This is a genomic window from Aggregatibacter segnis (assembly GCF_003130075.1).
GTDB lineage: Bacteria > Pseudomonadota > Gammaproteobacteria > Enterobacterales > Pasteurellaceae > Aggregatibacter > Aggregatibacter segnis_A.
This window is the reverse complement of record NZ_NRCW01000004.1, coordinates 1-57,671: the sequence shown is the minus strand read 5'-3', so window position 1 is coordinate 57,671 and position 57,671 is coordinate 1. Positions and strand designations below refer to the sequence as shown.

Below are 57,671 nucleotides of genomic sequence, written 5' to 3'. Positions count from 1 at the left end.
ATAAATATGTTGTTCCGCCGGACTCAAACTCACCGGGCGGTTCTTTGCTGTCGGGATGATGGCATGGTGCGCTTCGACTTTTTTATCATTCCAACAACGATTTTTTTGTTCAGGATCAATAATTTCCGGCAAAGGTTGAAATTGCGTTAAATGGGTAGAAATGGCATTCATCACCGCCATTCGATCAGCAAAATGTTCTTTTGGCAAATAACGACAATCAGAACGTGGGTACGTAATTAATTTATGGGTTTCATACAAACGTTGACAGGTGTCCAGCACTTCCTGTGCGGACATCCCGAACCGCTTGGCTGCATCAATTTGCAACGCTGACAAAGAATAGGGCAACGGTGCCGTTTCTTTTTCCCGTTTATCCGAATAATCCGTCACTTCCGCCGGTTGGTCGGTAATGCGTTTCACCACATTTTCCGCCAACGCATGAGATAATACGCGCCCATCCTCGTCCTGATAATCTTCACAGGCTTTGCTCGGCTGCCATAACGCAGAAAAAAGTGCGGTCGATTTCTTCGGTGTTTCTTCCTCTTTTGGGTCACGCAACCAAGCCAACACCTCAAAGAAATCTTTTGGTTGGAAATGTTCAATTTCCAAATCACGGCGTACGATAAGGCCAAGTACGGGCGTTTGCACTCGCCCAACAGAAAGCACACCGTTATACCCTGCTTGTCTGCCGCGAATGGTGTAAGCACGGGTCATGTTAATACCATAGAGCCAATCGGCGCGCGCACGTGCCAATGCGGAGGTAGCAAGAGGCACAAAATCACGATTCTGTTGTAATTTTTTAATGGCTTTTTCTACCGCACTTGGGTTCAGGTCGCTGATTAAACAACGCTGAATGGCATTGCGTTTTTCCGGTGGTAAATTGAGATAACTGAACACTTCGTCCACCAGTAATTGCCCTTCACGATCCGGGTCGCCTGCGTTGACGAGAATATCTGCTTGCTGCACCAATTTTTCAACGGTTTTCAGCTGTTTATAGGTTTCTTTTTTCGGAATCAACTGCCACTTTTGCGGGACGATAGGCAAGTCATCTAAACGCCATTGTTTAAAGCGAGCATCATAAGCATCGGGTTCTGCCTGTTCCAGCAAATGCCCTACGCACCAAGTTACGCAGTCATTATCGCCACATTTGATAAAGCCATCACCGCGTTGATGCGGTTTCGGCAAAACATCCGCAATCGCACGCCCAAGGCTTGGTTTTTCTGCTATAAAAAGTCGCATAAACAAGAAAACGCAGAGGAGAGAAAAGATTAGCCGATTTCGCGGCGGCCTAAGAAAGAATGGGTCAGCGTGGTGCCATCCACCATTTCCAATTCACCGCCCACCGGAATGCCGTGGGCAATGCGGCTGACTTTGACGTTTTGTTGCAAACACAATTCCGCAATGTAATTCGCCGTGGCATCGCCTTCGACAGTGGGATTTGTCGCCAAAATCACTTCCTTGAAGGATTCTGTTTGTAAACGTTTTTGCAATAAATCCAAGCCGATCTCTCGTGGACCAATGCCGTCCAATGGCGATAAATGCCCCATAAGCACAAAATAACGCCCAGAAAATTGCCCGGTTTGCTCAATGGCAAGAATATCTGCCGGCATTTCCACCACACAAAGCAACCCCGAATTTTGACGGCGAGGGTTGTTGCAAATATGACAAACCTCTTCTTCCGTGAAAGTACGACAATGCTCACAATGCCCAATTTTTGACATGGCTTCAGTCAGCCCTTGTGCTAAACGCATACCGCCACTACGGTTACGTTGCAATAAATGATACGCCATGCGTTGTGCGGATTTAGGGCCAACGCCCGGTAATACACGTAAGCTTTCGATCAAATTTTCTAACAAGGGACTGGTTTGCATAAGGTTCTCGGTGAATTGACTGAAAAAAAATAAACCGCACTTTAGTCATAAAGTGCGGTAAGTTTTACGGACGTTTTTTTAGAATGGCATTTTGAAGCCCGGCGGCAATGGCATGCCGGCGGTGACAGACGCCATTTTTTCTTTTTGTAACTCTTCAGCACGGCGTACTGCATCATTAAATGCAGCGGCGATTAAGTCTTCCAGCATTTCTTTGTCGTCTTCCATTAAAGAAGGATCAATGTCAATACGACGGCAGTTATGCGCACCGTTAATCGTGATTTTCACTAGTCCTGCGCCTGATTCGCCGGTCACTTCTAATTGTGCAATTTCTTCTTGCATTTTTTGCATACGATCTTGCATTTGCTGGGCTTGTTTCATCAAGTTGCCCAAACCGCCTTTTCCGAACATAAATTTTCTTCCGTTATTAAAAAGTTGAGTAAAAAAATGTGGGCATTTTAGCGAAAAAATTGCCGATTGGGAACGATCAATTTACCGTGCCGTTGCGCAGCGCCTTTATCCATATTATTATCCGAGCCCTCCTCTCTTCTGATAAAAAAGCACTGCTTTTGGAAGATAAACGCATAATAAAACAACCGCACTTTTAACAGAAAAATGATGGAAACCCGACACTACATCACCATGGCCATTGCCGTGCTGGCCTTACAACTCATGCTATTCGGTTTTAGTCGTACACTCGGCTGGCTTTTTAATCTCAACCCCAAAACACGCACTAAGCTGACCATCACCCTCTTTTTGCTATTCAATATTTTGGTTTCTACTGCGCCATTGCGTCTTTATACCGAAAGTTTTCGAGTAAGCGCCTTGCTTCTCACTCTATTGTTGTTTTCAACATTTAGCAGCCTGATTGTGGCTTTTCTTTACCTGCTTCGCAAACAATGGCGTAATCAAATAAAATGGCTTTATCCTGTGATTTTTCTCAGTTTCATCGCCACCACCTGTTACAACGCTTATGTGCCGACCATTCGCCATTTTCAAGTGAAATTAGATAAACCTATACAACCTTTACGCATTGGTATGGCAAGCGATTTGCATTTAGGGCGTTTGTTTGGTTCAACACAGTTAGATACCTTGGCTGACATCATGCGACAGGAAAAGGTAGATATTATTTTGCTCCCCGGTGACATTATGGATGATAACGTCAACGCCTATTTAGCGGAGAAAATGCAACCGCACTTTGCCAACCTACAAGCCCCACTTGGCGTGTATGCCACCCTGGGAAACCATGACTTCTTTGGCGATCAACAACGCATTGAAGCGGAAATGCGCAAAGCAGGGATCATTCCCGTGATGGATGAAAGTGTCGTGATTGATGGACGTTTTACCCTCATTGGTCGCAATGACGACCTTGTTAAAAACAGACCAACAGCGGCGCAATTACTAAAAGGTGTCAATACGGCATTACCAGTGATTTTAATGGATCATCGTCCAACAGAGATTGAACAACACGCCAATTTGCCCATTGATATTCAGCTTTCCGGGCACGCTCATAATGGACAAATTTTCCCGGCAAATTTTGTTGTAAAACTGATTTATCGCTTAAGTTACGGCTATGAAAAAATCAATCAAGGACACTTTTTTGTCACGTCAGGTTATGGCTTTTGGGGCGTGCCGATGCGTTTGGGCTCACAATCGGAAGTGATGATCATTGACGTGGTCGGACGTTAAAAAAGAATTATTCTCAATACCGAGTCCTGTGTATAATATAACCTCTTACGCTTATGTTTTTATGATGATAGAGGACTCGGAAATGAAAAAATTCGTCAAAGCAACCCTTACTTCTCTTTTCCTTATGGCTTCTGTGACGGCAAGTGCTGTGACCGTCACCGATGCTAAAGGTGAATTCACTATTGATCAAACCCCAAGTCGCATTGTCGCGTTAGAATATTCTTTCGTTGATGCCCTTGCTCAAGTCGGTGTTAGCCCGGTTGGCGTTGCCGATGACAACGATAAAACCCGTATTTTGCAGGAAGTGCGCGATAAGATTCAACCTTGGCAATCTGTCGGTACCCGTTCACAACCAAGTCTTGAAGCCATTGCCGCATTAAAACCCGATTTAATTATCGCTGATCCTTCCCGTCACACAGCAGTGTATGAAGAATTGAAAAAAATCGCTCCGACCATGATGTTTGATTCCCGTCATGAGAGCTATCAGGAGAATCTTGATACGGCACAAAAAATCGGGGATGTTGTCGGCAAAGGCGGTGAAATGAAATTGCAAATTGATAAACACAATAAAATTATCGAAAGCATTGCGCAAAATATCAATGTGAAAGGCAAAAAAGCAATTTTCGGCACATCCCGCGAAGACAAATTCAATTTACAAAATGACAGTGGTTATGTCGCCAGCTTCCTTGGTGTTCTAGGTTTTAACTCGCCAAAATTACCAAACGCCACTCAAGCCTTTGCTGAAATCAATCTTGAGCAATTAGTGATGGAAAAACCGGACTATATGTTTATCGCCCACTATCGCCAAGAAAGTATCGTCCGCAAATGGGAAGCTGAACCTTTATGGCAAGCCATTCCTGCCGTAAAAGCCAAACGTGTATTTAGCGTCAATGCCGATATGTGGGCACGCGGACGCGGCATTACGGCCAGTGAGATCATGGCAAAACAAGTTGAACAATTCGTTAATCAAAAATAATGTTTGGCACAGCTTTTCGTTGGGGCTTGCCCCTACTAGGACTGGCTTTCCTGTTATGGGGAAGCCTGTTTTTATACTACCCTATTGAAATTTCACCATTAGATGCGCTAAACGCCTTTTTCCCCAATGGCGATGAATTGGCCAAGATCACCGTGGTCGATTTACGCTTTCCGCGGGCGTTAGTGGCGATCGCATTAGGCGCCAATTTGGCGGTAGCCGGGGCATTATTACAGACCATCACCCGCAACCCACTAGCCTCACCAACGCTACTAAGCGTCAATTCCGGCGCAAGTTTGTCCATGGTAACGGCGAGTGCCATTAGCCCGGCCTTATTATCAGGTTATAGCATTGCCTTAGTGGCAAGTATCGGCGGTGGAATCAGCTGGTTGGTTGTAATGTTGATCAGCAACGCGTGGAAAGACAGTAGCGGCGATCGCAGTCGCGTTATTTTAGCGGGGATTGCCGTGTCGTTATTGTGTACTGCCCTCACCAAATTAGTGTTAATTATGTCGGAAGATCACGCCTTTGGGGTAATGAGTTGGCTTGCCGGCGGCATTTCTCACGCCCGTTGGAACGAATGGCACGCTATTTGGCCGTTTGTGCTATCGAGCGCTCTCTTTTGCCTCTTCTTTGCCAGCCGCTTAAATTTACTCAATTTGAGCGACGAATCCGCTCAATCCTTGGGAATTAATCTGTTCCGTCTGCGTTGGTATGCCAATATCATGGCATTATTAATTGTAGGTTCAGCCGTTAGCGTAGCCGGCCCAGTCGCCTTTATCGGTTTGTTAATTCCACACTTAGCACGTTATTGGATCGGCTATGATCTACGAAAATCATTACCCATGTCCATGTTATTAGGCGCCATTTTAATGTTGGCGGCTGATACCGTTGCCCGTGCTGTTGATTTCCCAAGTGAAGTGCCTGCCGGCGCCATTTTGGCCTTAATCGGTGCGCCAATCTTTGTATTATTTGCCAGAGGAAAACACTAATGCGCCGTTCTCATTCAGGATTCCGTGCAATCGGCTTTTACTTATCGGCACTCTGTACGGTCGCGCTATTATTTGTATTAAGCATTCGTTACGGCACTTACACGCTATCCTTTGACGAAATTAGCCTGGCCTTTCACCCTGACGATAAAAACTATTTCACTTTAATGGAATACCGTCTGCCACGCGCGCTACTCGCCATTATTATCGGCGGCGCATTGGCCATTTCCGGGGTGTTGGTGCAAAGTGTCGTGCGTAATCCGTTGGCCTCTCCTGATATTTTAGGAATCAATAACGCCGCCGGTTTAGTTGCCGTTACCGTATTAATCTTCCTACCGAATTTAGCCTTTTACTGGCTACCGATTTTCGCCTTTATCGGCGGTGTCCTGTCTTTCATTTTGTTATGGATGATATGTGGTTTTAACTTCCGCCCGATCAAAATGGCCATTATCGGCGTAGCGCTTTCTGCCCTATGGGCGGCAATCAGCCATTATTTAATGCTAACTAATCCGGTAGAAATCAACACGGCTATGCTTTGGCTAACCGGAAGTTTGTGGGGCAGAAGTTGGGCTTATGTCAATGTTGTTTTGCCTTGGTTGTTGGTGTTATTGCCGTTACCGTTTATTTTCTGCCGAGATTTGGACACTTTAGGTTTAGGTGAAAACAAAGCGGCCACCTTGGGAGTAAGCGTAAATAAAACGCAAATCTTGGTATTAGTGCTGGCTGTTGCGCTTTCCACCACAGCCGTCGCCATTTGCGGTCCCATCGCATTTCTCGGCTTAGTTGCACCGCACTTAGCACGCAAATTGGTCGGTGGACGTCACCGCACATTATTGCCGGCGGCCATGCTAGTCGGCACGTTGTTGTTACAAATTTCCGATATTTTAGCGCGGGTTATCGATCCGCCGACAGAACTGCCCGCCGGTATTCTCACCGCCATTATCGGCGCCCCTTACTTCTTCTATTTATTGATGAGAACGAAATAATGAGCATTGAGATCAATAAGTTACAATTAGGCTATCAAGATAAAACTATCGTACGGGATTTATCTCTCAGCTTTCCTAGCAACCAAATCATAGCCTTAATTGGCCCGAACGGGTGTGGCAAATCCACAACACTGAAAGCAGTGGCCCGTTTGCTCAAGCCTCGCCTAGGCACAATTACTCACAAAGGCAAAGATATTTGGCAAAGCACCCCGAAAGAATACGCCAAACAATTAGCGTTCTTGCCACAACAACATTTGGTGCCTGAAGGCATTAAAGTACGTGAATTAATTGCTTACGGCCGTTCGCCTTATTTGAATTTGTGGGGCAAATTAAGTGATAAAGATGAGCAATTAGTGGCTTGGGCTATGGAACAAACCCACACCACAGAATTAGCGGAACATTTGGTATCGGATTTATCCGGCGGGCAACAACAACGGGTTTTCTTAGCCATGACATTAGCGCAAGATGCAGAGCTTGTTCTGTTAGATGAACCCACAACTTATTTGGATCTCAACCGACAGGCGGAACTCATGGGTATGATGCGTCAAATGCAACAAAACGGCAAAACCGTCATTACAGTACTCCATGATTTAAATCAGGCTTGTCGTTATTGTGATTATTTAATCGTTCTCAAAGACGGCAACCTTATGGCCCAAGGGACGCCTGACGAAGTGATGACAGAGGGCCTGTTAAAAGAGGTGTTTGATTTAGAGGTGGTGATTCACCGCGATCCGATTAGCCAAACACCAATGTTTATTTTGAAGTAAATAAAGTGCGGTCATAAAAAACATTTTATTTTTCGACCGCACTTTTAACATTTAAAAAAACATCGCCATTGATGACCGAACTTTTAAGCATTGTCTATCGCAAAGGAAATCACCTCTTTAATACTCTCCGCGCCCATGGCAATCATGAGCAAGCGATCCACACCGAGAGCGACGCCTGAACAATCCGGAATTCCGGCTTGTAACGCCCCCAACAAACGTTTATCAATATTACGCACCGGCAGACCGGCTTTTTCCCGTTGACGATTATCCAACTCGAAGCGATGTAATTGTTCCCGCACATCCGCCAATTCATGGAAACCATTAGCAAGCTCTAGCCCTTTGTAATAAAACTCAAAACGCTCTGCAACACGCAGATCCTCCGAGCTAATTTGCGCCAACGCCGCTTGGCTTGCGGGGAAATGATATACCACGACCGGGCAGTCATGTCCTATTTGTGGTTCCACCACCGTACTGAAAAGAAATTGCAACAACGTATCGCGATTCTCTTTTTCTGCATCCACCAACTGATATTTTTTCGCTTTTGCCACAAGTTCGGATAATTCCGCCGACAACGGATCCAATCCGACATATTGTTGAAAAGCGAATTGATAGCTCATGCTTTCTGCCGGCGGACACTCCAATATTTGTTGTAATAAATCATCTACTTCATTAATTAAACGGTACATATCAAAGTGTGGTCGATACCATTCCAGCATCGTAAATTCCGGATTATGGCGATTACCCGCTTCTTCATTACGAAACACTTTGCCAATTTGAAATATCGGACCACTGCCGGCGGCCAACAAACGCTTCATGTGATATTCCGGACTGGTGGAAAGCCACAATGTTTTAGATTGCTCTCCGAAAGGAGAAACAAATTCAGTGCTGAATGTGGCAAGATGAAGATCTGTCACGCCAAATTCGCTTAATACCGGTGTTTCTACTTCCAACAAACCGCGATCAGTAAAAAATCGACGAATTTCTGCAATTAATTTTGCACGGTCAAGTAAGTTTTTGATGGATGCCGTTGGTTGCCATGCTTCTTGTTCAAACATAAATATCCCTTTGCTGAAGATAATTTGAAAAATTTGCGACTTATTCTAAAACAAGTGAATCAAAATTCATAAATGAATCCTTTTTCCACCGCACTTTTATGCACTTTTTAGTTAACTCAACGTTAATAACTTGTTAACAATAAGACAAAATGTAAACAACTGGTTCTGTTTGTTAACTTTTTTGAGGTAGATCACGAAATCGCGACAAAGTTTGAGAAAAAAGGTTCTAATCACAAAAAATAATGGCAAAATGACTTCACCCTAACAGTACCAAAAATCTATTTGGTGTTTTTATTATCATCCCTTTACTTGGAGGAATATCGTGCAAACTGTTAACGTCGATATCGCCATTGTTGGCGCAGGTGGCGGTGGTTTACGTGCGGCGATTGCTGCAGCCCAAGCTAATCCAAATCTTAAAATTGCTTTAGTATCAAAAGTTTACCCAATGCGCAGTCATACTGTTGCGGCTGAAGGTGGTGCTGCGGCAGTGATTAAAGAAGAAGACTCCTACGATAAACACTTCCACGATACCGTTGCCGGTGGCGACTGGTTGTGTGAGCAAGATGTCGTGGAATATTTCGTGGAACACTCTCCGGTGGAAATGACTCAACTTGAACGCTGGGGCTGCCCTTGGAGCCGTAAAACCGATGGTGATGTAAACGTACGCCGTTTCGGTGGGATGAAAATCGAACGTACTTGGTTCGCTGCTGATAAAACCGGTTTCCATTTACTTCACACGTTATTCCAAACCTCCATTCAATACCCACAAATCATTCGTTTCGATGAACACTTTGTATTAGACATTTTAGTGGATGACGGTCATGCACGTGGTATGGTAGCCATGAACATGATGGAAGGTTCTTTAGTACAAATTAATGCTAACGCCGTTGTTATCGCCACAGGTGGTGGTTGCCGAGCATTCCGTTTCAACACTAACGGCGGTATTGTTACCGGTGACGGCTTATCAATGGCTTATCGCCATGGCGTACCATTGCGTGACATGGAATTCGTTCAATATCACCCTACCGGCTTACCAAATACCGGTATCTTAATGACCGAAGGTTGTCGTGGTGAAGGTGGTATCTTAGTTAATAAAGACGGCTATCGCTATTTACAAGACTACGGTTTGGGACCAGAAACACCAATCGGCAAACCGGAAAACAAATACATGGAATTAGGCCCTCGTGACAAAGTATCTCAAGCGTTCTGGCAAGAATGGCGTAAAGGTAACACCTTAAAAACAGCTAAAGGCGTTGATGTGGTGCACTTAGATTTACGTCACCTTGGTGAAAAATACTTACACGAACGTTTACCATTCATTTGTGAATTAGCGAAAGCTTATGAAGGTGTCGATCCGGCACAAGCGCCAATTCCTGTACGCCCGGTAGTTCACTACACCATGGGTGGTATCGAAGTTGACTTCAACAGCGAAACCCGCATTAAAGGTTTATTTGCGGTGGGTGAATGTGCCTCTTCCGGTTTACACGGCGCGAATCGTTTAGGTTCCAACTCCTTGGCTGAATTAGTGGTATTAGGTCGTGTTGCGGGTGAATATGCTGCACAACGCGCAATTGAAGCCACACCGGCGAACCAAGCAACACTTGATGCACAAGCACAAGACATTGTAAAACGTTTGACTGATCTCTATAACCAGGAAGGTACTGAGTCTTGGTCTGAAATTCGTGACGAAATGGGTCAGGCCATGGAAGAAGGTTGCGGTATCTATCGTACCCAAGAAAGTATGCAACAAGCTGTTAATAAAATTGCAGAACTCAAAGAACGTTACAAACACATTCGTATTACTGACCGTTCTAGCGTATTTAATACAAACTTATTGTATACCGTTGAATTGGGTTACATTTTGGACGTGGCACAATCTATTGCGAACTCTGCGATTGAACGTAAAGAGTCTCGTGGTGCGCACCAACGTTTGGATTACACCGAACGTGATGATGTGAACTACTTGAAACATACCTTGGCGTTCTATAACGAAAACGGTGCACCACGCATTGAATACAGCCCGGTGAAAATCACTAAATCACAACCGGCAAAACGTGTTTACGGTGCAGAAGCAGAAGCAGCAGAAGCAGCCGCCAAAGCAAAAGAACAAGCTCAAGCGGGTAAGGAGTAATAATATGGCCGAACAATCAATCATGAACGTTGAAGTTCTACGTTATAATCCTGAAGTTGATAAGGAACCGCACTTAAAAACCTATCAAGTGCCTTATGACAGCCAAACATCCTTACTTGATGCTTTAGGTTACATTAAAGATAAACTTGAACCGGAACTTTCTTATCGCTGGTCATGCCGTATGGCGATCTGTGGTTCTTGCGGCATGATGGTAAATAACATTCCAAAATTGGCATGTAAAACCTTCTTGCGTGACTACAGTGGTCATATGCGTATTGAAGCCTTAGCAAACTTCCCGATTGAACGCGATTTAATCGTTGACTTAAGTCACTTCATCGAAAGCTTAGAAGCCATCAAACCTTATGTGATTGGTAACAAAGCGCCTGAGTTAGATGGTAAACCACATCCATCGAAAGAATTAGCGAAAAGCCGTACTAAACAAACTCCGGCTCAATTGGAAAAATATCGCCAATTCTCCATGTGTATCAACTGTGGTTTATGTTATGCCGCCTGTCCACAATTCGGTTTAAACCCGGAATTCGTTGGTCCAGCCGTATTAACCTTAGGTCATCGTTATAACTTAGATAACCGCGACCATGGTAAAGCAGAACGGATGAAAATCATGAATGGTGAAAATGGCGTTTGGTCTTGTACCTTCGTAGGCGCCTGTTCCGAAGTGTGTCCAAAACATGTAGGCCCGGCAACCGCCATTAACCAAGGCAAATTAGAAAGTGCCAAAGATTACCTCATTTCCATGCTTAAACCGAAGGCGTAAGGGGAAAGATTATGACTACAACAGTAAGTAAACGTAAAAAATACGTTCGTGAAATCACCCCGACTTGGTGGAAAAGTTGGGATTTCTACAAATTCTACATGCTACGTGAAGCGACTGCCGTGCCAACCGTTTGGTTCAGCTTAGTATTGCTTTACGGTGTGATTTGTTTAGGCAAAGCAGATGGATTTGTCATGAATTTCATTCCATTCTTACAAAATCCACTTGTTGTGATTCTTAACATCATTTCATTGGCCGCTTTATTGCTCCATGCTGTCACCTTATTTGATATGACAGGCGAAGTGATGTCAGGTACCACCGGTTTGCCGGCAAAACTCATTAAAAATGCTTTACGTGGCGCGTTTGTCGCCGTTACCGTATTGGCTTTAGTGTTAGTATTTATCTAGGGGGAAGTCATGGTTAATCAAAATCCAAAACGTTCAAACGAACCACCTGTCTGGTTAATGTTCAGTGCGGGTGGCATGGTAAGTGCTTTGGCTTTCCCCGTGTTAATTCTTATTCTCGGCTTCCTATTGCCTTTCAGTATCATTAGTCCGGAGAATATCATTGCCTTTGCACACCATTGGCTAGGGAAATTAGTTATTCTCGTTCTCACAATTTTCCCAATGTGGGGAGGCTTACACCGCGTTCATCACGGTATGCATGATATTAAAGTTCATGTACCGGCCGGCGGATTTATTTTCTACGGTTTGGCAACACTTTATAGCATCATCGTGTTATTTGCCGTGTTCAATCTATAATCTCTCATCCTAAATAAAAAACTCCCTCAATGTAGGGAGTTTTTTATTTCCAGCTTCTCTTTCAGTATATAAAACACTTAATTCGTACATATTACGAACAACAAAACCTCATTTTTTATGTGACTTCAATCACAGATCACCAAAAAAGTCATTTACTAATAAACATACCACCTATACTTTGTTAACAATTATATAACAAAAGGAGGTTTTCTCATGCAATTCACACTATCAAAACAATATAGCCCTATTCGCCAAGCGATCACCGCAAATTATCGTTTAGATGAGAAAAGTGCGGTCGATTCTTTAGTGAAAACATTAGATTTTTCTCCAGAACAAGAACAACGCATCACTGACAATGCTATTAAGTTAATTAAAAAATTACGCCAACTAAAACAAAAACAATATGGCGCAGATGCCTTAATGCAAGAGTTTTCATTAAGCAGTGAAGAGGGAGTGGCGTTAATGTGTTTGGCAGAAGCCTTATTACGCATTCCTGATGCACAAACCCGCGATGACTTAATTTATGAGAAATTGCAAGAAGGGAACTGGAAATCTCACATTGGCAATTCCAATTCGTTCTTCATCAACGCTGCAAGTTATGGCCTACTCTTTGGCAAAAAAATCAGTGAAACGCTTGATGAAAACAGTTTATCGAATGCGCTCACCCGTAGTTTCTCCCGTTTGTCTGCGCCTATTATGCGTATGGCAATTATCAAATCTATGCAGATTTTGGGTAAACAGTTCGTTACCGGCGTGACTATGCAAGAGGCGCTACAAAACATCAAACCACGTTACGAAAAAGGTTTTACGTTTTCTTTTGATATGTTGGGCGAAGCTGCCATGACAGAAGCCGATGCACAACGCTATTTCAATGACTATTTACACGCCATTGAAGAAGTGGGTAAAGACGCAGCCGGCAGAACCATTTATAACGGTAACAGTGTTTCCGTTAAACTTTCTGCGATTCACCCGAAATATAGCCGTTCCAAATATGATCGTACCATCAATGAGCTTTACCCTCGCTTAAAAGAACTCTTCTTATTAGCGAAAAAATACAACATCAGTATCAATATTGATGCGGAAGAGGCCAACCGTTTAGAGCTTTCCCTCGATCTTGTGGAAAAATTATTAGATGAACCGGAATTACAAGGCTACAAAGGCATTGGTTTCGTGGTGCAGGCATACTCCAAACGTTGTCCATTTGTGTTGGATTATTTGATTAATTTAGCCAGAGAAAAACAAGGCTATTTGATGATTCGTCTTGTTAAAGGCGCTTATTGGGACAGCGAAATCAAATGGGCGCAAGCAGACGGTTTGGACGGTTTCCCACTTTACACACGTAAAAATCACACCGATATTTCTTATATTGCTTGTGCGAAAAAATTATTTGCCGCGCAAGATGTCATTTATCCGCAATTTGCCACCCATAACGTGCAAACCATGTGCACGATTCACGAATTAGGCCAAGGTAAAAACTTTGAATTCCAATGCCTACACGGCATGGGGGAATCTCTTTATGACAATATTGTGGGGAAAGACAATCTGAATCGACAAGTGCGTGTCTATGCACCGGTGGGGACACACGCTACCTTGTTAGCCTATTTAGTCCGCCGTCTCTTAGAAAACGGTGCAAACTCCTCTTTCGTTCACCAGCTAGTTGATGAAAACATTCCGGTCGAACAACTTGTTACACCACCATGGAAACTTTATGCCAAATCTCATGGCGAGCCGAATAAGTCGGTTCTTAAACCGTTAGAATTATTTAAAAACCGTAAAAACTCCGCCGGTTTCGATCTGAGCAATGAATTGGAATTAGCAAGATTAGAACAAGCGCTGAATGCGGCAACCATTGAAAACGCTACCTCTTTAGTCGCATTTGACAATGCTGAAAATGTACCGGCACATCAAGTCACCAATCCGGCCAATCTCAATGAAACTGTCGCAGAAGTCGCCTTTTTAGCCGTAAATCAAGCGGAAAAAGCGTTTACCGCTACCGACAATACGCAATGGAAAGCTAAAAGTGCGGTGGAAAAAGCCAATGTTTTACGCAATGCTGCCGACTTATATGAAGAACATTTCGGTTTATTGATGAAACTCGCAGTGGTTGAAGCGGGCAAAACCTTGCCAAACGCCATTGCCGAATTGCGTGAAGCCGTGGATTTCTTACGTTATTACGCCGTTCAATTAGAACAACTGGCAACACAAAATCACCTTGCCGAGCCCCGTGGAAAAGTACTTTGTATTTCTCCATGGAACTTCCCATTAGCCATCTTTACCGGCCAAATTGCCGCCTCTTTAGCGGCTGGCAATGCAGTGATTGCAAAACCGGCTGAACAAACCTCATTAATTGCGTATGCCGCCGTAAAACTCTTATACCAAGCCGGCATCCCGAAAGAAACCCTACAACTGGTGTTAGGTGCCGGAGATTTAGGAGCAGCGTTAGTCCAACAAGCTTTTGATGGCGTCGTATTTACCGGTTCAACCGAAGTGGCCAAACTCATTGAGCAACGTCTAGCATTGGCAGATAACGATCCTGTGTTGATTGCGGAAACTGGCGGTCAAAACGTCCTTGTCGTTGACTCTTCAGCCTTACCGGAACAAGTCGTTGCCGATGTTCTTAGCTCCGCCTTTGACTCGGCAGGTCAACGTTGTTCCGCATTACGCATCTTATTATTACAAGAAGATGTGGCAGATCATTATTACAAAATGATCACGGAAGCCATTAAAGAATTAAGTTTAGGCGACCCACGTCTATTGGCTACCGATATCGGTCCTGTGATTGATGAAGAAGCTAAACAAAATCTAGAAAACCACAAGGCAGCCATGCGTAAAGTCGCCCGCGCTTATGCGGAAATCGACACACCAACCCAAGGGTATTTCGTGGCGCCAAGTGTGTATCTGTTGGATAACCTCGATCAAGTGCAGCGTGAAGTCTTCGGTCCGATTCTACACATCGTACGTTATAAAAAAGATAACTTACTCAATGTCCTTAAAATGGTAAATGAAAAAGGTTATGCGCTGACCGGCGGTTGCCATACCCGTATTCGCAAACAGATGGATATGGTGGAACGCCACTTAAACTGCGGTAACTTCTATATCAACCGTAATATTGTAGGCGCGGTGGTTGGTGTTCAACCGTTTGGCGGACACGGATTGTCCGGTACGGGGCCGAAAGCCGGCGGTGAGTTCTATTTGCAACGCTTAACCCGCACGCCTCGCTACTACAGCCAATTTGGCGATGAAAATACGCTAGGCACAACCAAACCGGTATTAGAAAGTATCACCGGTGAACACAACTCCCTAGCTTATCTGCCTTGTGAAGTAGCCATTCTCAACGGCGACTTAGCGGCAGCAGAAAAAGCGGCAGAAAAATTGCTTGCCAAAGGTTTTAGCATTTTGGTGGAACCACAGCATCCATTAGCCGCCAAAGCCAAACCGGATATTCGTGTTGATACGAAGTTAGGTCATTGTCAAAAAGGCATTTATTTGACCGCACTTGATAAAGCTAAACGTCAATGGTTGGCTGAAAACAGTCAAGCTATTTTCAAATGTTACGACTGGCAAGATACCCAAGATTTACTGCCATTGTATGATGAGTTTTCTCGCAGTTATAACACCACTGCGGCAGGTGGAAACACCTCATTAATGTCCTCTCAAGAAGAATAAAAGGAGTGTTTTATGCAAATCTACATCACCTTTGGCCTCTATTTGGCAATTATTTTAGGCATTGGGTTATACGCCTATCGTTCCACCAAAAACTTTGATGATTACATTTTGGGTGGCCGAAAAATGGGAAGTTTCGTGACCGCCATGTCGGCCGGTGCTTCCGATATGTCCGGTTGGCTATTAATGGGGTTACCCGGCGCGATTTTCTTATCAGGTCTTTCCGAAGCATGGATTGCTGTCGGCTTAACCGTTGGCGCCTATCTGAACTATCGCGTTGTAGCGGGTCGTTTGCGGATTTTCACTGAGAAATATAGCAATGCGCTGACCTTACCGGAATTTTTTGCACAACGTTTTCCGCGTCAGAAAAAAGCATTAAAGATTATTTCTTCAGGCATTATTCTCTTCTTCTTCACCATTTACTGCGCTTCCGGCGTAGTAGCGGGAGCGAAGTTATTCCAAAGCTTATTGGGCTTGGAATATTCCACTGCACTTTGGTTAGGGGCATTAGCGACCATTACGTATACCTTTATCGGTGGCTATTTAGCGGTTTCATGGAGCGACACCATCCAAGCCTCATTAATGATTTTCGCCTTGATTTTGGCACCGGTCATGGTATTGCTCAACATCAGCTGGGATGAAATCACGATGTCTTTGGAAGCGAAATCTGCTGTCACCGGCATTCCTTACAGCAACTGGCTGCACAATGTTTCCGGTATCGGTGTTATCTCTGCATTGGCTTGGGGCTTGGGTTATTTCGGACAGCCACACATTCTTGCCCGTTTCATGGCGGCAGACTCTGTGGCCTCTCTCGAAAAAGCCCGTCGAATCGGAATTTCTTGGATGTTCCTCTGCCTTGGCGGTGCCGTTGCTGTGGGCTATTTTGGATTGGCCTATTTCACCACCCAAAATATTGAACTATACAATGCAGAAGCGGTTTTCATTGAGTTAAGTAAAGCAATGTTTAACCCTTGGATTGTCGGCATAGTATTATCCGCGATCTTAGCGGCGGTAATGAGTACCTTGTCCGCCCAATTATTAATGTGTTCCGCAGCAATTACAGAAGATTTCTATAAAGGCTTCTTCCGCAAAGGCGCTTCCAGCCTTGAATTAGTCTGGGTCGGGCGCTTAATGGTATTGTTAATCTCGGTGGTTGCCATCGCTATCGCACAAGATCCAAACTCCAAAGTAATGGGCTTGGTTTCTTATGCGTGGGCTGGTTTTGGTGCCGCTTTCGGCCCGGTGGTGATTCTTTCTTTGTTCAACCGCAATATTAGCTCCAAAGCGGCATTATGGGGAATGTTATCCGGCGCTATCACCGTGGTGGTCTGGAGTCCATTAATGAAATACTTAGGCTGGGAAGATTTATCTCACCTCTATGAAATCATTCCGGGCTTCTTGGTGTGTTCTTTCATCACGATTACGTCCTCCGTGTTCGCACCGGTTCATCCTAAAGTGATGGAACAATTCGATGAAGCTTTAGCTGAATTTGAAGCACGACGCTAAAAAGTGCGGTCATTTTTAAACATAAAAAATAGGGCGGAATTTCCGCCCTTATCTTTTTCTATTCTCTTTAGGTTATTCCTATCTAAATAACATTGCTTAATTTATAGCCATCATTTTCCCCTTTATATTTACTCACTATTAGGTAATATACCGCCTCTTTAAATCCGATATAATTAGTCAGGTATTTTACTTTCAATCGTAAAATCTGAATGTGTCTGACACAAATAATTAAGTTATCTACCTCTAATTTTCTCAAGGAGTGATCAAATGGGACAATATAAGAAGTTCTGGTACCTATTAGTCGCCGTCTTAGTGGGAGCCTTCTCTCTTCTCGGCTACTATGGCTTTGAAATCTATCGTGAAGCTCCGCCGATTCCGAAACAATATGTGACGGAAAAAGGCGAACCGGTTATCACACACGACAATATTTTACACGGTCAAACCGCTTGGCAAACTACCGGTGGTATGCAGTTAGGTTCCGTCTGGGGCCATGGCGCATATCAAGCACCGGACTGGACCGCCGACTGGTTACACCGCGAATTAACCAACTGGTTAGACATTGTTGCAAATCAAGAATACGGCAAAAACTTCGTCGATTTAAATGATGACCAACAAACCATCTTAAAAAGCCGTTTAACCAAAGAATACCGCGGCAGTAAAGTTGATGAAAACGGCACCGTAGTGCTTTCCGCCAACCGTTTAGCGGCAATCGATAAAACAGCACAATACTATATTTCTTTATATGGTGATGATCCTGCGAGCAAAGCAACGCGTGAACACTTCGCCATGAAAGACAATACCTTGCCGAGCTTAGAAGCCCGCCAAGATTTAGCGAAATTCTTCTTCTGGACAGCATGGACTGCTTCAGCAGAGCGTCCGAATACCCATGCCACTTACACCAACAACTGGCCGCATGAACCGTTAATCAATAACGTGCCGACACCGGAAAACGTCATGTGGTCTATCGCCAGTATCGTCTTCCTTATTGCCGGTATTGGTTTCGTGGTGTGGATTTGGTCATTTAAACGTCGTGAAGATGAAAAAGACCCGATTTCCCCGGAAGTTGACCCGCTAACCAAATTGCAATTAACACCATCACAAAAAGCCTTAGGTAAATATTTATTTACCGTACTTGCGCTTTTCTTCGTGCAAGTGAACTTAGGTGCCGTTGTGGCGCACTACACGGTTGAAGGTCAGGAATTTTATGGTTTGGATATTTCCCAATATCTTCCATATTCTTTAGTACGTACTTGGCACATTCAAGCGGCGTTATTCTGGATCGCTATGGCATTCTTGGCCGGAGGTTTATTCCTTGCACCGATTATCAACGGTGGTAAAGATCCCAAATACCAAAAACTTGGCGTAGATGTTCTCTTCTGGGCGTTAGTCGTCTTGGTTGTTGGCTCCTTCACCGGTAGCTATTTGGCCATCGCGCATATCATCCCTGAAGAATGGAGCTTCTTGTTCGGTCACCAAGGTTATGAATTCATCGACTTAGGTCGTTTCTGGCAAGCTGTGAAATTCGCCGGTATCTTGTTCTGGTTGGTATTAATGCTACGTGGCACCATAAATGCGTTCAAACAACCGGGCGATAAAAACTTACTTGCCTTGTTCTTTGCCTCCGTTATCGCTATCGGCTTATTCTATGGCCCGGCATTATTCTACGGCGAACACACACACTTATCCGTGATGGAGTACTGGCGTTGGTGGGTAGTTCACCTTTGGGTAGAAGGCTTCTTTGAAGTATTCTCCGTAGCGGCACTGTCCTTCATCTTCGTAAGTTTAGGTTTAGTTTCCCGTCGCACAGCGACTGTGGCAACCATCACCGAAGCGGCATTGTTCTTAATCGGCGGTATTCCAGGAACCTTCCACCACTTATACTTCGCCGGTGCGACAACCCCAATTATCGCTGTGGGCGCTTCCTTCTCCGCGCTTGAAGTTGTCCCATTAGTTTTACTTGGCCACGAAGCCTGGGAACACTGGGAAATGAAACAAAAAGCACCATGGATGGATCGCTTAAAATGGCCTATCTACTGCTTCGTTGCCGTTGCCTTCTGGAATATGTTGGGTGCGGGTGTGTTTGGTTTCTTAATCAACCCTCCGATTTCCCTCTACTACATCCAAGGTTTAAACACCACCGCAGTACACGCCCACGCGGCATTGTTCGGGGTATATGGTTTCTTGGCATTAGGTTTCGTGTTCTTAATCGCACGTTACTTGCGTCCAAACACACCATTCAACGACAAATTGATGAAATGGGGCTTCTGGTTGCTTAACGGCGGGTTGGTCTTAATGATCGTCTCCAGCCTATTACCAATCGGTATCATTCAAGGTTACGCGAGTATCTCTGAAGGCTTATGGTATGCCCGTAGCGAAGAATTCATGCAACAACCGTTATTCGACACCTTACGCTGGGTGCGTTTAGTGGGTGACGTTGTATTCATCTTTGGTGCGCTTGCATTCTTCTGGCAAATTTTCACCATGGTTTTCTTCAAACCAAAACATATTGCCAATTAAGTAAATTGAGTAAAAAACAAAGCTGCTGATTTTAAATCAGCAGCTTTTCATATAAAGACATACAAAAACAGGGCGGAATTTCCGCCCTATTTTGTTTTCTTATTTCAACGTCACCAGCCAACAATTATGAATTTGCTTATTGCGTTCAAAATCCAACGGCAAGGTTTTGTGAGAAATTTCCACCGCACTCAAACCTAATGCTTCCAACTTAGTAAAATCCATTTTGAAACCGCGTTTGTTGTTAGAGAACACAATGGTGCCGTTCGGGCGTAGAATGCGTTTTAAATTCGTCATTAACTTAATATGATCCCGTTGCACATCCCAACTGTCTTCCATGCGTTTGGAGTTAGAAAATGTCGGCGGATCAACAAAAATCAAATCAAACTGCCGATCGCATTTTTCTAGCCACTGAAGGCAATCTGCTTGAATCAGTTTATGTTGTTTGCCTTCAATGTCGTTCAACAACAAATTCTGTTCCGCCCAGTTGAGATAGGTATTTGACATATCCACGGTAGTGGTCGATTTTGCCTTGCCGAGCGCCGCATGTACCGTTGCCGAACCGGTGTACGCAAACAAATTGAGGAAATCCTTGCCTTGCGACATTTCGCCCAACATTTTACGGGTCAGGCGGTGATCCAAAAACAAGCCGGTATCCAAATAATCTGTTAAGTTCACCCACAACTTCGCGCCGTATTCGTTCACATAAAAATACTCGCCTTTGTTTGCTAATTTTTCATATTGATTGGTGCCTTTTTGTTTTTGGCGCACTTTCAGAATCAACTTATTGGTTTCAATGCCGGTCACTTGCAAGGTAGCATTCACCGCATCCAACAACCGTTGGCGTGCTTTGTTTTCATCAATATTTTTCGGCGCAGCATATTCCTGCACCACAATATGATCAGCATAACGATCCACCGCCAAATTGTATTCCGGTAAATCCGCATCATATAAGCGATAAGCGTCTAGCCCTTGCTGCTTCGCCCATTTTTCAATTTTTTTGATATTTTTTTGCAGGCGATTAGCGAAATCCACCGCGACTTCAGAAGAAACCGAAGAAGTGCGGTCAAATTCTACGGTGTTTTCTACCGCACTTTGCTCTGCGCGCTCGGCTATTTGATAATTTTTCTGTACGCAATCTAACGGGCCGTTTTTCGCTTTAAACTGACGATGAGAACGTAAACGCAAGCAATCCAATAGACTTGGCTCACCACTGAAAATAGAGGCGTTCCAGCCGGCAAATTGTTGTTTCAAGCGTTGCCCAAACACAGAATATAAGGCAATCAGCGCCGGCGTTGTGCCTAAACGTTCGCCGTACGGCGGGTTACAAATCACCGTGCCCGCCACATTCGGGCTTGGATTTTTTATCGCTGCCACATCGCCCTGTTGCCATTGCATTAAATGCGCCACGCCGGCATTTTTGGCGTTTTGTTTGGCTTTTTGCAATACACGATGATCCAAATCGAAACCATAAAAGTGCGGTGGGTTTTCACGTTGTTTTTCGGCTTCCGCCAAGGCTAAAGCCTCTTCTTTCACCTTTTCCCACGCTGCCTGATTATGCCCTTGCCAAAAATCAAAGCCCCAATGCAGACGATATAATTGCGGTGCGATTTGCGCTTCCATTTGTGCCGCTTCAATCAATAGCGTACCGGAGCCACACATCGGATCCACCAACGGCGTGCCTTTTTGCCAACCGGAACGCAACACAATCGCGGCAGCCAAGGTTTCACGCAACGGCGCTTTGCCCGTGTCTTCACGATAACCTCGCATGTGCAACGCATCGCCGCTCAAATCAAGCGACAGCACCACATCATCACGATTCAAATACGCATGAATACGAATATCCGGTTGCTCTTTATCCACGTTAGGACGGGCGCGACCGTGGCGCTCAAAATAATCCACAATGCCGTCTTTCACACGCATTGCGCCAAATTGGGTATGACGAATTTCTTGGTTCGTGCCATTGAAATCGACAAAAAAATGCACTTTTTCATCAAAATAATCCAACCAATTCACCCCCACCACAGCGGAATATAAATCCAAATCGCTAAAGACTTTGGCTTGCACGATAGGCAATAAAATGCGTGAACTCAAACGACTCCAAAGCAAAGTGCGATACAGGGTTTCATCATCCGCCCAGTAATGCACGCCGCCTTGCGCGACTTTAGCATCCTGTGCGCCTAATTCGGTCAATTCGGATTTCAAAAGCTCTTCAAACCCACGGGCTGTGGTGGCAAAAAGTTGTTTCATAAGGTCTCAATGGTTGGAAAAAATTGGCGGGGATTATAGCAGTTTTAAGCGACTAAGTACGTTGAAGTGCGGTGGATTCTAATAAAAAATAAAGAGGATTAAAAATCCCCTTTAAAAAATGACCGCACTTTTAACAATCAATAACCTTCAACCTGCATATTCGGTAAAAAGGATACCTGTTGAATGCGTTTTACACGGGTTTCAATATGCCCGTCAGCATGTAAATCTATTTCGCGCCAGCCGGGCTGAGCAACATCCAGTGCAAAAGTGTTGCTGTCCGCTTTAAATTGAATACACGTAGAAGGCGTTGCCATCACTTGATAACCAAGCCATTCACTATCCACTTGTTGGTGAATGTGTCCGTATAGTAGGGCTTTGACATGCTTAAATGGCGCTAAGACTTCCGCCAATTCATTGGCATTACGTAAGTTATGTTGATCCAACCAAGCAGAACCGGTGGAAAGAAGATGATGATGCAATACGACCAAAGAATAGCGTTCAGGATATTCTTGTAATTTTAGCTTTAACCAATCCAGCTCTTCCGCTTCTAATTGCCCGTGTGGCACGCCTTGCACTTGGCTATCTAAAAGCAAAATTTGCCACTTATCCCCTAACAAAATATGCTTTTTCGCACTCACGCTATCTTCTTTTAGGATTTCAAACATTTTCGGCTGAAAATCATGATTTCCAGGGATCCAAAAGACCATTTTGTTGTTCAGCGCTTTCACCTCTTGACGAAAACGCAAATAGCCTTCATCACTATTATCCTGTACTAAATCGCCTGTTGCTAACACAAGATCATAGTCGTATTGCTGTTGTTGAATTTCACTTAAAACTTGGGAAAAACTTGCTTGCGTATTGATGCCCAACAATTCACCGTTAGTGTCTTGAAAAAGATGCGGATCCGTAATTTGAATTATACGGAACACATCTTGTTGGGTGTTATATTGATAGGTATTTAACAAAGTAAACTCCTACTACTTAATATTAAACTTAGTCTAAATTACCTATGTCGTCAGATAATAAAATGCTTACAGCCATTGCTCTTTCAATTTTCGGTAATTTAACTCTAGCCATTGTAATCCGATTACCGCAATGCCATTATCAATCTTACCCTCACAAAGCCATTGATATGCTGTTTCCCTACTCACGACATGAACACGAATATCTTCATTCTCTTCTGCTAAACCGTGTAATCCGCCGACTGTGGTGCTATCCACTTTACCGACAAAAACGTGAATACGCTCAAGCACGCCACCGGGGCTATCCCATACGCTCAAACAATGTTGCATATGAGAAATCTTCACGCCGGCTTCTTCTTCACTTTCTCGTAATGCCACGGATTCCGGTGTTTCACCTTCCTCAACCATCCCGGCAATGAGTTCTAACAGCCAAGGAGATTGGGTTGATTTCGGGTCGTAAGCCCCGATACGCACCTGCTCTACCAACACCACGTTATCTAACACTGGGTCGTAGGCAACCATAGCAGATGCAGCCCCTTTGACGAGCAATTCACGGGTCACCGTGCCGCTCCAACCGCCGGCAAAAAGTTTATGTTTGAATTGAACTTTATTTAGCTTAAAAAAACCCTGATAAATCGTTTCATCCTTCAAAATTTCAATATCTTTTTGAGTAAACTGCTGAAACTGATACATCTTTATCTCCCTAAATTACAGCTAGCGAGTAGGATACTTTCATTCAGTGCAAAAAAAAATGTAATTCTTTGTAAAATTTCCGGATTTTTGAAGTAGCTCACAAAAGTCTAAGAGAAGAAAAGAGATGTGATAGAAATGTAACAACACATAAATCAAAAAAAGTGCGGTGTGTTTTTTAACGTATTTTTCACTGCTGAAAAGTTCACTAAAAACACACCGCACTTTTTAATCAATCTATACAAAATACTGTTCAAAAATTTGAGGAAAATGCTGCTGTAATGTAGCCTTGCCAGCAATTTCTTCTTTTTCCCATGCCTGTAGCAACACCTCCGCAGAAAAAAGTTGTTTTGCTTTCTCCGCCAATGGCATGTAACTAATATGCCAAGGCTCACGCCCGATTTTTTTCTCTGCCGGCATTTGCATAAAAGGCAAACTAAAATCAAAGTGCGGTAGGTTTTCGGTGAGAAATTCACTCAGTTCAAAGAAATAACCGCCTTTTTCATATTCCCAAGGCTCAAGCTGCAAGGATTGGCCTTCCGGCAAAAGATCAGGATCGAAAATATCAATTTCAGTGCCCCAATGATGCCGACTCGCCCCCGGTAGCGCTGACCAACGTAAAATAGCTTGGGCTTTTTGCCAATCGTCCAATTGGGTCAAATCCAACGCATTGCCTGCATCATCGTGCACTTTACGTTCACCGTTAAATTTACCGTTCCAAATAAGTTGTTGGCGCGCAAAATCACGAAAGCTACTGGCAGGTTGTAAATTAAAGCCATTTTTGACCGCACTTTGTTGCAGCCCTTGAAAGGCTTTCATTGCCTGCGCCTGCAAAAAATGATGAGTCGAATGCGGTGTCGGCAAATGCACCAAATGTTCTCGCGATTTGCCGGTCAACATGTCAGGGGTTAATTTCATCTTATTTATCCAATAAATTGACTAACATTTGATGATAAATCTGACCGCACTTGGCGAGATCCTCTACGTTCACACACTCATTGACTTTATGAATGGTCGCATTAAGCGGCCCAAATTCCACCACTTCTGCGCCCATCAACGCAATAAAGCGACCGTCAGAGGTGCCACCACCGGTTTCCGTTTCTGGCGTAATGCCTGTGGTTTGCTCGATAGCTGCGGTTAACGCATCTAATAATTTACCCGGTTTGGTTAAAAACGGTTTGCCGGAAAGATTCCACTCAATGCGGTATTTCAATCCATGCTTTTCTAGCATTTCAGCGACTTTCTGTTTGATGATTTCATCGGTCACTTCCGTGCAATAACGCAAATTAAATTGCACGTAAAGCTCGCCCGGAATCACGTTATTACTGCCCGTACCGGCATGAATATTGGCGATTTGCAAACTGGTCGGCGGGAAAAACTCATTGCCGTTGTCCCACTGATAGGTTGTCAATTCCTGTAGGAAAGGCGCGGCTTTATGAATCGGATTTTCTGCTAAATGGGGATATGCCACATGGCCTTGAATGCCTTGAATATAGAGGTTGCCTGTAATCGAACCGCGACGACCATTTTTGACCACATCACCCAAGGTTTTCGAGCTAGACGGCTCGCCCACCATGCAATACGTGATTTTCTCACCGCGCGCCATTAAGCTTTCTACTACACGCACCGTGCCATCTTTCGCTGCAGCCTCCTCATCGGAGGTAATCAATAAGGCAATCGTACCGTCGTGATTTGGATTGGCTTTCACATATTCTTCCGCTGCCACAATCATCGCTGCCAGCGATCCTTTCATATCGGCAGCACCGCGACCATAAAGCATATCATCTACAATTTCTGCAGAAAACGGCGGATAAGTCCATTGGCTTTCATCCCCTGTTGGCACCACATCCGTATGCCCGGCAAAGACAATCACAGGCTCATCAGAACCATGCTTTGCCCACAAGTTTAAGGTGTCGTTAAAAGGCATCCATTCAATGTGGAAACCTAATTTTTCTAAACGTTCGGCAATGAGTTGCTGACAGCCTTCGTCATTCGGGCTGATCGAGGGTCGGCGGATAAGCGATTGAGATAATTGAATAATATGGTGTTTCATAGCATTGAGGAAATTGGCTGAATAAGTAAAAGTGCGGTGTAATTTAACAAAATTTCTTTTTTATTGAAATCTTATTGAACAAAAAATGGATAGCTAAACTATCCATTTTTTATTTTCTCGACATCAAAATTGAACTTGTAGCCGCATCCAATATTGACGGCCCGGTTCATTCACCCGTGTGGTTTGCACTCCGGCAGAAGGATCGGCGCCTTTGCTGACGAATTCGGCATAGGATTTATCAAAGAGATTATCAATACCGCCCTGTAAGGTCACATATTTGTTAATCTTCCATCCTGCGTTTAAGGACAATGTGCCAAATCCGGCTGATGGGCCAATATCTTGCCCGACAATATTACCTTGCTCTTTGGCATAACGTTTTTGGGCAGAAACCAAGCGCCATAACAAACCTGCGCTCAAGGTATCGTTATCCCAAGTTAATGAGTTTTTCCATTCTAACGGAGGCGTTTGAGCCAGCGGGCGATCATCGGTACGATTTTTACCGTATGTGTAAGCAAGGCTACTGCCGATTTCCCAATGTTCGGCAAATTTCCATTTACCCTCAACCTCACCACCTAAACGGGTCGCTTTCACATTGCGGGCTGTCGTATTGTTATTTATGCTTTCTAACATAATAAAATTATGCACATCACTGCCAAAAAACGAGAGGGAAAGATCAAAAACATCATTTTTCCAAATCAGTCCCGTATCAATTTGACGGTTCTGTTCTTTATTCAACACTTGGCTTACTCGGCGCTCCCAATAATCCGGCGCACGCTCGGCAACACCTAGACCGGCATAATATTTAATGCCATTGATTTCTTCTTCCCAACGGAAGAAACCCGCGTGTAAATCATAGGTGCGTTTTTTATTCGGATGATTTGCCATTAAGGTGTCGTATTCCGCCTTCACTTCATCATAACGATAACCTGCTATGAACTTACGGCTATCATTAACCGTCCATGCCCCTTCTGCAAATCCGCCCCATTGGGTGAAGTTTTGTTGCGGCTGATAAGGTTTATGCGTATAGCCTTCACCGCGCATTTCCATACGAGCAAGGTGTTTGTCACGCATATAATCAATTCCGGTCTGCAAATTAATATCCGCCCAATCAAAGGTCGCTTTTAGGTGTCCGGTGTCTGTTTCACGTTTTGGATTCATTGCTTTTTTGACTTGATTTCCCATCATACGCAAATAGCGCAGGCTATAAGTATCCATCACATGATCGATCTTGCTTTGACCGTAGCGCAACTCAAGCTCGGTAAACCATGGCGCAATATTACGTTGTACAAAACGCACATTCCATGCATCGCGGTCAAATTTACTGCCGTCCATCATACGATCCGCATAAGCAGCTTCACCTCGGCTACGCTCATAGGTTCCTGTCAGCAATGTATTTTCTGTCGGAGTAAGACCAAGTTGTAACATTTGGTTACGGCGTTCAAACGAAGAATGAATGCGATTACCGTCGCCATCTTTGTAATTGCCTGCTTCATTATGTGACACACTGGTACGTAAATAACCATATTTGCCACCGGCCATCGCATCAAAATAAGCATCATGACGTTTATTTCCGCCAAGCGTTAGGCTGCCGTTTAAATACGTGTTTTGTGTATCAAATTCAGGCTCTTTTCGCACAAAACGCACCGCGCCGGCAACCAACCCCGTACCTTGCGTCACCGTTTGTGGTCCTTTAGTCACCACCACTTCATCGTAAGCCGATGGGAAAATATATGCTGTAGGTGGATCCATTCGGTTGCTACAACCGCCATGAATAAATTGATCATCCGCCTGAATACTCAAACGGGAGCCACCCAATCCACGAAATAAAGGATCACCTGAACTCCCGCCTTTACGAATCACACTCATATTTGCAACGGATTGCAATAAATCTGCCCCATCACCTGCCGGCAACGGTTGAAGCGTCGTTTTAGGGTTAAGTTTTACCGTATTCGCACTCTTTTGCGACACGCCGGTCACTACAATCGGGGCAAGTGAGGTGGTAGATTGAGGCTCCTCCGCAAACGCATTGGATAAAAAGAACGGAAGCGGAAGAAGGGCAAAATAAGATTTGTTATTCATAAGCAATCCTTTGTTTCTTTAATTCACGGGAATGGATTACAAAATCCAAGCATATTAAATATTCCAAACAACTAAGCCACATGAAACATTTATCACACCAGTAATTAATATTTGCAACAATATGATAACAAATCTTATTCCCATTAATAACAAAAAGCAAGATGATAAAACGCCTGCAAAAATAACCGCACTTTCGGCCAAGCAAATCCCTGCCACAAAAAAGTGAGCGACAATGCCACAATCAAAGTAATAATTACAACAGCTATAAACGGTTAAAAATAGATTTTCTTCGGCTCACATTATTTAAACGCAGCTTCATACTCTTTTGCATCAAAACCAATTAACGTTTTGCCGTCCTGTAAAATAATCGGGCGTTTAATCAATGTAGGATTCTCGGCAAGCACAGAAAGTGCGGTCGTTTTTGATAATGAATTTTTCACGCTTTCATCTAAATTACGCCAAGTCGTGCTACGTTTATTGACCAAGTTTTCCCAACCGAATTGCGCTTCCGCTTGCTGTAAAAAAGCATTATCTAAACCGTCCACTCGATAATCATGAAGTTTATGTTCGATGTTGTGATCCGCAAGCCATTTCAAGGCTTTTTTCACGGTGTCACAGTTTTTAATGCCGTAAACGGTAATCATATTTTCACCTCAAAAAAATAAAAAATCCTCAATCTTATTCAGACTGAGGATTTTAACCATTACATTAATCAATCACAAATAGATTAACCCAATAACTTATTGATGCGCTTAATAAATGCTGCCGGATTTTCTAACGAACCGCGCTCAGCAAGCATGGCTTGCTCTAGCAACAATTCCACCCAATCGGCAAATTCCGCTTCATCGGCAATGTCAGCCACTTTTTTCACCAAATGATGTTCCGGATTTAATTCAAACGTGTATTTCACTTCCGGTACGGGTTGGCCTACCGCAGCAAAAAGTTTTGCCATTTGCGTGGTCATTTGGTCGTTACCGGTAGAAACCACTGCTGGCGTGTCTGTTAAACGGTGAGTTAAGCGTACTTCTTTCACGCGTTCGCCCAGCAACGTTTTTACGCGTTCAATAAAACTATCAAAGGCTTTGTCTTGTTCTTTTTGCGCTTCGTTTTCTTCTTTATCCGCCAAATCGCCTAAATCCAAATCCGCTTTCGTAATAGTTTGGAGCGCTTTGCCATCAAACTCGGTTAAGTAACTTAACATCCATTCATCAATACGATCGGAAAGCAATAAGACTTCAATGCCTTTTTTATTGAACAATTCCAAGTGTGGGCTATTTTTCGCCGCCACATAGCTGTCTGCCGTGATGTAATAGATGGCTTTTTGCCCTTCTTTCATGCGGGCAACATAGTCTTCTAATGACACGGTTTGTTCACTGCTGTCGTTGTGTGTAGAAGCAAAACGCAATAATTTCGCAATGGCTTCTTTATTGCCAAAATCTTCTGCCGGACCTTCTTTTAACACTAAGCCAAATTCTTTCCAGAACTGCTGATATTTGTCGGCATCCTCTTTCGCCAATTTCTCTAACATTTGCAACGAACGTTTGGTTAAAGCTTTACGTAACGCCGCCGTGGTTTTGTTGTCCTGTAAAATTTCACGGGACACATTTAACGGCAAGTCATTGCTGTCGATTAAACCACGCATAAAACGAAGATAATTCGGCATGAATTGCTCCGCATCATCCATGATAAACACGCGTTGTACATAGAGTTTCAAGCCGTGTTTGTGTTCACGGTTGAATAAATCCCAAGGCGCTTTCGAGGGCACATACAGCAAACTGGTGTACTCTTGGTTACCTTCCACTTTGTTATGCGCCCACAATAACGGATCCGCAAAATCATGGCTTAAATGTTTATAAAACTCTTTGTATTCCTCATCAGAAATGTCGTTTTTAGAACGTGTCCAAAGGGCATCCGATTTATTGATTTTTTCCCATTTTTCACCGATTTCTTTGCCTTCATCATCATATTCTTTGGTAAGCATTTCCACCGGCAGACCAATATGATCGGAATATTTACCGATAATTTCACGCAAACGCCATTCGTTTAAGAATTCTTTTTCGTCCTCACGTAAATGTAAAATCACGTCAGTGCCACGGGATTTTTTCTCAATATCCGCCACGGAATACTCGCCTTCCCCGGCAGATTCCCAAAGCACGCCTTTATCAGTCGCCTCACCTGCCGCACGGGTTTTCACCGTCACTTTATCGGCAACGATAAACGCCGAATAGAAGCCCACACCGAATTGACCGATGAGCTGACTGTCTTTCGCTTGATCTTGTCCAAGTGCGGTCAAAAATTCTTTTGTTCCGGATTTGGCAATCGTACCTAAATGATCGATCACTTGTTCACGGGTCATCCCAATCCCGTTATCGCTGATGGTGAGGGTGCCTTTATCCGCATCAAAACTGACGCGCACACGCAATTCGCCGTCACCTTCATATAAAGCCGGATTAGAAAGCGCTTTGAAACGCAATTTATCCGCCGCATCGGAGGCATTTGAAATCAGCTCGCGCAAGAAAATTTCTTTATTGGAATATAAAGAATGAATCATTAATTGGAGAAGTTGTTTGACTTCCGATTGGAAGCCACGGGTTTCTTGATTTGTACTCATATTCTTCCTACTTATGTTGAATAAATTGAAAACGTTATGGATATAAGTGCGGAAGGTGAAATTTCAAGAGTAGGAAAGAAGAAAAGTGCGGTGGAAAATTTATCTGTATTTCCACCGCACTTTCTTTAGATATTTATTTCGGCAAAGCTGTTGGCTTCACAATTTCGCTGGGGTAACAGCCAAGAATTTTGAGATAGTGACTAAATTGTTTTAATTCTTCCAACGCCGATTGCGTATCAGGATGATGAATATTGGCTTCAATTTCCAAATAAAACATCTCCTCCCAAGGCTTGCCATAAATCGGACGTGACTCCAATTTTGTCATGTTGATATGGTGTTTTTTAAATACCAACAACGCATCGACCAAAGCGCCCGCCTGTTGCCCCGTACTCATTAACAATAGGGTTTTTGTATGGATTTGCGGTGAAACACTGTGCGGCTTTTTGGCAATGACAATAAAGCGTGTAATATTATTGTCCTGATTGGCAACATTACGCTTCAGCACGTTCAAACCATATAACTTGCCACCATCCTCATTGCCCAAAGCGGCAATATTTGGTTTGTTCAAACCTGCGACCAATTGCATGGCATGCGAGCTACTTTCACAATATTCAATATGCACACGTTCTAAGCCGTGAATAAAGTGACTGCATTGCTGAATCACTTGGGGATGACTGTATAACGTATCGATTTTGCTTAAATCATCTTGCCCATTCACCAAGACACAATGTTGAATGAGGTAAGCCAATTCACCTACCAAAAACAAATCGGTGTGCTGCAATAGGTCATAAACTTCGTTTATAGCACCGGATGTCGTGTTTTCCAACGGAAGAACTCCATAATCGGCTTCACCATTTTGTACTTTAGCAAAAACCTCATCAAAACTGGCACAACTTATTTCTACTAATTCTTCTTGATATCGAGTAGCATAATTACGCGCTGCTAAATGAGAATAAGATCCTCGCTTACCTAAAAAGGCGATATGAATATTCTGTTCACGTTGCACATTCAGTTTTTTCTGCAAATACACTTGCTGCGTCAGCACCGAATCTTCAATAATTTTTTGGAAAATTGAAGTGATGTATTGTGGTTCTAATTGGTAATTTTCATTTTCGGCAAATTGCACCAACTCTTGTAGCAATTGCTCCTCACGCACAGCATCACGCAACGGTTTCTGGGTAAGTTCCTTGCTACGAACAACATCAAACGCTAAACGATGACGCTCAGAAAGGAGCTTTAATAAACTGCGATCAATTTGGGTAATTTGTTGTCGAATTTCACTTAAATCCAATGACATAAGCTTTCCTTTATTTAAATACTAGGGCATCTTTCTGTTCAAATTTAACGATACCAATAAAGCCATCTTGATTCATAAACGACTTATTTAGTCTAATAATGCCACAGAAAACATTGCGATTTCTAACCGCACTTTGATAAACCGAGATTACAAGACATCTTTTAAGCAATAAAAAAAGCTATATTTCAAACGAAATATAGCTTTTAAGATAGAATTGATTAAATCAAAACTTGAGCAGGAGCGACATAACCTTCTGGGACTTGTTGTTTGTCTTCAAAGGTGACAAATTCCCAAGCTTCTTGATTATCTAATACCGCTCTTAACAATTTATTATTTAAACCATGGCCTGATTTATATGCTTTGAAATCACCGATGATGTTATAACCGCACATATATAAATCGCCGATAGCATCTAACATTTTGTGACGAACCAATTCATCTTTAAAACGTAAACCGTCTTCATTCAAAATGCGGTAATCATCAAGCACGATGGCATTATCTAAACTTCCGCCCAACGCCAAACCTTGTGATTGAAGATATTCGATATCTTTCATGAAACCAAAGGTTCTAGCACGACTAATTTGTTGAACAAAAGCCTGCGCAGAAAAATCCATCACATAGTTACGTACATTTTTACTAATTGCCGGATGGTTGAAATCAATAGTGAAATCTAAACGGAAACCGTTATAAGGGGAGAACTCAGCCCATTTATCACCGTCTTCTACACGCACTTTTTGCTTAATACGAATGAATTTCTTCGGTGCATTCTGTTCTTCAATGCCGGCATCAAGCAATAAATAAATAAATGGACTTGCACTACCATCCATAATTGGAACTTCAGGTGCATCAACCTCAATAATCACATTATCAATACCCAAACCCGCTAATGCCGCGTTTAGGTGTTCAACTGTTGAAATGCGCACACCTTGTTCATTCACTAAGCAAGTGCAAAGCATAGTATCGCGCACCGAATTAGCATTCGCAGGGAATGTAACTGGCGGATTCAAATCAGTACGGCAATAAACAACACCAGTATTTGGCATTGCAGGGCGTAAAATCAATGTCACCTTATTGCCGCTGTGTAATCCCACACCTGTTACTTTTATGCTTTGTTTTAAGGTTCTTTGCTTAATCATAATCTGTCTCTTAACGTATTGTTACACAACAAAATAATTGTCGTTATTTGTCGTTATTACGCATAAATCCTTGAACGTTAAATAAATTCGTATCTTTCAAGCGTTCAGTAATTGGGGTATCTAAATCATCTCTACGATGATTTTGAACATTCTGTTGATGATTTTCATCTTGGGAGTTTTGACTATAACTTTGCGGTCGAGTTCCTAAACCACCAAAAGAAATATTTACCGGTTGAAGTCCTGGTTGTGAATTTTGTGCAACTTGTGGTCGAGGTGAAATTTGAATTTCAGGTGCGTCAGGCTCACCAATACCAGTTGCTACAATAGTTACGCGAATTTCATCAACCATGTCTGGTACAAGTGTCGTACCAATAACAACCGTCGCCTCTTCAGATGCAAACGCTTTAACAGTATCACCAACCGCGTAAAACTCAGATAATCCTAAATCCATTCCGGCAGTAATATTGACTAACACACCTTTTGCTCCGGACAAGTCAACGCGTTCTAATAAATCACTTTTCACAGCAATCTTAGCCGCATCCTCTGCACGACCTTCTCCAGGCGCACTTTGGGCGGAGCCAAAACCGATCATGGCTTGCCCCATCTCAGACATGACAGTGCGCACGTCAGCAAAGTCCACGTTAATTAACCCCGGAGAGGTAATCATATCTGAAATACCGGTAACAGAATTGCGCAGAACATCATTTGCTGCAGAAAAGGCTTGCATGAGCGTTGCATTTTTAGGCATAACCTTGGCTAACTGCTCATTCGGAATGATAATCAAGGAGTCTACATGTTTCGATAATTCTTTGATCCCCATTTCAGCGAACATCATTCGTTTTTTACCTTCAAAGGAAAACGGTTTTGTTACAACTGCAACAGTAAGAATACCTAATTCTTTTGCAATTTGAGCAACAATTGGAGCGGCACCAGTACCTGTCCCCCCCCCCATACCGGCAGCGATAAATACCATGTCGGCACCCTCTAGCATCTTACGAATAGCATCCTGGTCATCTTCAGCCGCTTTACGTCCAACATTAGGGTTTGCACCTGCCCCCAACCCTTTTGTCGTTTCTGCTCCAATCTGAACTGTTTGCTGGGCTTGGCTTTTACGAAGAGCTTGAGCATCAGTATTTACTGAATAAAATTCAATCTTGCCATGTTCATCCGTATTTATGATGGATTCATCAATTAGAGTACCGCCAACTTCTTTTTCTAAAACACTGGCGACCATGTGGTTAATAGCATTACCACCGCCACCACCAACACCGACAACTTTAATCAGCGCGCCACTCATTTCACCAAGATCGTACTCTACTGGCTCAAACATAATTATCTATTCTCCGTTAATGCCGACATACCATCAGCATAAATTAAAGCCCAAATTTTGCATATTGTAGATGAAAAATCAAAATTCTCAAAATTCTGACCGCACTTTATTAAAGATTTTTTTCAGTACATTACCGCAGGAATTTAGGAAATTACTTCCAGAATTTTCCTCATGAATCAATCCATCATCTTCATTGCTATGTTCATACTGAAGCAAACCAATAACAGTTGAATATTGCGGTTTATTTACATAATCCGTCAAACCGGTAATATTTAACGGACTACCTATTCTTACTTGATGATTAGAACCAAAAACCTCTTCGGCACATTCTTTTAAGTCTTCAATTTGAGCACCACCACCAGTAATAACAACTCCTGCGATAAGCTCACATTTCATATTTTTGGATTCTAAATCTGCTTTTAAACGCAACCATTCATTTTTAACTAAACCAAGCAATTCTTTATAACGCGCTGATGTTACAAATGACAGTTGTTCTTTTGTTAATACGCGAGGCCCGCGACCACCAATGCCTGAAACTTCAATTTTCTTATCTGCATGATATTTTGGCGGCATTAATGCACTACCATGGTTAACTTTAATACTTTCCGCTTCCATTCTGGAAGCAGCACAAGCATAGGCAATATCATCGGTAACGCGGTTTCCGGCGTAAGGAATCACCTTACTAAAGCGCAAAGCACCATTGATATACACCATAATATCCATCGTGCCGGCACCAAAATCGACTAAACAAACCCCTAAATCTTTTTCATCTTCCGTTAATACGGAATAGCTCGAAGCCAAACCTGAGAATACAATTTTATCGACTTTTAATTTACAGCGTTCTACCGCTTTTTTCAGGTTATTCAACCAATCCTGATGACAAGCAATCAAATGAGTTTGTGCTTTCAAACGAACACCTTGTAATCCCAATGGATTTTTAATATTCATTTGTTTATCAACGGCAAATTCTTGCGGAATAATATGCAACAAAGACAACCCTTCCGGCATTTTAACCGAACTTGCCGTATGAATCGCAGAATCAATTTCATCTTGCGTCACTTCACCTTCTGCAATAGGCACGAAACCATTCTCATTAAGACTCTGAATATGCTCCCCGGTAATGGCTAACGTCACGCTCATGATGCGACAGTCAGCGACTGACTCTGCTGCTTCAATTGCACGCTGGATAGAGGTGACGACCGCATTTAAATCGGTAATACTTCCTTTATCAATCCCCTTTGAAGGACAACTGCCGACGCCAAGGACATTTACCACACCGTCAGGCAATACTTCACCGACAACAGCAACAACTTTAGACGTCCCAACTTCTAAACCGACAATGGTCTTTGATTCCACAATTTTAGACATATTCTAACTTCGCACTTAATAATTAATTTAAATCAACCATACCCACTGTAGCACCAGAAGCATAACGCAAATCGACATAGGATATTTTCTTATTTTCAGGCACTTCAATTTGGGGATAAATTGTGACAAAACGATCCAGTTTTGTTTTCCATTCTCCACGTCCTAGCTTCAGTACCACATCATTATCCAGCACGACTTGCCAAGCACCACGTGCATCAATGGCTACCGCTTTAAGCGTTAAACCTTTCTGTTTTAAATCGGCATAAATTCTATTCCATGCATCCAACACTTTTTCACTTTGGAAGTCAGGGCCGGCTAAACGAGGTAAATGAGTTTCTTTTAACTTACTCATTGGCAATTGGAAAACTGCACCATCCTCGGACAAAAAGTCACTTTCATTCCAAATAGCAATCGGTTTATATTCCGTTACCCAAATGCTCAATCTGTTCGGCCACATTTTGCGAACAACCGCCCCTTTTACCCAAGGCATTGTTTCAATTTGTTCACGAATGGCATCAATATCTTGACCAAAAAAGCCTTTTAAATCGCCCATTTTTAATAAAGCATCACGCACATCAGCATCTGTCGTGAAATTGGGCGAGCCAACCAACGCAAAAGCACTGATAGGCTTACTATCTAATTTTTCTAGGAAATTTTGCCAATTTGAATAAGAATAGAACAATATGCCAACGCATAATAGCACAAGTAATAATTTAATTTGCACAAAAACTTTGGGTTTCGGCTCACCATATCTTATATTTTGTGTGGTTTTGCGTTTTAGTAAATTCATTCCGCACTCAACTCTAAAATTCTCTCAACCAACTGTCCAAAAGAGTAACCGACCGTTGCCGCTGATTTTGGGAATAAACTATGGCTAGTCATGCCTGGATTCGTGTTGACTTCCACTAAACGAAATTTTCCTTCCGCATCCGCAATCACATCAATACGGCTCCAACCACGGCACCCCACTACATCATAGGCCTGCTTAACTAAATGGCGAAGCTCCTGCTCACGTTCATCACTTAACCCAGCCGGACAAAAATACTGTGTATTATCAGAAATGTATTTTGCATCATAATCATAGAACTCACCTTCCGGCACGATTTTAATGGAAGGTAACACTTCGTTATCCAGTACCGGCACAGTGAATTCATCACCGGCGAGCCATTCTTCAATGAGTACGGTGCGATCAAATTTAAGTGCAAAATCCACCGCACTTTCCAACTCATCAATCGCTTTCACTTTGGTTAACCCCACACTAGACCCTTCTAAAGAGGGTTTCACCATCAACGGTAAGCCGAGTTTTTTGACCACTGACTCAGGGGTTAAGTTTGCTCTATTTTCCACGGTAACGATTTCCATTTCAGCAACCGGCAACCCAAAGGCTTTCCACAACATTTTGGTACGCATTTTGTCCATAGTAAGCGCAGAGGTCATCACGCCACAGCCGGTATAAGGAATACCGATTTGCTCCAACAACCCTTGCATCGTGCCGTCTTCACCACCGCGGCCATGCAAAATGTTAAAGACACGATCAAACCCTTGCTCTTTTAATGTCGCCACCGGAAATTCTTTCGGATCAATTGGGTGAGCGTCATACCCTTGTTTGCGCAACGCATTTAATACTGCGGTTCCTGAATTTAAAGACACCTCACGCTCAGCTGAGGTTCCGCCCAATAATACGGCGATTTTTTCTTGTTTTAATGTTTTACTCATCTTGCTATCCACTTATTCTTTTGTCCAACGTTCGACTAACTGGCGTGAAAGCTTACTCACGCTACCGGCGCCTTGCGCCAAAATTAAATCCCCATCTTGAATGACATGATCAAGCACCTCACCTAATTGCGCTGTATCAGACACCAAAACCGGGTCCACTTTACCAAGATTGCGAATAGAACGGCATAACGCTTTACTATCAGCGCCCACAATCGGTGCCTCGCCGGCGGGATACACATCCAACATAATCAAGGCATCGACCTGAGATAAGACTTGCACAAAGTCATCAAATAAATCGCGGGTGCGGGAATAACGGTGCGGTTGGAAAATCATCACAATCCGTTTATTTTCCCAACCTTGACGCGCCGCTTGAATGGTAACGCCCACTTCCGTCGGATGGTGTCCATAATCGTCCACCAACATCACTTTACCGTTCGGGCGAATAAATTGTCCTAACTGATCGAAACGACGCCCTGCACCTTGGAAGTCGGCTAACGCCGCTAAAATCGCTTCTTTTTTAATGCCTTCTTCTTTGGCAACAACCAATGCTGCCGTTGCATTTAAGGCATTATGGCGTCCCGGCACATTCAGCAATACATCAATACGTTCACCGTTCGGGCAAATCACCGTGTAATGTCCTTGGAAACCGGTTTGCTGATAATCTTCAATACGATAATCGGCATTCTCACTGAAACCGTAAGTAATCACCTGACGCCCAACTTGTGGCGCTAAACTCATCAAATCAGCATCATCAGCACATAACACGGCTAGACCATAAAATGGCAAGTTATGTAAGAAATTCACATAGGTTTGCTTCATTTCATCAAAATCACCGTGATAGGTATCCATGTGATCCGGCTCAATATTGGTCACGATAGAAATCATCGGTTGCAAATGCAAGAAAGAGGCATCACTTTCATCAGCCTCAGCAATCAAATAACGACTACGCCCTAAATGTGCATTCGTCCCAGCCGATTTCACCAAACCACCATTCACAAAAGTCGGATCCAAACCTGCTTCCGCATAAATCATAGAAACCATCGCGGTGGTCGTCGTTTTACCGTGCGTACCGGCAACCGCAATGCCATGACGAAAACGCATTAATTCCGCCAACATTTGCGCACGTTGAATCACCGGAATACGCGCTTCTTTTGCCGCCACCACTTCAGGGTTATCATCACGAATCGCAGAAGAAATCACCACCACACTGGCACCGGTAATATTTTCTGCTTTGTGTCCAATAAAAACTGTTGCGCCTGCACAAGTTAAACGCTGAGTCACCGCACTTTCCGCAATATCAGAACCGGAAATATGATATCCCTCATTCAATAAAATTTCGGCAATACCACACATCCCCGCGCCACCGATACCGATAAAATGAATTTGCTTCACTCGGCGCATTTCCGGAATGATGTCTCTAATCTGTTGATGATAGTTATCCATGAATATGTCCTTTTTACCCGATCGCTCAAAACAGTTGAAAAAACGACCGCACTTTTAATTTAATTTGCCACGTCTTCAATCACGTCAGCGACCCGCTTAGCCGCTAACGGTGTTGCCTTACTTTTTGCCTTTAACGCCATGGCTAATAATGTTTCACGATCTGCCAACAGCGGGGTTAACGCATTCAAGAGACGCTCTTCGGTAAATTCCGGTTGCTCAATGATCAGCGCAGCCCCCGCATCCGCTAAATATTTGGCATTCAAAAATTGCTGACGGTCTTTATGTTGGAAAGGCACGAAAATAGCCGGTACACCTACTGCCGCCAATTCGCACACCGTCAATGCCCCCGAACGACAAATAACGATATCCGCCCAAGCATAAGCTTCTGCCATATCATCGATAAATTCAGTCGCCACGCCATTTTGATTTGCCTGATAGATTTCCTCAATGCCTGCTAAATTGCCCTTGCCGACCTGGTGACGCACATAAATCTCCAAACCTTGCGCACTGAGTTTCTCTGCGACTTTTGGCACAGTTTGATTTAACACGCGCGCCCCTTGGCTACCGCCGACCACTAAAATACGTAACCTATGATCACGCGCAGCAAAACGTGTTTCTGGGGCTTCTGTTTGGAATAAATCACGGCGTACGGGATTTCCCACCACTTCAGCATGAGGAAAGGCATTTGGGAAGGCTTGCAATACTCGAGCAGCAATTTTGGATAACCAATTGTTAGTTAATCCTGCTATAGCATTTTGTTCATGCAATACTACCGGCACACCGCAAAGTTTTGCCGCAATACCGCCCGGGCCCGAAACATAGCCCCCCATACCTAATACCGCGTTAGGTTGGTATTGTTGAATAATTTTACGCGCCTGACACACCGCGCGCAAAATAGCAAAAGGCGCCAATAATAAACTCTTGATGCCCTTGCCGCGTAAACCTGAAATTTGGATAAATTCAATGGGAATGCCATGTTTTGGTACGAGTTGGGCTTCCATACGATCTTTGGTGCCCAGCCAGCGAATTTCCCAACCTTGCTGTTGTAATTCTTGTGCAACGGCAATGGCAGGAAAAACATGTCCGCCTGTTCCACCTGCCATCACTAATAATTTTTTACCCATATCTTTTCTCTAAAAACACTCAAAAAAATGACCGCACTTTAGGCTTTAATCGTCTCGCAATCTTGCTTGACCACCGCGCATGAGGCGGTTTTCGTGGTCAATGCGCAATAATATGCCGACAGTGACCGACATAATGATAATACTGGAGCCACCGTAACTGATCAGTGGGAAGGTTAAGCCTTTCGTTGGCAACATGCCGAGAGCCATACCAAGGTTTACAAAACCTTGGAAGAAAATCCAAAAGCTGATACCGAAAGCCAAAAAGCCTTTAAAACGTTGCTCTAATATTAGAGATTCTCGTCCAATTTTCATGGCGCGGAAAACCAATAAACCAAGCAAAATAATAATCACTAAAATGCCGAAAAAGCCAAATTCTTCACCCACGATTGCCATAACAAAGTCAGTGTGCGCTTCCGGTAAATATTCTAGTTTCAGTACGGAATTGCCTAACCCTTCACCGAAAAATCCGCCTCGACCGAATGCCATTAAAGAGTTGGATAATTGGAAACCGGTGCCGTAAGGGTCTTTGAAGGGGTCCATAAAGCCGGTGATACGTTTAAGACGATAAGCAGAAGAAAGTACCAGCCACACGAACATCAATGCAGCAAAACCAAATAAAAGAAGGAATTGTCCAAATTTTGCACCGATAATAAATAGCAAACCGAAGGTAATGACAAATAAAACGACGGTGCTACCTAAGTCTGGCTGCATCAATAAGAAACAACCTAACAATCCCATGACCAAAAATGGCTTAACCGCACTTAACTTGCGACTACGCACCTCATCATAACGACGGGTAAAATAACTGGCGAGGAAACAAGTTAAGGCTAACTTGGCAAATTCCGCCGGTTGAAAATTGAATAAAACCATTGGGATCCAACGACGGGCACCATTCACCTCTCGCCCAATACCAGGGATCATCACAAGGAAAAGCAAAACCAACGCAATGCCAAACAATCTAACATGCCATTTTTCCCATTTATCCATGGAAATTTGCAAAGTGAAATAACAGGTTACGCAGGAAAGAAAAATATAAATCATATCCCGCTTGGCAAAATAAAACGGATCGCCATGTAAGCGTGTTCCTACCGGAATGGAAGCGGAAGACACCGCCAGTAAACCAATAAGCAATAGCACGAGATACAACCACAATAACGCACGATCATATAGTAAACTCGCCGGCGTAATCGTCGTCGTTTGTTGCCAAGTTGTTTTCAGTTTAGCCCAAAATTCCATGAATAAAATCCGTCTTTAACTTAAACGAGCCAAACGTGTGAACTCATCGCCACGAGCTTCAAAACAAGGGTATTGGTCCAAGCTTGCACAGGCCGGGGATAACAACACCATATCTCCCGCTTGTAACTGCGGACGAATTGCTGCAATGGCCTGCTCCATAGTGTCGAATAATTGACTTTGTGACGAAAGTGCAGCTAACTGTTTACCATCCTGTCCAAAACAATAACAAAAAATGTGTGGTTGATTAATTAATGTCGCCAATTCAGAAAAATCTGCGCCTTTGCCATCACCACCGAGTAATAAATAGAGTTTCCCGGCGACCTGTAAACCGGTTAATGCAGCAACTGTACTACCGACATTTGTTGCCTTGGAATCATTGATCCAACGCACTCCGTTCGCCATATGCGCCACTTGGAAACGATGTTCCAAGCCACCGAACTCGCGAAGTGCGGTCTGAATTCCCGGCAAATTAATACCGGCGGCTTGTGCCAAGGCAATTGCGGCCAAGGCATTCATGTAATTATGGCGACCCGTTAATTTCATTTCATCACAAGCTAAAATCACCTCATCACGCGCCATTAAATAGGTTTTCCGATTTTCATTTTTCAGCCAATAATCCGCATGATGTTCCGCAAAACTGACTTGTTTTTCCGGGTGTTGAGTGGTTGGCAAGGTAAGCGGGTCTTCTCCGTTTACAACCGCCGTTTGGCAATTGTCGTAGATTTTTAATTTCGCATGGCGATAATCCTGCAAATCCACGTAACGATTCATATGATCTTCGGTAACGTTCAACACCGTTGCAGCCACGGTTTTTAGCGAATAAGTGGTTTCTAACTGGAAGCTGGAAAGCTCCAAAACGTAAATATCATGTGATTGATTTAATAGAGAAAGCGCAGGAATGCCGATATTCCCCCCCATACCAACGCTTAATCCGGCAGCTTTTGCCATTTCTGCAACCAATGTGGTTACTGTACTTTTCCCATTAGAACCGGTAATCGCCACAATCGGTTTATCCGCTTCACGACAAAATAATTCGATATCGCCGATGACTTCGACACCGGCTTGAAGTGCGGTCTGAATTTCTGGCGTTTTTACCGCAAGCCCCGGGCTAATCACGATCAAATCGCTTTCTAAGAGCCATTGCTGGTTTAAACTGCCGGTGTGCAGAGGAATAGCTTTATCAAGTTGTTCTGCTCCTGCCGGTGCATTGCGCGTATCAATAACACGAACATCAGCATGTTTAGCGCGCAGAAAATCAACACAGGACAACCCTGTTTTACCAAGTCCGATAACAGTGACTTTTTTATCTTGATATTGCATGAAATTCTCTCTCAAAAATGACCGCTCTTTTGGGGTGATTAACGTAGTTTTAAGGTCACTAAACCAATTAATACCAGCATTAAGGAAATGATCCAAAAACGCACAATAACACGTGGCTCCGGCCAGCCTTTTTTCTCGAAATGATGATGAATCGGTGCCATCAGGAAAATGCGTTGTTTGTTACGTAATTTGTAAGAACCCACTTGTAAAATCACGGACAGCGTTTCCATGACGAACACACCGCCCATGATCAGTAATAGAAACTCTTGGCGCACCAATACGGCAATCACGCCTAACGCGCCACCCAACGCTAATGAGCCGACATCGCCCATAAACACTTGCGCAGGGTAAGTGTTAAACCACAAGAACCCAAGACCTGCACCGACAATCGCGGTACAGAACACGGTCAGTTCCGCGCTGAATTTCAGGTATGGAATGTGCAAGTATTCCGCAAAATTGATGTTACCTGTCGCCCAAGCCACCAATGCAAATGCGCCTGCCACCATCACGGTCGGTACAATCGCTAGACCATCTAGCCCATCCGTTAAATTCACGGCATTGCTGGAACCGACAATAACAAAGTAAGCCAATACAATATAAAAAATGCCCAATTGCGGCATAAATTCTTTAAAGAATGGCACAACCAAGCGGGTTGCATCGGTGTCTTTACCGATCGCATACATACCGAAAATCGCTACTAAGGCAATAACGGAAAGCCAAAAATATTTCCAGCGGGCAATTAAACCGTCTGTGCTTTTACGCGTAATTTTGCGGTAATCGTCCACGAAGCCAACAGCGCCGTAGCCGAATAAAACGAACAAGCTAAACCAAACATATGGATTGGTTAAATCCGCCCATAATAATGTGCTTACACCGATGGCGAAAAGAATCATGACACCGCCCATCGTCGGTGTACCTTTTTTGGCAAAATGACTTTCCGGACCGTCATTACGCACCACCTGACCAAACTTCAACAGTTGTAAGCGACGAATGACTTTCGGACCAATCCATAAGGACAACCAAAGTGCTGTTAACAGAGCCAAAATAGCGCGCACTGTAATGTAGGAAATTACATGGAAATCAGAATTGTATTTGGTTAAAAACTCAGCTACCCAAACTAACATAAAAAATTACCTTTTAATAAATCGATCACGTCTTCCATTTTCATACTGCGTGACCCCTTCACCAAAACAACGACTTTTTGTTGTGTTAATTGTTGTTTAATAATTGGCGTTAAATAAGCGACAAGTTCTGTTTTATCAGTAAAATGGCGCCCCAAATTGACCGCACTTATAACGGAGCTGGAACCTCCAAAAGAAATCACCAAATCCAATTTTGCCGCCTGAGCAAACTCGCCCACTTCTTGGTGACAAAGCGGTGTATTATCGCCTAATTCGCCCATATCACCAACAACAAAGACGCGAAAAGCCGGATATTTTTGCAACACGGAAATCGCTGATTTCATGGAACCTACATTGGCGTTATAAGTGTCGTCTAATAATAAAAGATTGTCACAAGGATGAATCGGGAATAAACGCCCTTTCACTAAGGATGGCGTTTCCAATCCTTTTTTTACCTGCGCTAACGTTGCGCCCACATTCATTGCCAGCGCGGTCGCGGCTAAGGCATTAGATACGTTATGTTCGCCTAAATACGGTGAATCAATCTGCACATTGCCTTGTGGCGTGTGCAATACAAAAGACGCCCCTTCTTCAGAGAAGTGAATAGCATCCGCATAAAAATCAGCTTGAGGATTGTCATAGGCAAAATATTGAACGGCATGTTGCCCAATCTCTTTTTGCCATTTTTGTTGATAGTTATGCGCTTCGTTGATGATGGCAACGCCATGATGAGTTAACCCGCGGAAAATTTCGCCTTTCGCTGTTGCAACGCCGTCAAGAGAACCAAAACCTTCTAAATGTGCGGCCATGACATTATTGACTAACGCTACATCAGGCTGCGCCAAGGCCGTCGTATAGGCAATTTCACCAATATGATTGGCGCCAAGTTCAATCACTGCAAATTTATGTTTTTCGGTTAAACGTAATAACGTCAGCGGAACACCGATGTCGTTATTAAAATTGCCTTGGGTAAATAAAACGTCGTCAAAATCGACCGCACTTTGTTGCAAGATAGAGGCCGTCATTTCTTTTACCGTGGTTTTGCCCGAAGACCCCGTCATCGCCACCACTTTCGGATTAATTTTCTCACGCAACCATTTGGCAAGCTGCCCTAAGGCAAGACGGCTGTCTTTCACAATTAATTGGGCAATATTGCCCTCTGTCGGATGTTCAACGACAGAGGCGACACAACCTTGCTCAGCCGCTTTAACAACATAATCATGTGCATCAAAATTTTCGCCTTTCAACGCAAAAAACAACCCATTGTTGACGGCTTTACGGCTGTCTGTACTCACGTTTTCGACAGTCACGTTGCCATCACCGATAAGTTGTGCCTCTAAAATGGAGGCGATTTGAGAGAGAGATAATGTAATCATAATTTTTATTACTGAGATAAATAATGACGGGCAACTTCCTGATCGGAAAAATGATGCTTCGTTTTACCAATAATTTGATAGTCTTCATGCCCTTTGCCGGCAATTAAAATAACGTCATTTTCCACCGCACTTTGAATCGCAGTGGCAATGGCCTCTTCACGTTGGTGTATCACTTGCACGGCTTGCGGATGAATAAACCCTTTTAAAATATCCGCCATAATTTGCGTATGATCTTCTGTACGGGGATTATCATCCGTAGCAATGACCTTATCCGCCAACTGTTCGGCAATTTTCGCCATAAGTGGACGTTTACCACTATCGCGATCACCACCGCAGCCGAAAATACACCAAAGCTTACCCTGGCAATGTAACCGTGCTGCATGTAACGCTTTTTCCAGCGCGTCCGGTGTATGAGCGTAATCGACGATAACGGTCGGTTTATGCGGAGCATGCAGCATTTCCATCCGACCGCATACGCCGGTTAATTTATGTGCACTACGAATAAGTTCGGCTAAGTCATAACCAAGTGCCAACAAGGTTGCCATGACCAACAATAAATTACTGACGTTGAATGCGCCAATAAGTGCGCTTTGTAATTCACCGTTGCCCCAAGAGGATTCAAATTGAATACTGGCGCCTTTGTGATTAAAGGAGACATTTACCGCTTTCAACCATTTGGCTTGTTGTGGAGCAAAATCTGCGTTGGTACTTACTGCAACTGCTTCCGGCATGTCGGCTAACCATGCAACTCCAACAAGATCATCCGCATCAATAATGTGATGGCGGCTATCCAATTCGCTGAATAAACGTTTTTTTGCTGCGGCATAATTTTCCATCGTGTGATGGTAATCAAGGTGATCACGGCTTAAATTAGTGAACACCGCGGCACTGAAATGCACAGACTCTACACGATGTTGTACCAAACCGTGAGATGATACTTCAATCGCCGCAAAATCTGCGCCTTGTGCGACAAACTCCGCCAGTGATGCCTGGATTTCCACCGCAGAACCTGTGGTATTCGTTGCTTCTTTGACTCGGCCAAATAAACCGTTACCAATGGTGCCCATCACGGCGCTGGTATGCCCTAAAATCTGTGTCCACTGTGCCAATAATTGCGCGGTTGTTGTTTTGCCATTCGTACCGGTAACCCCAACCAAGGTTAAACGTTTGGAAGGGTGCTCATAAAACACATCGGCAAGATGTGATAGATGTTCGCTTAAGCGGTAAAAAGCAATCAGCGGAACCTGTTGTTCGTAGCGCACCTGAAGATGTTGCGCCTCAGAATCAGCCTCAAAAATGACCGCACTTGCGCCATTTTGCAACGCTTGCGGAATATATTGACGACCGTCGGTTTGATGTCCTTTAATTGCAACAAAAAGACAGCCGGCCTTTGCAGTTCGACTGTCTAATGTCATTTCGGTGAGATTCACATTTTCTGCTATGTGAATCCCGAGAAGATGAGTTAATCGATACATAATGTTTTCTCAATGAATGAGTGAAAAACGCTTTATTTACGCACCGCACTTTATGTCTAATTTAGTTGACTTCACTTGACTTTTTACTACTCAAACGAACAGTGCGTTTTGTTGTTTTATCCGTTTCAACGCCATCCGGCGGTACATTATTGCTACGCAACGCATAGCTCATGATGCTGGAAAATACCGGTGCGGAAATTGCCCCACCATAGTACTGCCCTGCTTTCGGATCATTAATCAGCACCACCAAAGCATAACGAGGGTCGGTAATTGGTGCGATACCAGCGGTATAAGCCACATATTTATCTACATAGCGACCATTTTCCAATTTCTTCGCCGTACCGGTTTTGATGCCGACACGATAGCCTTCGACCATCGCACGACCATTTTTAATCGCAACTTTTTCCATCATGTTGACAACTTCACGCGTGATTTTTTCAGAGAACACACGTTGTCCCACGACCGGCGGATCCACTTTAGTAATAGAAAGCGGGCGATAAATACCAAAGCTACCCAAAGTGACATAAGCACGAGCAATTTGTAATGGCGTTGCATTCAAACCGTAACCATAAGCGACGTTAGCACGCTCAATATCAGACCAACGAGCACGGTTAGCATTCAACAAACCGGATTGCTCCCCAATCAAACCTAAATCTGTCGGTTTGCCTAAACCGGCATTTTGATAGGTTTCCATTAAGGCACTCGGTGGCATACGTAGCGCTAAACGGCTCACACCGCGGTTACTGGAGTTTTCTAAAATGCCATCTAAACTTAACTGATCACGTGGTGCAACGTCTTTTACTTCATGGCCGTTCAAGATGAGCGGGCCAGTATTAATAATTTCATCACGACGTACTGCCCCACGTTGAAGTGCGGTCAAAACCACGAACGGTTTTACAGTAGAACCCGGCTCAAAGGTATCGGTAATCGCGCGATTACGCATTAACTCGGATTTAACCCCCACACGATTATTTGGGTTATAAGAAGGAGCATTGGCCATTGCTAATACTTCACCGGTACGCACATCCACCAATACGGCCGTGCCGGATTCCGCTTTATTCTCAGCAACCGCTTTCTTAATTTCGCGGTAAACCATGGATTGTAGTTTTTCATCAATGCTCAATGTCACGTCTTGTGCATCATATTTCTTCACATCAGAAATATTTTCGACAATGTTACCGAATCGGTCTTTACGATATGTCATGGAACCGGATTTACCCACTAACATGGAATCAAAGCTTTTTTCAATGCCTTCAATACCTGCGCCATCAATATTGGTATAACCAATCAAATGGGCTGTTTCTTCCACGCGAGGATAAAAGCGGCGCGCTTCCATTTTTAGGATAATGCCGGTAATTTTTAATTCTTTAACATACTGTGCAAGCGTTGGTGAAATTTGACGAGATAAATAGACAAAACGGGATTTCGGATCTTTTTCAACGCGCTTAACCAAATTGCTATAAGAAATCCCTAACGCTTCCGCCAATTTTTGCCAACGTTCTTTGTCTTTTAACGAATTTTCATCAAAAATAAATTTTGGATCCGCTACCACAGAATACATCGGCACACTCACCGATAACAGTTGGCCATTACGATCTAGAATAGAGCCGCGAACAAATTGAATTTCTTGGGTGCGTAGAGAACGTTTATCCGCCTCCCCCATCAAAGAGTCAGCATTGATAATTTGCATATAAGCCGCTTGAGCAACCAATGCCATCAAGCCCAAGAAAACACTGGTTAACGCCCACAAATAACGCCCTTTTAAGAAACTTCTTTCATAAACCATTTTAGGCTTATTCGGTTTTACCGAAGAGGTATTTTGTGCCGACAGTTTAGGGTTATTCTTTTTCGCTTGTATCGGCTTAATTGACTTATTAAATTTAACCATATTTGTGATTTCCGCGTTTATTCGAGAATAACAACTTCTTGTTCTGGGGTTGCTCGTTGCATGCCGAATTGCTTGGCAATAGCTTCTATGCGTGTATTATCGCTGAGGGTTGCTTCTTCTAATCTTAAATTAAGATATTCATTTTCAAGCGCTTGATGTTGTAAAACCAAATCACCTTTCTCTGCCACTAATCCACGCGTTTGATGAGTAAGCCAAACCGTTCCTAATGCACTTAGCGTAATCGCCAGTAATAAAATCAACACCAATTTATTCGACGTAAATAAATCTTCAAGAATAATGTTTCGCAAAGGGAATCTATCGTTATTTTCTAACATTAGCTTAATCTCTCCGCAATTCTTAAGACGGCACTACGTGCTCTTGGGTTTTGGGCAATTTCCTCATCACTTGGCATAATCGCTTTGCCAATCACTTTTAAGGTTTGATTACGTTGAATTTGGTCTTCGCGCAGTGGCAAACCTTTCGGAATATCTTCGCCTTGGCTTTGTTTACGCATAAAATGCTTCACCATGCGATCTTCCAATGAATGGAAACTAATAATCGATAAACGCCCGCCCGGGGCTAACACAGTTAATGCGGACTGCAAGACTTTTTCCAGCTCATCTAACTCTGAATTAATAAAAATACGAATGGCCTGAAAGCTTCGAGTAGCAGGATGTTTATGTTTATCTTTGAATGGCACAGTCTGCGCAATTAATTCGGCAAGCTGTAATGTACGCGTTAAACATTCAGTACCATTTTGCACCGCACTTTTATTGTAATTTACAATGGCTGAGGCAATTTTCTTGGCAAAACGCTCTTCACCAAACGTTTTTAAGACCCACGCTAAATCTTGTTCGGAAACGTGCTGCAGCCACTCTGCTGCGGACATGCCCTTACTGTCGTCCATTCGCATATCCAACGGGCCGTCTTTCATAAAACTAAAACCACGTTCAGCATCATCCAATTGCGGAGATGACACACCAAGATCAAGCAAAATGCCATCAATCTTGCCGACTAAATTTAACTTCTCACAAATAGGTAAAATATCTGAAAATGCGCTGTGTTCGATATGAAATCGTGAATCTTGAATTTTTTGGGCTTCAGCTACAGCTTTAGGGTCTCGGTCAATGGCAATTAATCTACCGTTAGCCGATAACTTAGAAAGGATTAATCGGGAATGCCCCCCTCGACCAAACGTACCGTCAATATAAATGCCGTTTTCTTTTAAAGCCAAGCCATCAACGGTTTCATGTAATAAAACCGTTACATGTTCAGCTGATGAAAACGCATCTAAATGACTCATAAATTATTACCGGTGATATGTAAAAATAAAAATATAATTTAAAGATAAGATAGAGCGGCATAATTGCCGCTTATCTTTTGCTAGTGCCGCTGTTCGGTGAGTTTTACTCTTATAATGACAGCGTTTTTAATTCTTCTGACAGTGCAAAGCTATCTGTTGCACCTAATGCCATGTCTTTTTCAATTTGAGCCTGCCACTCGGCCTCGCTCCAAATTTCAAATTTATTTAATTGTCCAACAAGCATGATGGATTTTTCTAATTTAGCGTGCTGGCGTAAAGGACCACTAATTAAAATTCGTCCAGCACTGTCCAATTCACACTCAGTGGCATAACCCAGCATCACTCGTTGTAAGGTACGTTGTAATGGATCAAAATTAGAAAGCCCGAGCAATTTTTGCTCAATAATTTCCCATTCTTTTAACGGATAAAGCAATAAACAAGGTTGACGAATATCTACGGTACAAACCATTTGTCCCTGGTTCTGTTCTAAAAGCTCGGCACGATAACGGGTAGGAATAGAAATTCTTCCCTTCACATCCAAATTAATCGTTGCCGCACCACGAAACATTTTTTCTCACCTTAGTTGTTCTGTTTATTTCAATTCGGGAGTTCAACCCCAAAATTTTCCACAAAAAAACACTTTTTACCACTTTTGATTAATTTTATTATTTGTGTGTATAAGTTGCAAGCAATTTAATGAGATGCATCAGGAAAGTTTTATCTATTTTTAAGTTGAATATGCATTTAGATATGAAGGAATCATCAGATAAAAAATACCCTGTTAATCTTCATCAACAGGGTATTTTATTTTAGTTTTTACCGCTAAAAGTGCGGTCAATATTTTTGCTATTTCGCAAGGCTATCTACTAAAGATTCTGGGTCAGCTTCATTAGAACGTTTAACTAAAGCGAAGAACAACACGACACAAACAATTGTTGTTGCAAAGCCTAGGTAAACTGACAATTGATAGTCTAAACCGAAACCGATTTTGTTGTAATACAAATAGGTTGCACAGACAGTGGTAATAAACCATGCAGGGATAGATGCCACCCAGTGGAATTTATGATAGCGGTATAAATAAGCTGCCGCTGTCCATAACATCACCATTGCAGTCATTTGGTTTGCCCAAGTGAAGTAACGCCATAACACGCTGAAGTCGATGGTTGAAACAAAATAACCTAATACGAACAATGGCACTGCAATTAATAAACGTTTAGGAAGTGAACGTTGATCAATTTTGAAAATTTCCGCTAATTGTAAACGTGCTGCACGGAATGCCGTATCTCCAGAAGTAATTGGAAGTACAACAACACCTAATACCGCAAAGATACCACCAACGAAACCTAAGAAGTGTAATGAGCTGTCATATACTACTTTAGATGGTGAACCTGCGGCGATCGCATCTTGTAACGCTTGCGGGTTCTCATAGAATGCAAGACCTACCATGCACCATACTAATGCAATAATACCTTCAGCAATCATCGCTCCGTAGAAAATGAAACGACCTTCTTTTTCATTTTCAGCACAACGTGCCATTAATGGAGTTTGTGTTGCGTGGAAACCGGATAATGCGCCACAAGAAATAGTTAAGAACAATAATGGCCAAATTGGTACATCACCCTTCACTTGGAAATTTTGTGTGAATTTCTCTAATGTTAAACCTTGACCATCTGCATCAATCGTACGGAAGAATTCGATAGGATCTACCGCACTGAAATGCGCGGATACTAAACCGTACACCATACCTACAGACATAAAGAGTAATAACGCACCAAAGAGTGGGTAAATACGGCCAATAATTTTGTCAATTGGTAACAAGGTTGCAAGAATATAGTAAGCAAAAATAATCGCAGTCCATACAGAAACCACTGTTGCTTTATCCATTCCCCATACGGTTAAACCACCGGCTTCAACAGCCTTATGAACCGCTTCGGCATCACCTAATTGCAATGCACCTTGAGATGCGCCCATGACGTCCATGGTGATCGTACCCATTAATTGAGCCGGGCTTGCAACGAAGACAACGCCAACTAATAAAAGAAGAACAAGCGCTAAAACGTTGATAAAGACTTTTACCGGACGGCCTAAGAATTTACCAGCTAAGTAAGGCATGGTTGCCCCACCATGACGAATACTTAACATACCGCAGAAATAGTCATGTACCGCACCGGCAAAAATACAACCAACAACGATCCACAACATAGCGACAGGCCCGTATAACGCACCAAGAATCGGACCAAAAATCGGACCGGTACCTGCAATGTTTAATAATTGGATTAGCCAAATTTTGGTTTTAGACATCGGCATATAGTCGACGCCATCATTGACTTGGTAGGCAGGTGTTTGACGTTTAGGGTTAATGACAAAGATTTTTTCAATAATTTTGCCATAAACTGCATAACCTAAAATCAACACCAGAACACAGAAGAAGAACCACAACATATGAAAATCCTATGGAAAGAACACATAACGTGTTCGGGTTAATATTTAACTATTACTCCTATATGAGTAAAGCCGCGCTATTTTAGGCTTCTGTTACAATGAAGTAAATAAACGGCAATCTATCGATTCAGAATATCTTTGCAAAATGTGATATCAGTCACGTTTTTAAATTGAACTAAAAAGTGCGGTATAAATTTCTTGTATTTTAAACAAAAATCGCTACATTGTGTTTTTCTTGAAAATTGATCTCACCGGAGAAGTCATGTTACACCGTTGCCCGGAATGCCGTAAAAAAATCAGCGAAAGTGCAGAATACTGCCCTAACTGTGGTTTTTCCTTTAAACCGGAGAATCTTGAAGCCTATAAACAAAAACTGGAAGAGCGTCGTTTACAGAATGAGGAAATTAATCGTAAGAGCGTTAAACTCCACTTAGTTTGGGCAGCAATTTTTGCTTTAGTGTTGATCGTGGCAAGTTGGATAACAAACAACGCATAAAAAATAAATGGGCAACATCTTGCCCATTTTTCACTTAATGATTACTTTACCATCCATTTATCATAAATTTTCTGATATTCGCCATTCGCTTTAATCGCGGACAACCCTTTATTCAGGCTTTCCTGTAAGGCTTTGTTGGATTTATGAACTGCAATCCCCGTACCATTACCAAAATATTTTGGATTGACTACTTTCTCACCAACAAACTGAAGCTCCGGTTCTTTTTTCATCATATCTGCCAATAATGCGGTATCGCTCAATACAATATCAATTCGTCCATTCTTCAAATCCAAAATAGCATCCTGCAAATTCACATAAGCTTTCGCCGCATATTGTTTGGTTTCAGCTAAAGTATATTGCTGAAAAGTTGAACCGTTCTGCACACCAATATTTTTTGCTGTCGCTAAATCCATTTTCCCTTTCAAAGCAACATAACTGGCTGAATTATCATAATAAGAATCCGTAAACAGTACTTGCTTAGCACGCGCTTCTGTAATATCGATGGCAGACATTGCAGCATCAAAATGTTTGGCTTTCAAACTAGGAATTAATGCATCAAAAGGCTGCGTTCTAAATTGACAAGTGACTTGAATTTCTTTGCAAATGGCTTGTGCAATATCAATATCAAACCCAACAAGCTCACCTTTTTCATTAGTCAGCTCAAAAGGCGGATAACTGGGTTCCGTACCAAAAATTAAATTTTGTGCATTCGTTACCATTGCTGTCCCTATTAGCAAACTACCGAGTAATAATGTTTTCATCTTAATGCTCCTCTAAGTTGGTGATGTGGTGGATAATTAGACTTACATCGTTCAAAACTCACTCTATAATGAAAATATATTATATTTTTATGCATAATTATGCAATCTTAAAATATAAAAAATCCCAAATAAATTTGGGATTTAAAAACATTCGAAAAAATAACCGCACTTAATTCTAGCTGCGCATATCCAACCGTTCAAAAGCAAGCACTTTGTTTTCCAGTTTACGCAATAACAACGTCGCAATACCGGTAATCACGAGATAAATACCACCTGCAATGCCATAAATGGTGAGCGCATCATATTCTGTGCCATAAAGCTGGCGAGCGTAACCCATGATGTCCATAATAGTAATCGTGGAAGCGAGGGCCGTTCCTTTAAACACTAAAATGATCTCATTAGAGTACGAAGGCAAGGCCCGTTTTAATGCATATGGAAGTAAAATTTTCAAGGTTTGCAAACGGCTTAGCCCAAGTGCTTCACAACTTTCCCATTGGCCTTTAGAAATTGCTTTCACTGCGCCATGGAATAATTGGGTAGAATAGGCCGCACTATTTAACGCCAATGCTAACGCAGCACAAAACCAAGCATTAGAAAACAGTAGCCACAACGGGCTGTTCACAATCCATTGAAATTGCCCCGGCCCTGCATAAATCAGGAAAAACTGTGCTAATAAAGGCGTGCCGGTAAATAAAGTAAGATATAAATTGACCGCACTTTTCACCACTTTATTACCAATAGAAAGTAGTATGGTAAACAACAAAGCCAGACTAAAGGCAATCAACAATGACACAACAGTTAATAGCAAACTGGTAGGAATACCTTGTGCAATCACGCTTAAATATTCTTGAAACATAATTACACTTCCCTTTCAAAACGAGTAAAACGCAGTTCTAATTTACGAATACCAACTTGACTCACTAATGTTACTAAAAGATAAATCAACGCGGCAATACCATACCAAGTGAAAGGTTGGTGTGTATTCGTATTAATCAGCTGTGCTTGACGCATCAGATCATCTACACCAATTAAAGAAATCAACGCTGTGTCTTTCAATAACACCAACCATTGATTACTCAACCCCGGCAATGCATGACGCCACACTTGTGGCATGATAATATGAAGGAAAGTGTAGCCTTTACTCAATCCCAACGCTGTTCCTGACTCCCACTGCCCTTTAACAATCGCCTGAATAGCACCACGCAATGTTTGTGAAGCATAGGCTGCAAAAATTAAGGACAGCGCGAATACACCACAACCGAATGCACCGAACTCAATGTATTCGCCGGTAAGCAATTCCACTAATTCGCTAGAACCAAAATAAACCAGCAATACGACCAGAATTTCCGGTAAGCCTCGCAATAAGGCAACAAGCACCGCGGTGGGTTTACCAACGAAACGATTAGCTTCTAACACGGCAAATAGCATGCCTAAAAAAAGCCCTAACACTAACGAACAAACCGCAAGCCCTAAGGTCATCAGGGCCGCGGTCAACATTAAAGAAAAATAATCAGAAAACATGGGATTATTTGGTCATCCATTTATCGTAGATTTTTTGATATTCGCCATTGGCTTTAATTGCTGCTAAACCTTTATTGAAGCTTTCTGCTAATTCTTTGTTAGATTTATTCAATGCAATACCAAAGCCATTACCAAAATATTTTTTATTATTCACCTTATCGCCAACAAACTGGACGTTATCTTCTTTGGAAATCATATCTGCAAGTACTGCGGTATCACCGAAGATAATATCAATACGCCCATTTTTTAGATCCAGTACCGCATCTTGCAAGCTGGCATAAGATTTCACGCTATATTGTTTTGTTTCTGCCACTGTATATTGCTGATAGGTCGTCCCATTTTGCACACCAACATTTTTCGCATTTTCTAAAGTGGTTTTGCCTTTCAAGGCTACGTAGCTGGCTGTACTGTCGTAGTATGGGTCAGAGAATAATACTTGTTTACCACGAGCCTCGGTAATATCCATCGCAGAAATAACCGCATCAAAACGTTTTGATCTTAAATTAGTAATCAAAGAATCAAATGCCTCGCCTTTAAAATGGCAGGTAGCTTGAATTTCTTTACAGATAGCGTTGGCAATATCCACATCAAAACCGATAATTTCACCTTTTTCATTAGTAGACTCAAACGGTGGGTAACTTGGTTCCATAGCAAAAGTTAAATCCTGCGCGTGGGCCGCTACTGCAGAGCCTAATAAAATTGCACTTAATAATAATTTTTTCATAATATTCTCCTTCAAGATTAGATATTGTGTGATAAATATTGTTTAAACTGCTCCGTCTGAGGGTTCTCAAAACAAGTCTTATCGCCCATTTCGATGATACGCCCCTGTTCCATATAAACCACTTTAGTTGCTACTTTTTTCGCTACATTTACTTCATGAGTAACAATAACTTGCGTAATTCCGGTTTGTTGCAATTCTTCAATAATAGAAACGATCTGAGCCGTAATTTCCGGATCTAATGCAGCGGTTGGTTCATCAAATAACAATACTTGCGGTTTCATCATTAAAGCTCGTGCAATCGCCACCCGCTGCTGTTGACCACCAGACAAATGCAACGGAAATCTATCAGCAAACTCCTCTAAACGTAAACGTTGCAACAATTCCAATGCTTGTTGTTTAGCCTCTAGCTCACTTACACCAAGAATTTTCATCGGTGCTTCAATAAGATTCTGTAATACGGTCATATGCGGCCATAAATTATATTGCTGAAATACCATACCTACATCACGACGTAACTGACGAAGTTGTTTCGGGTCATTATCTGAAGACAAATCAAACTGATTATTGGCAATACTCAATTTACCCGATTGTGGCACTTCTAATAAATTTAATGTTCGAATCAATGTACTTTTGCCTGCACCACTAGGCCCCAGTAATACCACTACATCACCATCATCAGCAGCTAAGTTAATATCAAACAAGGCCTGGCTTGAGCCATAAAAAAAATTTAAATTTTTAACACTAATTGTCATTGTTTACTGAGTCTCTGTATCAATCATCATAAAATTGAAAATATATTATTATTTTATGAATAATTATGCAACATTAAGATATAAAAAATCCCAAAAAATTTGGGATTCAAAAAACATATGAAAAAACGACCGCACTTTATTAATTTGTTTTTGCCATTTCAAATTCAATTAACATCATCAAAATATGAATAACTTTAATGTGAATTTCCTGAATGCGATCTGCATAACCAAAATGAGGCACTCGAATTTCTACATCTGCAATTCCTGCAATTTTACCGCCATCTTTACCTGTCATGGCAATGACTTTCATTCCTTTCGCTTTTGCTGCTTCAATAGCATTAAGCACGTTTTTGGAATTTCCTGAAGTAGACAAACCGAATAAAACATCACCTTTTTGTCCTACCGCTTCCACATAACGCGAAAATACATAATCATAGCCAAAATCATTACTCACGCAGCTTAAATGGCTAACATCGGAAATAGCAATTGCTGGGTAACCAGGGCGATTTTCACGATAACGCCCTGTTAATTCTTCAGCAAAATGCATCGCATCACAATGAGAACCGCCATTACCACAAGACAGCACTTTACCCCCTTGTTTAAAACTCTCTGAAATCAATAATGCTGCTTTTTGGATTAATTTGATATTATTCTCGTCGGCTAAAAATTTATTTAATACATCTGCTGCTTCAGTAAGTTCAGCTTTAATGTTATCAAAGTACATCTGCATCTCCTTTAAAGTAAAATTCGTTAGATTGTATGAAAAAACACAAGATCTCTCAACATAAATAACAATCCGCACGTAAAACGTGCGGTTTTTAGACTCCCCTATAAGGGCCTATACTTCACAAGCCCCTCAAGGGGCTTGTGAAAACTGACAACCGTGTCTAATTACTTCCTTGCTCCCCCTTAAAGGGGTCAATATGTTCTTTCGTTGATAAATTATCTTGAACCATGTCTTCTTTTTCTTGATTCCTTTATATAGTCCTCCACAACTTTTGTATTTAAGCCCACTGTGCTGACAAAAAATCCTTTAGCCCAGAAAGGTCTATTTCCATACATATATTTTAGGTGGGATCTTTAAGAGCATATGGATATGATCCGGGATTGCATAATGCTTATATTATCTCGACATTTTTATAGTTACATAACTGTCTCAATATTTGCCCTATATCTGCTCTTAACTTTCCATAAATTGCTTTTCTTCTGTACTTCGGGATAAATACAATGTGATACTTACAGTTCCATTTTGTGTGTGATAGACTTGAATCATCATTGGTTTTACTTACCATGATAATCCTCCTATATGTTGAATTTCGGTTGTCAGCCCTGTTCATTATATAGTGAGGATTTTTTTCTGTTCATCGCTTAAGCTATTTGGTTCCATACGCATAGCGTATGGTTTTTATAGCTAGACTTTGGCTGGCTATAACAAAAACCCCCGATGCACTCACATCAGGGGTTCATATTAGGCTTGGCGGTGACCTACTCTCACATGGGGATGCCCCACACTACCATCGGCATTA

At 42.7% G+C, this 57,671-nt stretch carries 49 protein-coding genes and 1 pseudogene (1 of these 50 running past the window's edge); 13 read left to right on the top strand and 37 right to left on the bottom strand.

Annotated features, from left to right (window positions below):
• The 3 genes from DK415_RS05660 to DK415_RS05650 form a co-directional block, all read right to left on the bottom strand.
• Positions 1 to 1,236, bottom strand: partial view of a DNA topoisomerase III gene (locus DK415_RS05660; protein WP_109432819.1) — the 5' portion only. 690 nt of this gene lie to the left of the window's left edge; only the first 1,236 of its 1,926 coding nucleotides appear in the window; its start codon is at positions 1,234 to 1,236; its stop codon lies beyond the left edge, outside the window.
• Between the two features lie 29 nt (positions 1,237 to 1,265).
• Positions 1,266 to 1,868: a recombination mediator RecR gene (recR, locus tag DK415_RS05655; RefSeq protein WP_021615662.1), complete on the bottom strand. Its 603-nt coding sequence runs from the start codon at positions 1,866 to 1,868 to the stop codon at positions 1,266 to 1,268.
• Positions 1,869 to 1,946: 78 nt separating this feature from the next.
• On the bottom strand, positions 1,947 to 2,276 hold the full coding sequence (locus DK415_RS05650; protein WP_006717376.1) for a YbaB/EbfC family nucleoid-associated protein: 330 nt from the start codon (positions 2,274 to 2,276) through the stop codon (positions 1,947 to 1,949).
• A 207-nt stretch (positions 2,277 to 2,483) separates the two neighbouring features.
• On the opposite strand from DK415_RS05650, the gene DK415_RS05645 reads away from it, so the two are divergent.
• The 5 genes from DK415_RS05645 (at position 2,484) to fecE (ending at position 7,269) form a co-directional block, all read left to right on the top strand.
• The gene (locus DK415_RS05645; RefSeq protein WP_109432818.1) at positions 2,484 to 3,554 is read left to right on the top strand and encodes a metallophosphoesterase; all 1,071 of its coding nucleotides are present in this window, start codon (positions 2,484 to 2,486) and stop codon (positions 3,552 to 3,554) included.
• Between the two features lie 82 nt (positions 3,555 to 3,636).
• Complete coding sequence (locus DK415_RS05640; protein WP_109432817.1) at positions 3,637 to 4,530, top strand: Fe(3+) dicitrate ABC transporter substrate-binding protein FecB; 894 nt, start codon at positions 3,637 to 3,639, stop codon at positions 4,528 to 4,530.
• A complete protein-coding gene (gene fecC, locus DK415_RS05635) occupies positions 4,530 to 5,519 on the top strand; it encodes an iron-dicitrate ABC transporter permease FecC (RefSeq protein WP_109432816.1) in 990 nt (329 codons plus the stop codon). Before DK415_RS05640 ends, fecC begins: the two co-directional genes overlap by 1 nt.
• Complete coding sequence (gene fecD, locus DK415_RS05630) at positions 5,519 to 6,502, top strand: Fe(3+) dicitrate ABC transporter permease subunit FecD (protein WP_109432815.1); 984 nt, start codon at positions 5,519 to 5,521, stop codon at positions 6,500 to 6,502. Before fecC ends, fecD begins: the two co-directional genes overlap by 1 nt.
• Complete coding sequence (gene fecE, locus DK415_RS05625; RefSeq protein WP_109082741.1) at positions 6,502 to 7,269, top strand: Fe(3+) dicitrate ABC transporter ATP-binding protein FecE; 768 nt, start codon at positions 6,502 to 6,504, stop codon at positions 7,267 to 7,269. The genes fecD and fecE overlap by 1 nt, the downstream gene beginning before the upstream one ends.
• Before the next feature lie 83 nt (positions 7,270 to 7,352).
• Here fecE and epmA read toward each other — a convergent pair whose 3' ends face one another.
• A complete protein-coding gene (epmA, locus tag DK415_RS05620; RefSeq protein ID WP_109432814.1) occupies positions 7,353 to 8,324 on the bottom strand; it encodes an elongation factor P--(R)-beta-lysine ligase in 972 nt (323 codons plus the stop codon).
• A 322-nt stretch (positions 8,325 to 8,646) separates the two neighbouring features.
• Here epmA and frdA point away from each other — a divergent pair, with 322 nt between their 5' ends.
• From frdA to DK415_RS05585, 7 genes are all read left to right on the top strand, one after another.
• Positions 8,647 to 10,455, top strand: coding sequence for a fumarate reductase (quinol) flavoprotein subunit (gene frdA, locus DK415_RS05615; protein WP_109432813.1), 1,809 nt, complete (start codon positions 8,647 to 8,649; stop codon positions 10,453 to 10,455).
• A gap of 4 nt (positions 10,456 to 10,459) precedes the next feature.
• The gene (locus DK415_RS05610; RefSeq protein ID WP_048748842.1) at positions 10,460 to 11,230 is read left to right on the top strand and encodes a succinate dehydrogenase/fumarate reductase iron-sulfur subunit; all 771 of its coding nucleotides are present in this window, start codon (positions 10,460 to 10,462) and stop codon (positions 11,228 to 11,230) included.
• A gap of 11 nt (positions 11,231 to 11,241) precedes the next feature.
• Entirely contained in the window at positions 11,242 to 11,634 is a 393-nt protein-coding gene (gene frdC / locus DK415_RS05605; RefSeq protein ID WP_109127605.1) for a fumarate reductase subunit FrdC, read from the top strand.
• Between the two features lie 9 nt (positions 11,635 to 11,643).
• Positions 11,644 to 11,988 (top strand): fumarate reductase subunit FrdD, encoded by a 345-nt coding sequence (frdD, locus tag DK415_RS05600; protein WP_109432812.1) that lies wholly within the window; start codon positions 11,644 to 11,646, stop codon positions 11,986 to 11,988.
• A gap of 213 nt (positions 11,989 to 12,201) precedes the next feature.
• On the top strand, positions 12,202 to 15,654 hold the full coding sequence (gene putA, locus DK415_RS05595) for a bifunctional proline dehydrogenase/L-glutamate gamma-semialdehyde dehydrogenase PutA (RefSeq protein ID WP_109432811.1): 3,453 nt from the start codon (positions 12,202 to 12,204) through the stop codon (positions 15,652 to 15,654).
• A 12-nt stretch (positions 15,655 to 15,666) separates the two neighbouring features.
• Entirely contained in the window at positions 15,667 to 17,157 is a 1,491-nt protein-coding gene (putP, locus tag DK415_RS05590; protein WP_109432810.1) for a sodium/proline symporter PutP, read from the top strand.
• Positions 17,158 to 17,424: 267 nt separating this feature from the next.
• Complete coding sequence (locus DK415_RS05585) at positions 17,425 to 19,674, top strand: nitric-oxide reductase large subunit (RefSeq protein ID WP_109432809.1); 2,250 nt, start codon at positions 17,425 to 17,427, stop codon at positions 19,672 to 19,674.
• A gap of 99 nt (positions 19,675 to 19,773) precedes the next feature.
• Here DK415_RS05585 and rlmKL read toward each other — a convergent pair whose 3' ends face one another.
• The 26 genes from rlmKL to DK415_RS05455 form a co-directional block, all read right to left on the bottom strand.
• A complete protein-coding gene (gene rlmKL, locus DK415_RS05580; RefSeq protein ID WP_109432808.1) occupies positions 19,774 to 21,921 on the bottom strand; it encodes a bifunctional 23S rRNA (guanine(2069)-N(7))-methyltransferase RlmK/23S rRNA (guanine(2445)-N(2))-methyltransferase RlmL in 2,148 nt (715 codons plus the stop codon).
• Between the two features lie 137 nt (positions 21,922 to 22,058).
• Positions 22,059 to 22,886: a 3',5'-cyclic-AMP phosphodiesterase gene (gene cpdA / locus DK415_RS05575; RefSeq protein ID WP_109432807.1), complete on the bottom strand. Its 828-nt coding sequence runs from the start codon at positions 22,884 to 22,886 to the stop codon at positions 22,059 to 22,061.
• Positions 22,887 to 22,952: 66 nt separating this feature from the next.
• A complete protein-coding gene (gene nudF / locus DK415_RS05570) occupies positions 22,953 to 23,576 on the bottom strand; it encodes an ADP-ribose diphosphatase (protein WP_109432806.1) in 624 nt (207 codons plus the stop codon).
• 234 nt (positions 23,577 to 23,810) lie between these two features.
• Positions 23,811 to 24,491, bottom strand: coding sequence for a M15 family metallopeptidase (locus tag DK415_RS05565; protein ID WP_109432805.1), 681 nt, complete (start codon positions 24,489 to 24,491; stop codon positions 23,811 to 23,813).
• Between the two features lies 1 nt (position 24,492).
• On the bottom strand, positions 24,493 to 25,626 hold the full coding sequence (dapE, locus tag DK415_RS05560; RefSeq protein ID WP_109432804.1) for a succinyl-diaminopimelate desuccinylase: 1,134 nt from the start codon (positions 25,624 to 25,626) through the stop codon (positions 24,493 to 24,495).
• Positions 25,627 to 25,749: 123 nt separating this feature from the next.
• Positions 25,750 to 27,705, bottom strand: a complete 1,956-nt coding sequence (locus DK415_RS05555) for a TonB-dependent copper receptor (RefSeq protein ID WP_109432803.1) — start codon at positions 27,703 to 27,705, stop codon at positions 25,750 to 25,752.
• Positions 27,706 to 28,004: 299 nt separating this feature from the next.
• The gene (locus tag DK415_RS05550) at positions 28,005 to 28,349 is read right to left on the bottom strand and encodes an ArsC family reductase (RefSeq protein WP_109432802.1); all 345 of its coding nucleotides are present in this window, start codon (positions 28,347 to 28,349) and stop codon (positions 28,005 to 28,007) included.
• 83 nt (positions 28,350 to 28,432) lie between these two features.
• Positions 28,433 to 30,316, bottom strand: a complete 1,884-nt coding sequence (gene htpG, locus DK415_RS05545) for a molecular chaperone HtpG (RefSeq protein WP_162540474.1) — start codon at positions 30,314 to 30,316, stop codon at positions 28,433 to 28,435.
• A gap of 133 nt (positions 30,317 to 30,449) precedes the next feature.
• A complete protein-coding gene (locus DK415_RS05540; protein ID WP_109432800.1) occupies positions 30,450 to 31,613 on the bottom strand; it encodes a chorismate mutase in 1,164 nt (387 codons plus the stop codon).
• A 218-nt stretch (positions 31,614 to 31,831) separates the two neighbouring features.
• Entirely contained in the window at positions 31,832 to 32,749 is a 918-nt protein-coding gene (gene lpxC / locus DK415_RS05535) for a UDP-3-O-acyl-N-acetylglucosamine deacetylase (protein WP_109432799.1), read from the bottom strand.
• Between the two features lie 43 nt (positions 32,750 to 32,792).
• Complete coding sequence (gene ftsZ, locus DK415_RS05530) at positions 32,793 to 34,079, bottom strand: cell division protein FtsZ (RefSeq protein WP_109432798.1); 1,287 nt, start codon at positions 34,077 to 34,079, stop codon at positions 32,793 to 32,795.
• An 87-nt stretch (positions 34,080 to 34,166) separates the two neighbouring features.
• Complete coding sequence (ftsA, locus tag DK415_RS05525; RefSeq protein WP_048750686.1) at positions 34,167 to 35,447, bottom strand: cell division protein FtsA; 1,281 nt, start codon at positions 35,445 to 35,447, stop codon at positions 34,167 to 34,169.
• Between the two features lie 22 nt (positions 35,448 to 35,469).
• A complete protein-coding gene (locus DK415_RS05520) occupies positions 35,470 to 36,237 on the bottom strand; it encodes a cell division protein FtsQ/DivIB (RefSeq protein WP_006717319.1) in 768 nt (255 codons plus the stop codon).
• Positions 36,234 to 37,163, bottom strand: a complete 930-nt coding sequence (locus DK415_RS05515; protein WP_109432797.1) for a D-alanine--D-alanine ligase — start codon at positions 37,161 to 37,163, stop codon at positions 36,234 to 36,236. Before DK415_RS05515 ends, DK415_RS05520 begins: the two co-directional genes overlap by 4 nt.
• 12 nt (positions 37,164 to 37,175) lie before the next feature.
• Positions 37,176 to 38,606 carry a UDP-N-acetylmuramate--L-alanine ligase gene (gene murC, locus DK415_RS05510; RefSeq protein WP_109432796.1) on the bottom strand — a complete coding sequence of 477 codons (1,431 nt, stop codon included), beginning with the start codon at positions 38,604 to 38,606 and terminating at the stop codon, positions 37,176 to 37,178.
• Between the two features lie 59 nt (positions 38,607 to 38,665).
• Positions 38,666 to 39,730: an undecaprenyldiphospho-muramoylpentapeptide beta-N-acetylglucosaminyltransferase gene (gene murG, locus DK415_RS05505; RefSeq protein ID WP_109432795.1), complete on the bottom strand. Its 1,065-nt coding sequence runs from the start codon at positions 39,728 to 39,730 to the stop codon at positions 38,666 to 38,668.
• Positions 39,731 to 39,775: 45 nt separating this feature from the next.
• Positions 39,776 to 40,966, bottom strand: a complete 1,191-nt coding sequence (ftsW, locus tag DK415_RS05500) for a putative lipid II flippase FtsW (protein ID WP_109432794.1) — start codon at positions 40,964 to 40,966, stop codon at positions 39,776 to 39,778.
• Positions 40,967 to 40,981: 15 nt separating this feature from the next.
• Positions 40,982 to 42,286 carry a UDP-N-acetylmuramoyl-L-alanine--D-glutamate ligase gene (gene murD / locus DK415_RS05495; protein WP_109432793.1) on the bottom strand — a complete coding sequence of 435 codons (1,305 nt, stop codon included), beginning with the start codon at positions 42,284 to 42,286 and terminating at the stop codon, positions 40,982 to 40,984.
• A 38-nt stretch (positions 42,287 to 42,324) separates the two neighbouring features.
• A complete protein-coding gene (gene mraY, locus DK415_RS05490; RefSeq protein ID WP_109432792.1) occupies positions 42,325 to 43,410 on the bottom strand; it encodes a phospho-N-acetylmuramoyl-pentapeptide-transferase in 1,086 nt (361 codons plus the stop codon).
• Positions 43,404 to 44,783 carry a UDP-N-acetylmuramoyl-tripeptide--D-alanyl-D-alanine ligase gene (gene murF / locus DK415_RS05485; protein WP_109432791.1) on the bottom strand — a complete coding sequence of 460 codons (1,380 nt, stop codon included), beginning with the start codon at positions 44,781 to 44,783 and terminating at the stop codon, positions 43,404 to 43,406. The genes mraY and murF overlap by 7 nt, the downstream gene beginning before the upstream one ends.
• Before the next feature lie 8 nt (positions 44,784 to 44,791).
• Positions 44,792 to 46,258, bottom strand: coding sequence for a UDP-N-acetylmuramoyl-L-alanyl-D-glutamate--2,6-diaminopimelate ligase (murE, locus tag DK415_RS05480; protein WP_109432790.1), 1,467 nt, complete (start codon positions 46,256 to 46,258; stop codon positions 44,792 to 44,794).
• Between the two features lie 61 nt (positions 46,259 to 46,319).
• Complete coding sequence (gene ftsI / locus DK415_RS05475) at positions 46,320 to 48,146, bottom strand: peptidoglycan glycosyltransferase FtsI (protein WP_109432789.1); 1,827 nt, start codon at positions 48,144 to 48,146, stop codon at positions 46,320 to 46,322.
• 17 nt (positions 48,147 to 48,163) lie between these two features.
• Positions 48,164 to 48,481 carry a cell division protein FtsL gene (ftsL, locus tag DK415_RS05470; protein WP_006717295.1) on the bottom strand — a complete coding sequence of 106 codons (318 nt, stop codon included), beginning with the start codon at positions 48,479 to 48,481 and terminating at the stop codon, positions 48,164 to 48,166.
• Positions 48,481 to 49,449 (bottom strand): 16S rRNA (cytosine(1402)-N(4))-methyltransferase RsmH, encoded by a 969-nt coding sequence (gene rsmH / locus DK415_RS05465; protein WP_109432788.1) that lies wholly within the window; start codon positions 49,447 to 49,449, stop codon positions 48,481 to 48,483. Before rsmH ends, ftsL begins: the two co-directional genes overlap by 1 nt.
• A gap of 109 nt (positions 49,450 to 49,558) precedes the next feature.
• The gene (gene mraZ, locus DK415_RS05460) at positions 49,559 to 50,017 is read right to left on the bottom strand and encodes a division/cell wall cluster transcriptional repressor MraZ (protein WP_006717293.1); all 459 of its coding nucleotides are present in this window, start codon (positions 50,015 to 50,017) and stop codon (positions 49,559 to 49,561) included.
• 278 nt (positions 50,018 to 50,295) lie between these two features.
• Entirely contained in the window at positions 50,296 to 51,891 is a 1,596-nt protein-coding gene (locus DK415_RS05455; protein WP_109432787.1) for a carbon starvation CstA family protein, read from the bottom strand.
• A gap of 262 nt (positions 51,892 to 52,153) precedes the next feature.
• On the opposite strand from DK415_RS05455, the gene DK415_RS05450 reads away from it, so the two are divergent.
• On the top strand, positions 52,154 to 52,387 hold the full coding sequence (locus tag DK415_RS05450) for a zinc ribbon domain-containing protein (protein ID WP_109432786.1): 234 nt from the start codon (positions 52,154 to 52,156) through the stop codon (positions 52,385 to 52,387).
• A 41-nt stretch (positions 52,388 to 52,428) separates the two neighbouring features.
• Here the strand turns inward: DK415_RS05450 and DK415_RS05445 are convergent, their stop codons facing one another.
• The 7 genes and pseudogenes from DK415_RS05445 to tnpA all read right to left on the bottom strand — a co-directional run bounded on the left by DK415_RS05445 (position 52,429) and on the right by tnpA (position 57,437).
• Positions 52,429 to 53,148, bottom strand: a complete 720-nt coding sequence (locus tag DK415_RS05445) for a lysine/arginine/ornithine ABC transporter substrate-binding protein (protein WP_109432785.1) — start codon at positions 53,146 to 53,148, stop codon at positions 52,429 to 52,431.
• A 175-nt stretch (positions 53,149 to 53,323) separates the two neighbouring features.
• Positions 53,324 to 54,004 carry an arginine ABC transporter permease ArtM gene (gene artM, locus DK415_RS05440; RefSeq protein ID WP_109432784.1) on the bottom strand — a complete coding sequence of 227 codons (681 nt, stop codon included), beginning with the start codon at positions 54,002 to 54,004 and terminating at the stop codon, positions 53,324 to 53,326.
• Positions 54,005 to 54,006: 2 nt separating this feature from the next.
• Positions 54,007 to 54,669: an arginine ABC transporter permease ArtQ gene (artQ, locus tag DK415_RS05435; protein ID WP_109432783.1), complete on the bottom strand. Its 663-nt coding sequence runs from the start codon at positions 54,667 to 54,669 to the stop codon at positions 54,007 to 54,009.
• 4 nt (positions 54,670 to 54,673) lie between these two features.
• The gene (locus tag DK415_RS05430) at positions 54,674 to 55,393 is read right to left on the bottom strand and encodes a lysine/arginine/ornithine ABC transporter substrate-binding protein (RefSeq protein ID WP_109432782.1); all 720 of its coding nucleotides are present in this window, start codon (positions 55,391 to 55,393) and stop codon (positions 54,674 to 54,676) included.
• 17 nt (positions 55,394 to 55,410) lie between these two features.
• Positions 55,411 to 56,145 carry an arginine ABC transporter ATP-binding protein ArtP gene (gene artP / locus DK415_RS05425; protein ID WP_109432781.1) on the bottom strand — a complete coding sequence of 245 codons (735 nt, stop codon included), beginning with the start codon at positions 56,143 to 56,145 and terminating at the stop codon, positions 55,411 to 55,413.
• Between the two features lie 139 nt (positions 56,146 to 56,284).
• Positions 56,285 to 56,869, bottom strand: a complete 585-nt coding sequence (gene lpcA, locus DK415_RS05420) for a D-sedoheptulose 7-phosphate isomerase (RefSeq protein ID WP_109432780.1) — start codon at positions 56,867 to 56,869, stop codon at positions 56,285 to 56,287.
• Positions 56,870 to 57,032: 163 nt separating this feature from the next.
• Positions 57,033 to 57,437: pseudogene (gene tnpA, locus DK415_RS05415) on the bottom strand (IS200/IS605 family transposase).
• Positions 57,438 to 57,671: the final 234 nt, after the last annotated feature.

What these genes read in the sequence shown, in the direction of transcription:
- recR (WP_021615662.1), bottom strand. Translation starts at nt 1,868, where the DNA reads ATGCAAACCAGTCCCTTGTTAGAAAATTTGATCGAAAGCTTACGTGTA.
- DK415_RS05650 (WP_006717376.1), bottom strand. Translation starts at nt 2,276, where the DNA reads ATGTTCGGAAAAGGCGGTTTGGGCAACTTGATGAAACAAGCCCAGCAA.
- DK415_RS05645 (WP_109432818.1), top strand. Translation starts at nt 2,484, where the DNA reads ATGGAAACCCGACACTACATCACCATGGCCATTGCCGTGCTGGCCTTA.
- DK415_RS05640 (WP_109432817.1), top strand. Translation starts at nt 3,637, where the DNA reads ATGAAAAAATTCGTCAAAGCAACCCTTACTTCTCTTTTCCTTATGGCT.
- fecC (WP_109432816.1), top strand. Translation starts at nt 4,530, where the DNA reads ATGTTTGGCACAGCTTTTCGTTGGGGCTTGCCCCTACTAGGACTGGCT.
- fecD (WP_109432815.1), top strand. Translation starts at nt 5,519, where the DNA reads ATGCGCCGTTCTCATTCAGGATTCCGTGCAATCGGCTTTTACTTATCG.
- fecE (WP_109082741.1), top strand. Translation starts at nt 6,502, where the DNA reads ATGAGCATTGAGATCAATAAGTTACAATTAGGCTATCAAGATAAAACT.
- epmA (WP_109432814.1), bottom strand. Translation starts at nt 8,324, where the DNA reads ATGTTTGAACAAGAAGCATGGCAACCAACGGCATCCATCAAAAACTTA.
- DK415_RS05610 (WP_048748842.1), top strand. Translation starts at nt 10,460, where the DNA reads ATGGCCGAACAATCAATCATGAACGTTGAAGTTCTACGTTATAATCCT.
- frdC (WP_109127605.1), top strand. Translation starts at nt 11,242, where the DNA reads ATGACTACAACAGTAAGTAAACGTAAAAAATACGTTCGTGAAATCACC.
- frdD (WP_109432812.1), top strand. Translation starts at nt 11,644, where the DNA reads ATGGTTAATCAAAATCCAAAACGTTCAAACGAACCACCTGTCTGGTTA.
- putA (WP_109432811.1), top strand. Translation starts at nt 12,202, where the DNA reads ATGCAATTCACACTATCAAAACAATATAGCCCTATTCGCCAAGCGATC.
- putP (WP_109432810.1), top strand. Translation starts at nt 15,667, where the DNA reads ATGCAAATCTACATCACCTTTGGCCTCTATTTGGCAATTATTTTAGGC.
- DK415_RS05585 (WP_109432809.1), top strand. Translation starts at nt 17,425, where the DNA reads ATGGGACAATATAAGAAGTTCTGGTACCTATTAGTCGCCGTCTTAGTG.
- rlmKL (WP_109432808.1), bottom strand. Translation starts at nt 21,921, where the DNA reads ATGAAACAACTTTTTGCCACCACAGCCCGTGGGTTTGAAGAGCTTTTG.
- nudF (WP_109432806.1), bottom strand. Translation starts at nt 23,576, where the DNA reads ATGTATCAGTTTCAGCAGTTTACTCAAAAAGATATTGAAATTTTGAAG.
- DK415_RS05565 (WP_109432805.1), bottom strand. Translation starts at nt 24,491, where the DNA reads ATGAAATTAACCCCTGACATGTTGACCGGCAAATCGCGAGAACATTTG.
- dapE (WP_109432804.1), bottom strand. Translation starts at nt 25,626, where the DNA reads ATGAAACACCATATTATTCAATTATCTCAATCGCTTATCCGCCGACCC.
- DK415_RS05555 (WP_109432803.1), bottom strand. Translation starts at nt 27,705, where the DNA reads ATGAATAACAAATCTTATTTTGCCCTTCTTCCGCTTCCGTTCTTTTTA.
- DK415_RS05550 (WP_109432802.1), bottom strand. Translation starts at nt 28,349, where the DNA reads ATGATTACCGTTTACGGCATTAAAAACTGTGACACCGTGAAAAAAGCC.
- htpG (WP_162540474.1), bottom strand. Translation starts at nt 30,316, where the DNA reads ATGAGTACAAATCAAGAAACCCGTGGCTTCCAATCGGAAGTCAAACAA.
- DK415_RS05540 (WP_109432800.1), bottom strand. Translation starts at nt 31,613, where the DNA reads ATGTCATTGGATTTAAGTGAAATTCGACAACAAATTACCCAAATTGAT.
- lpxC (WP_109432799.1), bottom strand. Translation starts at nt 32,749, where the DNA reads ATGATTAAGCAAAGAACCTTAAAACAAAGCATAAAAGTAACAGGTGTG.
- ftsZ (WP_109432798.1), bottom strand. Translation starts at nt 34,079, where the DNA reads ATGTTTGAGCCAGTAGAGTACGATCTTGGTGAAATGAGTGGCGCGCTG.
- ftsA (WP_048750686.1), bottom strand. Translation starts at nt 35,447, where the DNA reads ATGTCTAAAATTGTGGAATCAAAGACCATTGTCGGTTTAGAAGTTGGG.
- DK415_RS05520 (WP_006717319.1), bottom strand. Translation starts at nt 36,237, where the DNA reads ATGAATTTACTAAAACGCAAAACCACACAAAATATAAGATATGGTGAG.
- DK415_RS05515 (WP_109432797.1), bottom strand. Translation starts at nt 37,163, where the DNA reads ATGAGTAAAACATTAAAACAAGAAAAAATCGCCGTATTATTGGGCGGA.
- murC (WP_109432796.1), bottom strand. Translation starts at nt 38,606, where the DNA reads ATGGATAACTATCATCAACAGATTAGAGACATCATTCCGGAAATGCGC.
- murG (WP_109432795.1), bottom strand. Translation starts at nt 39,730, where the DNA reads ATGGGTAAAAAATTATTAGTGATGGCAGGTGGAACAGGCGGACATGTT.
- ftsW (WP_109432794.1), bottom strand. Translation starts at nt 40,966, where the DNA reads ATGGAATTTTGGGCTAAACTGAAAACAACTTGGCAACAAACGACGACG.
- murD (WP_109432793.1), bottom strand. Translation starts at nt 42,286, where the DNA reads ATGCAATATCAAGATAAAAAAGTCACTGTTATCGGACTTGGTAAAACA.
- mraY (WP_109432792.1), bottom strand. Translation starts at nt 43,410, where the DNA reads ATGTTAGTTTGGGTAGCTGAGTTTTTAACCAAATACAATTCTGATTTC.
- murF (WP_109432791.1), bottom strand. Translation starts at nt 44,783, where the DNA reads ATGATTACATTATCTCTCTCTCAAATCGCCTCCATTTTAGAGGCACAA.
- murE (WP_109432790.1), bottom strand. Translation starts at nt 46,258, where the DNA reads ATGTATCGATTAACTCATCTTCTCGGGATTCACATAGCAGAAAATGTG.
- ftsI (WP_109432789.1), bottom strand. Translation starts at nt 48,146, where the DNA reads ATGGTTAAATTTAATAAGTCAATTAAGCCGATACAAGCGAAAAAGAAT.
- ftsL (WP_006717295.1), bottom strand. Translation starts at nt 48,481, where the DNA reads ATGTTAGAAAATAACGATAGATTCCCTTTGCGAAACATTATTCTTGAA.
- rsmH (WP_109432788.1), bottom strand. Translation starts at nt 49,449, where the DNA reads ATGAGTCATTTAGATGCGTTTTCATCAGCTGAACATGTAACGGTTTTA.
- mraZ (WP_006717293.1), bottom strand. Translation starts at nt 50,017, where the DNA reads ATGTTTCGTGGTGCGGCAACGATTAATTTGGATGTGAAGGGAAGAATT.
- DK415_RS05455 (WP_109432787.1), bottom strand. Translation starts at nt 51,891, where the DNA reads ATGTTGTGGTTCTTCTTCTGTGTTCTGGTGTTGATTTTAGGTTATGCA.
- DK415_RS05450 (WP_109432786.1), top strand. Translation starts at nt 52,154, where the DNA reads ATGTTACACCGTTGCCCGGAATGCCGTAAAAAAATCAGCGAAAGTGCA.
- DK415_RS05445 (WP_109432785.1), bottom strand. Translation starts at nt 53,148, where the DNA reads ATGAAAACATTATTACTCGGTAGTTTGCTAATAGGGACAGCAATGGTA.
- artM (WP_109432784.1), bottom strand. Translation starts at nt 54,004, where the DNA reads ATGTTTCAAGAATATTTAAGCGTGATTGCACAAGGTATTCCTACCAGT.
- artQ (WP_109432783.1), bottom strand. Translation starts at nt 54,669, where the DNA reads ATGTTTTCTGATTATTTTTCTTTAATGTTGACCGCGGCCCTGATGACC.
- DK415_RS05430 (WP_109432782.1), bottom strand. Translation starts at nt 55,393, where the DNA reads ATGAAAAAATTATTATTAAGTGCAATTTTATTAGGCTCTGCAGTAGCG.
- artP (WP_109432781.1), bottom strand. Translation starts at nt 56,145, where the DNA reads ATGACAATTAGTGTTAAAAATTTAAATTTTTTTTATGGCTCAAGCCAG.
- lpcA (WP_109432780.1), bottom strand. Translation starts at nt 56,869, where the DNA reads ATGTACTTTGATAACATTAAAGCTGAACTTACTGAAGCAGCAGATGTA.